Annotated in this window: 58 protein-coding genes and 1 pseudogene (1 of these 59 running past the window's edge); 22 read left to right on the top strand and 37 right to left on the bottom strand. The window is 70.0% G+C overall.

The window, feature by feature from the left end:
- The 12 genes from ACWDN5_RS16325 to ACWDN5_RS16270 form a co-directional block, all read right to left on the bottom strand.
- Positions 1–10, bottom strand: the 5' end (the start) of a protein-coding gene (locus ACWDN5_RS16325) for a hypothetical protein (protein ID WP_449676882.1). Its footprint begins 704 nt before the window's first position; only the first 10 of its 714 coding nucleotides appear in the window; its start codon is at positions 8–10; the stop codon falls past the left edge of the window.
- Positions 11–143: 133 nt separating this feature from the next.
- On the bottom strand, positions 144–1,175 hold the full coding sequence (locus ACWDN5_RS16320) for an AAA family ATPase (RefSeq protein WP_449676881.1): 1,032 nt from the start codon (positions 1,173–1,175) through the stop codon (positions 144–146).
- A gap of 34 nt (positions 1,176–1,209) precedes the next feature.
- Positions 1,210–2,148 carry a bifunctional DNA primase/polymerase gene (locus tag ACWDN5_RS16315; protein WP_449676879.1) on the bottom strand — a complete coding sequence of 313 codons (939 nt, stop codon included), beginning with the start codon at positions 2,146–2,148 and terminating at the stop codon, positions 1,210–1,212.
- Entirely contained in the window at positions 2,148–2,777 is a 630-nt protein-coding gene (locus ACWDN5_RS16310) for a hypothetical protein (RefSeq protein WP_449676878.1), read from the bottom strand. Before ACWDN5_RS16310 ends, ACWDN5_RS16315 begins: the two co-directional genes overlap by 1 nt.
- Before the next feature lie 58 nt (positions 2,778–2,835).
- Positions 2,836–3,006, bottom strand: a complete 171-nt coding sequence (locus tag ACWDN5_RS16305; protein ID WP_449676877.1) for a hypothetical protein — start codon at positions 3,004–3,006, stop codon at positions 2,836–2,838.
- A gap of 270 nt (positions 3,007–3,276) precedes the next feature.
- Positions 3,277–5,448, bottom strand: coding sequence for a cell division protein FtsK (locus tag ACWDN5_RS16300; RefSeq protein ID WP_449676876.1), 2,172 nt, complete (start codon positions 5,446–5,448; stop codon positions 3,277–3,279).
- A 17-nt stretch (positions 5,449–5,465) separates the two neighbouring features.
- A complete protein-coding gene (locus ACWDN5_RS16295) occupies positions 5,466–6,566 on the bottom strand; it encodes a hypothetical protein (protein ID WP_449676875.1) in 1,101 nt (366 codons plus the stop codon).
- Entirely contained in the window at positions 6,563–6,862 is a 300-nt protein-coding gene (locus tag ACWDN5_RS16290; RefSeq protein ID WP_449676874.1) for a hypothetical protein, read from the bottom strand. Before ACWDN5_RS16290 ends, ACWDN5_RS16295 begins: the two co-directional genes overlap by 4 nt.
- Positions 6,859–7,104 (bottom strand): hypothetical protein, encoded by a 246-nt coding sequence (locus ACWDN5_RS16285; RefSeq protein WP_449676873.1) that lies wholly within the window; start codon positions 7,102–7,104, stop codon positions 6,859–6,861. Before ACWDN5_RS16285 ends, ACWDN5_RS16290 begins: the two co-directional genes overlap by 4 nt.
- Before the next feature lie 97 nt (positions 7,105–7,201).
- Positions 7,202–7,630: an RRQRL motif-containing zinc-binding protein gene (locus tag ACWDN5_RS16280; protein ID WP_449676872.1), complete on the bottom strand. Its 429-nt coding sequence runs from the start codon at positions 7,628–7,630 to the stop codon at positions 7,202–7,204.
- Positions 7,627–7,899 (bottom strand): hypothetical protein, encoded by a 273-nt coding sequence (locus ACWDN5_RS16275; protein ID WP_449676871.1) that lies wholly within the window; start codon positions 7,897–7,899, stop codon positions 7,627–7,629. The genes ACWDN5_RS16280 and ACWDN5_RS16275 overlap by 4 nt, the downstream gene beginning before the upstream one ends.
- Before the next feature lie 110 nt (positions 7,900–8,009).
- Positions 8,010–8,276 carry a hypothetical protein gene (locus ACWDN5_RS16270; protein WP_449676870.1) on the bottom strand — a complete coding sequence of 89 codons (267 nt, stop codon included), beginning with the start codon at positions 8,274–8,276 and terminating at the stop codon, positions 8,010–8,012.
- A 112-nt stretch (positions 8,277–8,388) separates the two neighbouring features.
- Here ACWDN5_RS16270 and ACWDN5_RS16265 point away from each other — a divergent pair, with 112 nt between their 5' ends.
- On the top strand, positions 8,389–8,712 hold the full coding sequence (locus ACWDN5_RS16265) for a GntR family transcriptional regulator (protein WP_449676869.1): 324 nt from the start codon (positions 8,389–8,391) through the stop codon (positions 8,710–8,712).
- Here the strand turns inward: ACWDN5_RS16265 and ACWDN5_RS16260 are convergent.
- Complete coding sequence (locus ACWDN5_RS16260; protein WP_449676868.1) at positions 8,705–8,908, bottom strand: hypothetical protein; 204 nt, start codon at positions 8,906–8,908, stop codon at positions 8,705–8,707. The two genes, ACWDN5_RS16265 and ACWDN5_RS16260, sit on opposite strands and share 8 nt — an antisense overlap.
- 173 nt (positions 8,909–9,081) lie before the next feature.
- Between ACWDN5_RS16260 and ACWDN5_RS16255 the strand changes: the two genes are divergently transcribed.
- Together ACWDN5_RS16255 and ACWDN5_RS16250 are read left to right on the top strand one after the other, a co-directional pair.
- Positions 9,082–9,819 carry a helix-turn-helix domain-containing protein gene (locus ACWDN5_RS16255; RefSeq protein WP_449676867.1) on the top strand — a complete coding sequence of 246 codons (738 nt, stop codon included), beginning with the start codon at positions 9,082–9,084 and terminating at the stop codon, positions 9,817–9,819.
- 5 nt (positions 9,820–9,824) lie between these two features.
- A complete protein-coding gene (locus tag ACWDN5_RS16250) occupies positions 9,825–10,301 on the top strand; it encodes an NUDIX domain-containing protein (RefSeq protein WP_449676866.1) in 477 nt (158 codons plus the stop codon).
- On the opposite strand, the gene ACWDN5_RS16245 is transcribed toward ACWDN5_RS16250, so the two are convergent.
- Positions 10,289–10,837, bottom strand: a complete 549-nt coding sequence (locus tag ACWDN5_RS16245) for an HD domain-containing protein (RefSeq protein ID WP_449676865.1) — start codon at positions 10,835–10,837, stop codon at positions 10,289–10,291. The genes ACWDN5_RS16250 and ACWDN5_RS16245 overlap by 13 nt on opposite strands.
- A gap of 545 nt (positions 10,838–11,382) precedes the next feature.
- Here ACWDN5_RS16245 and ACWDN5_RS16240 point away from each other — a divergent pair.
- Both ACWDN5_RS16240 and ACWDN5_RS16235 read left to right on the top strand, forming a co-directional pair.
- Positions 11,383–12,708, top strand: coding sequence for an AlbA family DNA-binding domain-containing protein (locus ACWDN5_RS16240; protein WP_449676864.1), 1,326 nt, complete (start codon positions 11,383–11,385; stop codon positions 12,706–12,708).
- 48 nt (positions 12,709–12,756) lie between these two features.
- Positions 12,757–13,680 carry a YDG/SRA domain-containing protein gene (locus ACWDN5_RS16235; protein ID WP_449676863.1) on the top strand — a complete coding sequence of 308 codons (924 nt, stop codon included), beginning with the start codon at positions 12,757–12,759 and terminating at the stop codon, positions 13,678–13,680.
- Between the two features lie 431 nt (positions 13,681–14,111).
- On the opposite strand, the gene ACWDN5_RS16230 is transcribed toward ACWDN5_RS16235, so the two are convergent.
- From ACWDN5_RS16230 to ACWDN5_RS16200, 7 genes are read right to left on the bottom strand one after another with little or no spacing between them, the layout of a single operon-like run.
- Entirely contained in the window at positions 14,112–14,309 is a 198-nt protein-coding gene (locus ACWDN5_RS16230) for a ferredoxin (RefSeq protein ID WP_449676862.1), read from the bottom strand.
- Positions 14,310–14,324: 15 nt separating this feature from the next.
- Positions 14,325–15,509: a cytochrome P450 gene (locus ACWDN5_RS16225; RefSeq protein ID WP_449676861.1), complete on the bottom strand. Its 1,185-nt coding sequence runs from the start codon at positions 15,507–15,509 to the stop codon at positions 14,325–14,327.
- 9 nt (positions 15,510–15,518) lie between these two features.
- On the bottom strand, positions 15,519–16,979 hold the full coding sequence (mhpA, locus tag ACWDN5_RS16220; protein WP_449676860.1) for a bifunctional 3-(3-hydroxy-phenyl)propionate/3-hydroxycinnamic acid hydroxylase MhpA: 1,461 nt from the start codon (positions 16,977–16,979) through the stop codon (positions 15,519–15,521).
- Positions 16,976–17,317 (bottom strand): DoxX family protein, encoded by a 342-nt coding sequence (locus ACWDN5_RS16215; protein WP_310967015.1) that lies wholly within the window; start codon positions 17,315–17,317, stop codon positions 16,976–16,978. The genes mhpA and ACWDN5_RS16215 overlap by 4 nt, the downstream gene beginning before the upstream one ends.
- On the bottom strand, positions 17,314–19,191 hold the full coding sequence (locus tag ACWDN5_RS16210; RefSeq protein WP_449676859.1) for an acyl-CoA synthetase: 1,878 nt from the start codon (positions 19,189–19,191) through the stop codon (positions 17,314–17,316). The genes ACWDN5_RS16215 and ACWDN5_RS16210 overlap by 4 nt, the downstream gene beginning before the upstream one ends.
- Positions 19,188–20,117: a fumarylacetoacetate hydrolase family protein gene (locus tag ACWDN5_RS16205; RefSeq protein WP_449676858.1), complete on the bottom strand. Its 930-nt coding sequence runs from the start codon at positions 20,115–20,117 to the stop codon at positions 19,188–19,190. Before ACWDN5_RS16205 ends, ACWDN5_RS16210 begins: the two co-directional genes overlap by 4 nt.
- Entirely contained in the window at positions 20,114–21,238 is a 1,125-nt protein-coding gene (locus ACWDN5_RS16200; protein WP_449676857.1) for a VOC family protein, read from the bottom strand. Before ACWDN5_RS16200 ends, ACWDN5_RS16205 begins: the two co-directional genes overlap by 4 nt.
- A 135-nt stretch (positions 21,239–21,373) precedes the next feature.
- Between ACWDN5_RS16200 and ACWDN5_RS16195 the strand changes: the two genes are divergently transcribed.
- The 3 genes from ACWDN5_RS16195 (at position 21,374) to ACWDN5_RS16185 (ending at position 23,765) form a co-directional block, all read left to right on the top strand.
- Positions 21,374–22,030: a TetR/AcrR family transcriptional regulator gene (locus ACWDN5_RS16195; RefSeq protein WP_449676856.1), complete on the top strand. Its 657-nt coding sequence runs from the start codon at positions 21,374–21,376 to the stop codon at positions 22,028–22,030.
- Positions 22,031–22,214: 184 nt separating this feature from the next.
- On the top strand, positions 22,215–23,375 hold the full coding sequence (locus tag ACWDN5_RS16190; RefSeq protein WP_449676855.1) for a right-handed parallel beta-helix repeat-containing protein: 1,161 nt from the start codon (positions 22,215–22,217) through the stop codon (positions 23,373–23,375).
- 114 nt (positions 23,376–23,489) lie between these two features.
- Positions 23,490–23,765, top strand: coding sequence for a YggT family protein (locus tag ACWDN5_RS16185; protein ID WP_176175160.1), 276 nt, complete (start codon positions 23,490–23,492; stop codon positions 23,763–23,765).
- On the opposite strand, the gene ACWDN5_RS16180 is transcribed toward ACWDN5_RS16185, so the two are convergent.
- From ACWDN5_RS16180 to ACWDN5_RS16170, 3 genes are all read right to left on the bottom strand, one after another.
- The gene (locus ACWDN5_RS16180; RefSeq protein ID WP_310967009.1) at positions 23,762–24,421 is read right to left on the bottom strand and encodes a TetR/AcrR family transcriptional regulator; all 660 of its coding nucleotides are present in this window, start codon (positions 24,419–24,421) and stop codon (positions 23,762–23,764) included. The two genes, ACWDN5_RS16185 and ACWDN5_RS16180, sit on opposite strands and share 4 nt — an antisense overlap.
- Before the next feature lie 129 nt (positions 24,422–24,550).
- On the bottom strand, positions 24,551–24,766 hold the full coding sequence (locus ACWDN5_RS16175; protein WP_449676854.1) for a DUF397 domain-containing protein: 216 nt from the start codon (positions 24,764–24,766) through the stop codon (positions 24,551–24,553).
- Positions 24,767–24,949: 183 nt separating this feature from the next.
- Complete coding sequence (locus ACWDN5_RS16170) at positions 24,950–25,801, bottom strand: helix-turn-helix domain-containing protein (protein WP_449676853.1); 852 nt, start codon at positions 25,799–25,801, stop codon at positions 24,950–24,952.
- 258 nt (positions 25,802–26,059) lie between these two features.
- Between ACWDN5_RS16170 and ACWDN5_RS16165 the strand changes: the two genes are divergently transcribed.
- Positions 26,060–27,601 carry a hypothetical protein gene (locus tag ACWDN5_RS16165; protein ID WP_449676852.1) on the top strand — a complete coding sequence of 514 codons (1,542 nt, stop codon included), beginning with the start codon at positions 26,060–26,062 and terminating at the stop codon, positions 27,599–27,601.
- A gap of 3 nt (positions 27,602–27,604) precedes the next feature.
- Here ACWDN5_RS16165 and ACWDN5_RS16160 read toward each other — a convergent pair whose 3' ends face one another.
- Positions 27,605–29,716, bottom strand: coding sequence for a tetratricopeptide repeat protein (locus ACWDN5_RS16160; protein ID WP_449676851.1), 2,112 nt, complete (start codon positions 29,714–29,716; stop codon positions 27,605–27,607).
- Positions 29,717–30,225: 509 nt separating this feature from the next.
- Between ACWDN5_RS16160 and ACWDN5_RS16155 the strand changes: the two genes are divergently transcribed.
- Both ACWDN5_RS16155 and ACWDN5_RS16150 read left to right on the top strand, forming a co-directional pair.
- A complete protein-coding gene (locus tag ACWDN5_RS16155) occupies positions 30,226–31,455 on the top strand; it encodes an FAD-dependent monooxygenase (RefSeq protein ID WP_449676850.1) in 1,230 nt (409 codons plus the stop codon).
- A 4-nt stretch (positions 31,456–31,459) separates the two neighbouring features.
- A complete protein-coding gene (locus ACWDN5_RS16150; protein WP_310967007.1) occupies positions 31,460–32,422 on the top strand; it encodes an MCE family protein in 963 nt (320 codons plus the stop codon).
- Between the two features lie 53 nt (positions 32,423–32,475).
- Here the strand turns inward: ACWDN5_RS16150 and ACWDN5_RS16145 are convergent, their stop codons facing one another.
- Positions 32,476–32,886: a PaaI family thioesterase gene (locus tag ACWDN5_RS16145; protein ID WP_449676849.1), complete on the bottom strand. Its 411-nt coding sequence runs from the start codon at positions 32,884–32,886 to the stop codon at positions 32,476–32,478.
- Positions 32,887–32,953: 67 nt separating this feature from the next.
- Here ACWDN5_RS16145 and ACWDN5_RS16140 point away from each other — a divergent pair, with 67 nt between their 5' ends.
- Entirely contained in the window at positions 32,954–33,376 is a 423-nt protein-coding gene (locus tag ACWDN5_RS16140) for a MarR family winged helix-turn-helix transcriptional regulator (protein WP_449676848.1), read from the top strand.
- Positions 33,377–33,382: 6 nt separating this feature from the next.
- Here the strand turns inward: ACWDN5_RS16140 and ACWDN5_RS16135 are convergent, their stop codons facing one another.
- Both ACWDN5_RS16135 and ACWDN5_RS16130 read right to left on the bottom strand, forming a co-directional pair.
- A complete protein-coding gene (locus ACWDN5_RS16135) occupies positions 33,383–34,114 on the bottom strand; it encodes a class I SAM-dependent methyltransferase (protein ID WP_310967004.1) in 732 nt (243 codons plus the stop codon).
- Positions 34,111–35,031, bottom strand: coding sequence for a proteasome assembly chaperone family protein (locus ACWDN5_RS16130; protein WP_310967003.1), 921 nt, complete (start codon positions 35,029–35,031; stop codon positions 34,111–34,113). The genes ACWDN5_RS16135 and ACWDN5_RS16130 overlap by 4 nt, the downstream gene beginning before the upstream one ends.
- Before the next feature lie 173 nt (positions 35,032–35,204).
- Here ACWDN5_RS16130 and ACWDN5_RS16125 point away from each other — a divergent pair, with 173 nt between their 5' ends.
- From ACWDN5_RS16125 to ACWDN5_RS16095, 7 genes are all read left to right on the top strand, one after another.
- Complete coding sequence (locus ACWDN5_RS16125) at positions 35,205–35,714, top strand: PH domain-containing protein (RefSeq protein WP_310967002.1); 510 nt, start codon at positions 35,205–35,207, stop codon at positions 35,712–35,714.
- A gap of 110 nt (positions 35,715–35,824) precedes the next feature.
- Complete coding sequence (locus ACWDN5_RS16120; RefSeq protein WP_310968452.1) at positions 35,825–37,285, top strand: PH domain-containing protein; 1,461 nt, start codon at positions 35,825–35,827, stop codon at positions 37,283–37,285.
- A gap of 101 nt (positions 37,286–37,386) precedes the next feature.
- Positions 37,387–38,055, top strand: a complete 669-nt coding sequence (locus ACWDN5_RS16115) for a family 16 glycoside hydrolase (protein ID WP_449676847.1) — start codon at positions 37,387–37,389, stop codon at positions 38,053–38,055.
- A 121-nt stretch (positions 38,056–38,176) separates the two neighbouring features.
- Positions 38,177–38,962 carry an IclR family transcriptional regulator gene (locus ACWDN5_RS16110; RefSeq protein WP_310967000.1) on the top strand — a complete coding sequence of 262 codons (786 nt, stop codon included), beginning with the start codon at positions 38,177–38,179 and terminating at the stop codon, positions 38,960–38,962.
- 31 nt (positions 38,963–38,993) lie between these two features.
- Positions 38,994–39,497 (top strand): GNAT family N-acetyltransferase, encoded by a 504-nt coding sequence (locus ACWDN5_RS16105; protein ID WP_449676846.1) that lies wholly within the window; start codon positions 38,994–38,996, stop codon positions 39,495–39,497.
- 134 nt (positions 39,498–39,631) lie between these two features.
- Positions 39,632–39,829, top strand: coding sequence for a hypothetical protein (locus ACWDN5_RS16100; protein WP_004561810.1), 198 nt, complete (start codon positions 39,632–39,634; stop codon positions 39,827–39,829).
- Positions 39,829–40,245, top strand: a complete 417-nt coding sequence (locus ACWDN5_RS16095) for a VOC family protein (protein ID WP_449676892.1) — start codon at positions 39,829–39,831, stop codon at positions 40,243–40,245. Before ACWDN5_RS16100 ends, ACWDN5_RS16095 begins: the two co-directional genes overlap by 1 nt.
- A 236-nt stretch (positions 40,246–40,481) precedes the next feature.
- Here ACWDN5_RS16095 and ACWDN5_RS16090 read toward each other — a convergent pair whose 3' ends face one another.
- A complete protein-coding gene (locus ACWDN5_RS16090; protein ID WP_310973177.1) occupies positions 40,482–41,867 on the bottom strand; it encodes a sugar porter family MFS transporter in 1,386 nt (461 codons plus the stop codon).
- 261 nt (positions 41,868–42,128) lie between these two features.
- On the opposite strand from ACWDN5_RS16090, the gene ACWDN5_RS16085 reads away from it, so the two are divergent.
- Positions 42,129–44,876 (top strand): cellulose binding domain-containing protein, encoded by a 2,748-nt coding sequence (locus tag ACWDN5_RS16085; RefSeq protein WP_449676845.1) that lies wholly within the window; start codon positions 42,129–42,131, stop codon positions 44,874–44,876.
- A gap of 340 nt (positions 44,877–45,216) precedes the next feature.
- Here the strand turns inward: ACWDN5_RS16085 and ACWDN5_RS16080 are convergent, their stop codons facing one another.
- From ACWDN5_RS16080 to ACWDN5_RS16060, 5 genes are read right to left on the bottom strand one after another with little or no spacing between them, the layout of a single operon-like run.
- On the bottom strand, positions 45,217–46,218 hold the full coding sequence (locus ACWDN5_RS16080; protein ID WP_449676844.1) for a zinc-dependent alcohol dehydrogenase family protein: 1,002 nt from the start codon (positions 46,216–46,218) through the stop codon (positions 45,217–45,219).
- Between the two features lie 25 nt (positions 46,219–46,243).
- Positions 46,244–46,948, bottom strand: coding sequence for an HAD family hydrolase (locus tag ACWDN5_RS16075; RefSeq protein ID WP_449676843.1), 705 nt, complete (start codon positions 46,946–46,948; stop codon positions 46,244–46,246).
- Complete coding sequence (locus tag ACWDN5_RS16070; RefSeq protein WP_449676842.1) at positions 46,945–47,757, bottom strand: carboxymuconolactone decarboxylase family protein; 813 nt, start codon at positions 47,755–47,757, stop codon at positions 46,945–46,947. The genes ACWDN5_RS16075 and ACWDN5_RS16070 overlap by 4 nt, the downstream gene beginning before the upstream one ends.
- A gap of 31 nt (positions 47,758–47,788) precedes the next feature.
- Complete coding sequence (locus ACWDN5_RS16065) at positions 47,789–48,586, bottom strand: AfsA-related hotdog domain-containing protein (RefSeq protein WP_310973183.1); 798 nt, start codon at positions 48,584–48,586, stop codon at positions 47,789–47,791.
- A gap of 32 nt (positions 48,587–48,618) precedes the next feature.
- Positions 48,619–50,088 carry a hypothetical protein gene (locus ACWDN5_RS16060; RefSeq protein WP_449676841.1) on the bottom strand — a complete coding sequence of 490 codons (1,470 nt, stop codon included), beginning with the start codon at positions 50,086–50,088 and terminating at the stop codon, positions 48,619–48,621.
- A 532-nt stretch (positions 50,089–50,620) separates the two neighbouring features.
- On the opposite strand from ACWDN5_RS16060, the gene ACWDN5_RS16055 reads away from it, so the two are divergent.
- The gene (locus tag ACWDN5_RS16055) at positions 50,621–51,793 is read left to right on the top strand and encodes a cellulose-binding domain-containing protein (RefSeq protein WP_310973187.1); all 1,173 of its coding nucleotides are present in this window, start codon (positions 50,621–50,623) and stop codon (positions 51,791–51,793) included.
- 9 nt (positions 51,794–51,802) lie between these two features.
- On the opposite strand, the gene mgrA is transcribed toward ACWDN5_RS16055, so the two are convergent.
- Positions 51,803–52,798, bottom strand: coding sequence for an L-glyceraldehyde 3-phosphate reductase (gene mgrA / locus ACWDN5_RS16050; RefSeq protein WP_449676840.1), 996 nt, complete (start codon positions 52,796–52,798; stop codon positions 51,803–51,805).
- A 34-nt stretch (positions 52,799–52,832) separates the two neighbouring features.
- Entirely contained in the window at positions 52,833–54,026 is a 1,194-nt protein-coding gene (locus ACWDN5_RS16045; RefSeq protein WP_449676839.1) for an AGE family epimerase/isomerase, read from the bottom strand.
- 169 nt (positions 54,027–54,195) lie between these two features.
- Between ACWDN5_RS16045 and ACWDN5_RS16040 the strand changes: the two genes are divergently transcribed.
- Entirely contained in the window at positions 54,196–55,323 is a 1,128-nt protein-coding gene (locus ACWDN5_RS16040; protein ID WP_449676838.1) for a lytic polysaccharide monooxygenase, read from the top strand.
- A gap of 94 nt (positions 55,324–55,417) precedes the next feature.
- Here the strand turns inward: ACWDN5_RS16040 and ACWDN5_RS16035 are convergent.
- Positions 55,418–55,511: pseudogene (locus ACWDN5_RS16035) on the bottom strand (hypothetical protein); the annotation flags it as partial.

The following is a 55,511-nucleotide window of genomic DNA, read 5'->3' as shown; positions in this document are numbered from 1 at the left end:
ATCGACACATCCGGATCTCCTCTCGGTGCAGTGAGCTGGGCTTTGTCACGTCCCTATGGCTCGCAGTCGCCGGCCGCGGCGGTGACGGCCGGGTGACAGGTGTGGTGGGGTGTCCCACCCGCTGTCACACCCGTTTGCGCTGGTCAGGTGCCATTGAGGGACAGCGGGGACAGGTGGGACACCTCGGGGGTGTCCCCGTTGTCGCTGGTACCGGGGGCGCTGTACGTGCCGTCCGGGGTCTTGTGCAGCTGTCCCGCGTCGGCCATGCGCGCACAGGTCTTGCGGACGGTGTTCGGGACGGTGTCGAGCGCTTCGGCGATCCGGGCGGGCTTGAGCGGCCCGTGCTCGCGCAGCAGGCGCAGGATGTCGGCGCGGGTGTCGGCGACCAGGTGATCGGCGGCGGGGCCGTCAAGCTTGGTCCAGGCGCCGGCGGTCGCGTCGAAGGTCATCGCGTAGTCGGTCTCTTCGACGTCGCGGCCGGTCACGTGCAGCACGCCATCGGCCTGCCCACGGGCGCGCTCGAGCACCAGGGTGGCGTCCATCGCGCCGGTCAGCCCGGCAGTGCCGGACACCATGTTCTGCCAGTCGTCAGCGTCCTGCTTGCGGACGTGGTGGATCAGCAGGAACGGCACGCCGTAGTGGTCGGCGATCTCCTTGAACCGGGCGCCCGCGGCGTAGTCGGAGGCGTAGGCAGACGCCCCGGGCAGGACTGGGCCCCGGATCTTCTGCAGCGTGTCGATGATGACCAACCGGGCCGTCGGGTTCTCCTCCAGCCACTCCCGGAGCACCTCGTCCCCACCGGCGTTCATGGTGGGGCACGAGGTTTCCAGGGTCAGCAGCGGCGACGGGCGCCCACCGGCGGCGATCTGCTGCCGCCGCCGGCGCTGCAACCGGCGGCCGGTGTCCTCCAGCGCGCAGTAGAGGACCGGGCCGCGTTCGACCTCGATCGAGCCGAGCGCGGGTTCCCCGTTCGCGATGGACGCGGCGAGCCCGAGGGACATCCATGACTTCCCCAGCTTCGGCGCACCGGCCAGCAGGTTGACCCCTTCGGCGAGCAGGCCGGGAACGGCCCACTTGACCGGCGGAAACTCCTCTCGCATCAGCTCGGCATCCGTCCACCGGGTGCGGCGGACGGGCGGTGTCGGCACGGCGGCCAGCGGCCGGGGCGTGGTCATGGTTCGGACCTCCAGGGACGTGACAACGTGCAGGTCAGGCGATCCGGCGGGGACGCTTGGCGCCGGCCCGCAGACCGGACGCGATCGTGGTTTCGGCTTCGCGGGCGGTGAACTGCCGCGTGCCGATGTGGCGGCCGGCCGCGGTCATCAGCGCGGCGCGCACCTCGTCTTCGGTGAGCGCACCGCCGGCCACGAGCTGCCCGAGGGCGACCGCGGCGGCGAAGAGCGTGCCGTTGCGGTTCTGCCGCGCGTCGGCGACCTTCCCCGCTTCCGCCCGCACCGCGGCGTCGAGGTAGCGGGAGCGCCGGCCGCCGGCGGGCCGGATCGGCAGCACCGGCGCGGCCGGCAGCGGCGCGGGGGTGAGCCGGTCGACCAGCCAGCCGGGGAGCTCCGCGACCTCGCCGTCCCACAGGAACGCGTACCGGCCGGTGGTGGTGACCGTGCCGGGGCCGACGACGTAGCCGCCGCCGGCGCGGGTGTCGACCTTCCAGCCCAGGCCGTTGCCGTCCTCGCCGCGGGTGTTCCGCAGTGTCACGTCCCCCGGCAGCCGGTAGTACAGGTGCAGCCCGCCCGAGGGAGTCCGGACCGTGAGCGTGTCCCCGGGCAGCTCCTCACCGGCCTCGTCGGCGACGACGGCGAGGACGTCTTCGCCGGACCGCGCGCCGGCCGCGGCCCACCGCTCCGGCACGGTCTCGCCGGACTTGAGCGTGTCGAGGTCGAGCACGCACAGCCCGGACGGCCCGGTGGCCACCCCGATGCCGTACGGCGCCTGGGTCCACGCGGCGCGGATCTTGTCCGGGTCGGTGGTGGCGCGCTGCTCCCAGGTGCGGTGTCCGCCGGCGCACCGGCCGGTACCGGGGCAGCCGTCTTCGGCGTGCCCGGCCGGGCGCTTGCTGCCCGGCCGGAGCGGGAAGACGTGCCACCCGCGGGCCGCGGCGGCCAATGCCGCGGTGAGCGTGTCCATTGTGGTCATCAGGCGCCCTTTCCGGTGGTGCGGCTGTAGGCGGTGGTGCGGTGGGCGAGCCAGTCGTGAGTGACGAACCGGTCCTGCCCGAAGTCGTCGGCGATCGCGGCGAGGGCGGGCAGCTGTTCCCAGTCGGCGAAGGTCAGCGCGCCCGGCTCTCGGTAGACCTGCACGTCGCCGTCGGGCAGTCGGCGAGCCGAGATGAGTTCCGCCGACATCCCGGACCACACCCGCTGCTCACGCATCACCCGCTGCTCGAACTCGGCGAAGGTGTGCACCCGGGCGCCCGGGGCGTAGCCCTCGCGCAGTCCGATGACAACCAGCACGGCGGAGCGGATCATCTGGCCCCGGCTGTGCCAGTTGTCGCCGGTGGCCAGCTGGGCGGCGGCGCGTTCGCAGTCGTCCAGGGCCGGGGTGCCGTGGGTGACGCTGGGGTCGCGCACCAGCAGCAGCGATGAGCAGAAGTCGCTGCCACCGGTGCGGGCGTAGGCGGTCAGCGGCACACCTGTGCGACCGACGAGCGCCGCGATCTCGTCCACCACCTCAGCGACCGGAACATCCGGTGCAGCGGACAGGAACTGGTGGGCCCACACGCCGGTGGCGTCGGCGGCCCAGCGGTAGGGAGCGAAAGCAGCCATGTCAGGAGTCCTTTCCGGACGGTTGTCTGGGATGCGGTGCTTGGGCTGACCGGCGCGGCTACTTGGCCTGCTGGGCGGCCTGCACGGCGGCGCAGCCGGGGCAGGTCTTGACGAACATCGGGAACCACAACGTCTTGGCCTCGCCGGGCGGGATGGTCAGGCCGCAGAGCGTCTTGACGTTGCCGGACCACCAGGACTTCTTGCCGATGTGCGCGTACTGGGTCGCCATCTCAGGTCCCTTCCGTTGGTGACGGTGTGTGCCTGTTTTCGGGTAGGAGGTGCCGGCGCGAGCACCCCTGCGGTGGTGTCGCGTGGCGGTGAGATCGGTGAGTTAGGTCGCGGAATCCGGGTTAGGTTTCTAACCTCGCCGGTTAGCCGGGCCGTATGGCTTCTGGCCTGCGGAAAGTGAGATGGGTTAGGTGGGTTAGCCCGCCGCCGACGGCCGGGTTCCCGGCCGGATTCGGTGGTGTGTGCGGGACGGCGGGCGAGCTAACCCGGGCTAGCTTTCGTCGTCGAGGTCGGCGGTCGCCTGCCCGGCCATGGCCTCACGGATCGTGACCGGGTCGACCGGGTAGCGGTTCTGCGAGCTGGGCACCTTCACCCCGACCGCGGCCAGGTCGGCGCACAGCTGCTTGCCGGTCAGGCCGCTGTACTCGGTCGCCAGCGCGATCAACAGCGGCGCTGCCTTCGCGGCCGGGACCGGCTCATCCCCGAGGACCTCGCAGAGGTCTTCGAGCAGGTTCCGCGGCGCCGGTAGCGCCTCCGATCCGTCGTTGTCCCTGGTGGACCACGGAACCCGGCCGCGCTTGGCGATTGCGGCGAGCCCGCGTTCGATGATCGGGGTGACCTGGTCGTGGTCCTTCGACACGTCGAGGAAGTAGACCTGCACGATCTCCGAGCGTTCTCCGGAGAACCCCTTGACCACGGCGGTTCCCTTGTCGGTGCCAGGAATCAGCTCCGTAGCGCGGTGACCGGCGGAGTAGGCGCCCTGACCGAGCAACGCGTCATTGGCGACGTGGTCGCCCACGGCGAACGCGATGCCATTGGAGCAGTTGCGTGTCACGTCCCTGGGCATGCTGTCCTTCGTCGGCGCCTGCGTGGAGACGATCAGGTGGATGGCGCGCTTGCGGCCCAGGCGGACGATGTCGACCAGCAGCTGGGAGATGTCCTTGCCGTACTTGGGGTGCTGGATCGCGACATGGGCCTCTTCCAGCAGGCCGAAGATCGGGTGCAACCCGACGTTCTTCGACGCGTATTCCCTGGTCACGGCCGGAATCTCGTACTTGACCAGCAGGTCACCGCGGCGCTGCACCTCCGCGTGCAGCTCCCGCAGGTCCGCAAGGATCTGGGCGATCTTCTCGTCTTCGGCGCCCATCACGTAGCGGGAGCACCGCGGCGCGAACACCTCGAAGTCGAAGTTCGCGTCCGGCACCCAAATCCGCAGCTCAGCGGTGGGATCCAGGGCGGCGCCGGCCATGACGACCCGCGCCGCGGAGGACTTGCCCTGGCCGGGCATGCCGCCGCAGATGGTGTTGCGCTCCAGCAGCGGCGCCATCATCGGTTCCCCGCGCAGCGTCCGTCCGAACGGGACACCCTTGAACACGTCCACCGCACCGTCTTCCAGCAGCGGATACTCCCCCGCGCCTTCCGAGAGTGCGCCCTTGTCGGCCACCCACAGGTCCAGGATCCCGGCTTCGCTGCCGGTGGTCGGCCACACCTCTTTGGACAGCCGGTGCAGGCCGGTGGCCAAGTCCGCGCGCCGGCGGGCGACCTTCTCGGCAGTGACCCCGGCCGGGAGCCGGACGACGGCGTGCGTGCCGCGTCCGTCCCGGCGTGCCGGGGTCAGGTACTGCATCGGCAGCCCTTCCTTCAGGTAGTTGGTGATCTGCGGAATCCGAAGCGCCGCAAGGGCTTGCGCGATCGTCGTCTCATCGATCGCCACGTCGGAGTCCTGCGTGGACGTGGCCAGCCAGCCGGGAACCTTGCCGCGCTGGCGGCCCTCGCGCCACGCCGCGAGCACCACACCGACGCTGATCACGTAGGGCGCGACCAGCGCCAACGGCGTCCAGGCCCACGCAATGGCGGTGAAGATGAACCTCAGGGCGTCCATCACTCCGCCGACCACGCGGGTGAACTCGCCGGCGCCGGACAGCTGCACCAACAGCCCGATCAGCAGCACGATCACCACCAGCGCCGCCAACCCCACGACCCCGGCCTTGACCAGGCCGACCAGCAGTTTCGGCAGGTCCATCACCCGGCGGTGCCGGGCGTCCTGCACCCGGGCCTTGCGCTCCAGCCATTCCGCGACCAGGGCCTGATCCCCCATCGCTTCGGCGGCCTTGATCTGGCGCCGGTAGACACCCAAAGTGGAGGCGTCCCACATCCGGCCGCGCCACGAGTCCAGGCCCTGAATCACCGTCAGGCCGTGGTTCAGCACCGTCTTCGTCGTCTCGTGCGTCGCCGCCTTGCGCGCCACGGTGGCGGCCAGCACGACGTCCCGGCGGTAGCCCTCGTAGCGGGCCAGGGCGCGGGCCTTCTGCGACGTGCGCGCCGCGTATTCCTCCGCCGTCAAGATCTCGTCCGGCTCGATCGCCTCCCCCGCCCCGCCGGGGACCGGCAGGTGGTGGACGGTGGCCAGCTCCCCGGCGCCTGGGGTCGTGTCGGTGCTCATGGTGGTGTCCTCCCGGCTCACTGGTTCGGGTTCTTGTGCTCGTTGCGCAGCTGCCGCGCGGACTTGATCGCGCAGCGCAGCGTCTTGCGGATCGACTCCGCCGACGTCGGGTCCATCGGGACGTCGGGGTCGGCGATCGCCGCCGCGAACTCGGCGCGCAGCTGGTCGAGCGTGCGCGTCTTCGGCGCGGGGATCGTGCGGCGGGTCGGGGTCGACTTCCGCTGGTCGGCGGGGTGGTCGAGGGTCAGCACCGGAGCGTCGACGATCGGCCCGTCCTCGGCGACCGGGGCGGTGTCGGCGTGGGTGGTCAGGTAGGCGGCCACCTCATCGGCCAGGATGTCGCCGGCGTGCCGGTCCGGCTCCACCACCGCGGCCAGCCGACGCCCGTCGAGGGTGTAGCGGCCCGGGGTGAACACCAGCCGCGCGGTGCCGTCGGCAGCCAGTTCCGCGACCGCGGTCCGGACGGCGGCCCGCTGCACCCTTGCGACCTTGCGCAGCGTCGTGCGCTCGATCCGGGCCGCGGCCCGCTCCGCCGCCGACCGCGGCGGCGACGCGACCGCGAGCTGGTGAGCGATGACGCCTGCGACGGACACGATGCCCATCACCACCGCCGCGTCCCACCCGCGGCCCACGCCGTGCAGCACGTTCAGCGCGAACCCCACGCCGGCGAACACCCACGTCCCGACCTGCAGCGCCCACACGGGCCGCTGGGGGTGGCGGTGCCGGGTGACCTCCACCGCGAACGCGAACGCCCACATTCCCAGCTCCGACAGTGCCGGCAGCGCCGCGCCGGTCGCGTCCCCGTAGACGCCCACGCCGTAGCCGGCCATGGCGGGCACGGCCATGCCCGCCGACACCAGCGCGAGCAGGTAGATCGGCAGCCGGACCCGGTTCGCCGACAACCACCCGGTGACCCGGGCGAGCGTCGCGGCGCGGCGGGCCTGGCGGGCCTTGCGCTGCTGGTCGGCCAGCTTCGCCGCGGCCGCGGTGTCCGTGCGGCGCTGCTCGGCCGCCGCGTCCCGTGCCCGCAGCTTGCGCTCCAGCGCGGCGTTCGCGTTCTGCCGCTGGATCTCCGCTTCGGCCGCGCGGGTGGCGCGGCGCTCGTCTGCCCAGCTCATCGGGTCCCCTCCCGGCTCGCACGGTCGCTCACGGCCTCGTCATCGGTGGCGGCCGGCGTCGCCGGCAGCTGCTTGCGGTCAGGGGTGCCGGCGCGCAGCCGGACCTGGTCGCGGTGGTCGCGCACTTCGTGCACCGCCCACCCGGCCGCCACGACCGCGGACACCAGGGCGAACCACGGGGTGAACACCCACGCCAGGACCAGCGGCCCGAAGACGCCGGCCAGCTCACCGAAGTGCCACACCGCCCACTCAATGACCAGCTGCAGGCGGGTCCGCTGCTCACGCTGCACGTTCATCGGGGCACCTCCTGCCCAGTCGGGAAATCTGCGGGGAAGAACTGGTTGACCGGCCGCTGCGGCGGTTTCGACGCCTGCGCCGCCGCGGCCCGGTCGAGCCGGACCAGCACCCCTGCCAGGATCTGCTCGGCGATCACCAGCGGGATCCGCAGCAGGTGCAGGACCAGGAACAGGCACACCGTCCCGGCGAACCGGACCAGCGCGAGGGTTCCGTACCGCTGCAACACCTCGAACGTGTTCACCGCGACACCTCCTGTGCTTCGGCCTCGCGCCGCGCGTTGTCGATGGCTTCCTGTTCGGCCTGCACCCGGGCGTGCCATGCGCCGGAGTCGTTCTGGCTCACGCGGCCACCTCCACCCGGTCGGCCTGCTCGCCCTCGAAGCAGGCCCAGCACTGGCGGGTGCTGGTCGGCACGCAGTAGTCCTGGATTTCGCCGCAGTCCACGCAGGTGCGGCGGGCTTCCATCGCGTGGTCCAGCTGCCCCGGCACCGCCGGGCGCTTGACCGCGGCCCGCTCCACCGAGAACAGCTCCGCCACGGTCTCCCGGGCGTAGGGGCGGTGGTGGCGGAACACCAGCAACGCCACCGGGTCCTGCCCGCCCGGCCGCAACCCGACCTCCCGCAGCTGCGTGCGGGTCAACAGCGTGGACGGGGCCTCGCCCCACCCGAACACCGGCAGCCCATCCCGCTCCCCGCGGCAGAGCGCCACGTGGTGGGTCCGGCCGTCGAACACCGTGGTCACCCGCTGACGCCGGTTGCGCGGGTTCACTGGGCCACCGGCCCGTCGGCGAGGCCGTCCAGCTCAGCCAGAGCCAGCAGCCGCAGCTGCGTGGCGACGTCGAGGTAGACGCCGGCGCGGTCCCGCTTCACCGCGGCCGGCACCGTGTCATTGGCCAGCAGGAACGCGGCGTTGGACATCAGCGTCATGCCGACTTCGTGCAGGCGGCCGGAGACCTCGCGGGAGATCAGGGCGTTCAGCTCAGCCGGGGTGTAGGCGAAGGTCGCGGCCTCGCGCTCCGGGGCGGCGGTGTCTACCATCTGGGTTTCCTCCGTACGGTTTCGCGACTGCTCGGTGGAACCCGGCGCGGTCGGCACGTTCTTGCCGGAAGGGGCCGCCGCGTCGGGGCTGAACAACAGGCGGGCCGCCATCACGCGGCCTCACCAGCGGACGACCAGGTCGCCGGCACACGGACCGGTAGCGCCCGCAGCGCCTCACGGCCGGCACGGCGACGCGCCCGGCTCACCCGGCGCTGGTCGTTGAAGTCGAAGCGGTAGGCCGCCTCCGCTGCGAACTCGTCCGCGGCCAGCTCCCGGTCCACGTCTTCCAGAAGCGCGTCGATCAGCGCTTCGGTCAGACCATCCGGGTAGAACGCAGCGGCTTCGCCGGCGGAGAAGGCGGTGAACTCGGAACTCATCGGAACCCCTTTCGGTAACTGACATAGATCACTGTAGATCAGTACATATCAATCGCAAGTCGGCCATTCAGGTGAACTATGTCGGTGTGCGTCAGAGCTGTAGACTGATCGAATGGAGCCTGTAGGTGGAGCGGTCTACGAGCGGGTGGCAGAGACGATCCGCCGGGACATTCGGAGCGGGACCCTGCAGCCGGGCGACAAGTTGCCAGGCAATCGGGATCTTGCCGAGCAACACGGCGTAGCCCTTGGCACCGCTCAGAAGGCTTTGAAGTCCCTGCAGGACGAAGGATGGGTGACGACTACTCCTGCGGTTGGCGTCTTCGTGAGCGGGATCCCGGAGCAGTCTGTGAGCGTTGAGGAACAGCTGCGCGAGCTACGCGCCGCAGTAGCCGACCTGTCAGCTCGTCTGGAGCGCATCGAGGGTGGCGCTAGCTAGCGATGTCCCGCCCGAACGACGCCAGCCCGTCTCCAATGGCTCCCAGCCACCCGAAAGCCGCCCGAACGAAGATCACCGCGTCTGCGGGGTGCTTGACCACCACCGCCAACGCAGCCAGGACGATCGCAGCGCCGATGACCTTGCCGCGAACGCTGCCGCCTTTCTCCTGCACCACCGGAGACGTTTTGCGAGCCATGATCCCCACCGTTCTCTTCGATTCCGGCCGCTCCGTCCGGCGGCGTGATCTAAGAAAACCGCAGGTCAAAGGACGTAGGCACCGCACTTCCAGAGACCTTTCAGGACGTCCGGCGCGCACGTGGCGTCCCTCGGAAACGTCCCAAACGTCCCAGCGTGCGAAGGGGCGCCACCATGGCGAATGACCGGCTTCGCACGGCGATGCTCGCCGCCAACCTCGACGTCGAGCGCTTAGCGGCCAAAGTCGGTGTCGACCCGAAGACGGCGGACCGCTGGATTAGCAAGGAACGTGTCCCCCACCGCGGAACTCGGCACAAGATCCTGGCCGTGCTCGGCGGCCGCGAAGAAGACCTCTGGCCGTCGTTGGTGGCAGACACCCGGCCGGCCCACACGGAGTCCGAACTCGTGCACCTCTACGAGTCGCGCTCCTCGATCACCGGCGCCGGTTGGGAAGCGCTGCTGAACGGGGTGCAGCAAAGCATGGACGTCTTGGTCTTCTCGGGGGCTTTCCTGGTCGAGCAGTACAACTTCGTCCCGCTCGTTCGCAAGAAGGCCGCGGCCGGCGTGCGGTTCCGTCTCCTGGTCGGCAATGAGACGGCGCCGGCTGTGATTCAGCGGGCCGTCGAGGAAGGCACCCCCGGCGGCCTCGAAGGCCGCGTGCAGCTCATGCGCCGCTACCTGTCCGACGTCGTCGGCTTGGACGGCGTAGAGGTCCGCACACACGGCGAAATCTTGTACAACTCGCTGTACCGGTTCGACGATGATCTACTCGTCAACGGCCACGCCTTCGGCGCCCTGGCCGGCCAGAGCCCGGTCATGCACCTGAAGCGGCAGCCCAACGGCCAGATGTGGGACCACTTCATGCGGTCCTTCGAACGGACCTGGGACCTGGGCGTCTCGGAGAAGGGTTAGGCGTCATGGCGCGCGTCGACTACTTCGACGACCCGGCCGCGCCCGCGGCCAACAGCGTGGTCCCGTCCGTCACGGTGGTCATCCGCGACGACGCCGGCCGCGTCCTGCTCATCCACAAGATCGACAACGACCTGTGGGCGCTTCCGGGCGGCGGCCATGACGTCGGCGAGCGGATCACGGATACCGCGGTCCGTGAGGTTCGCGAGGAAACCGGCCTAGACATCGAGGTGACCCGGCTCGTGGGCACATACACAGACCCTCGGCACGTGATGGCGTACGACGACGGCGAGGTCCGGCAGCAGTTTTCCCTGTGCTTTGAGGGACGCTGGATCGGCGGCCAGCCGCGGGAAGATGGCACCGAAACGAAGGCTGTGCGCTGGGTCGAGCCCGCCGAACTCGACAGCTTGAACATTCACCCGTCAATGCGGCTTAGGATCGATCACGCGCTGGATGCGAGCCGCACCGTGCCTTACCTGGGCTGATTGGCCAATCGAGCCTCGGTTCGCTTCACTGACTCCTTGAGGATCGGCGCAGCCTTTACCCACGTCCTGTGTACAGGGTCGTCAGGCGGGTAGCGCTTGAGAATCTCGTCGATCCGCTCGTCGTAAGTCAACCTCTGACCGTCCGGGCCCGTCGTCAGGTCGGCCGTCACGAGTGCGTCCAAAGTTGGTGAGTCCTCGAACGGGAACTCTGCGAGTTCAGAACTCAACCCACGTTCCTCCGCCTCGAAGCGTGCACCTGAATGGTGAGCCACGAGATTCACTACCGAGGTAGGCCAGCCCTGGTCACGCAGGTGGCGAGCCCCGTCCAAGGGGTGGAATCGGGTGTGACCGATCGATGGTGCATAGCCGATGTCGTGCAGCCATGCAGCGGACACGAGGACATCAGACTCGTCAGCTGACACAGCCGACGACAGTGTCCGAGCGCGCGCCGCAACGCTTTGGACATGCTGCCAGCGCCGGCCCAGCGGAGCCACGAACCCTTCGGCGACTCTTGCCGCGTCCTCGACGGTGAACATGAGATCCCACGCTACAGCTTCGGCCAGACTGCCACGACGCGCCGCAGGAGGAACAGCGAGCTTGCTGGTTCAGCACCGCCAGACAGGCTCACAGACAAGTGGCCCTTCCGGAAGCCGGAAGGGCCACTCGCGACCGTTAGCTCAGGTTAGGAGGGGCGAGCCAACCAAGATCCGCACTCCGAGCGCCCACGTCGTCTCGCACACAGCAACCTTCACTGAATCACGTCGTTTCATGAGCCTCACCTGCCCTTCTCTTTGTCGTCATCGTTCGTGGTACCTCTAGCAGCAGTCACACCGATGTACTTAATGACACAGAGAACAACGAAGGCCACCAGGAAGAACGGAACCCATCCGAGAATCGAACCGGAACCCCCCACCACTAGCCTCAACCAACGGGCAAGTGCACCTTAACTTCAAATGCGCCCAGACACAAGGCTGCCGAGATTTCACCGAAAGTCAGACATTCGCGAAAATCTTTGCCTTCGTAACATGAGCATGTCGCCAGCGATCTAGTAACACTGCACCCCAGGAGAGGAAGCAAGCCAGTGGCCACTCTGCGATCCCGTCGCCTCGAAGCTCTTTTCGGCTCAAGCCTCGACAATGTCGACGAAAATGGAATCCAAGGACTAGTCACCTCCGGCGCTCAGGAATCATTCGATCTCGACTTCAAGCGGGATCTATACGGCAACGGAGACAGCGAGGCAAGAAAACTTGCTGGCGACGTTGCAGCACTCGCCAATACCGCGGGCGGCGTAATCGTACTTGGCGTCGACGAAGACGACCAAGCGAGAGCAACCGATCCATGCGGGATCGAATTATCAGAAGCAGAAGTGGCAAGAATGCGTCAGATGATTGCATCTCGTACAGCACCGATGCCGATCTTCGAGATAAATGCCGTGCCTATAGCACGGCCAGCAGACCCCGAAAGGACCGGATTTTATATCATTTCCGTCCCGCGGAGCACCTCGGCGCCCCACGCCGTGTTGGTCAATGATGCGTTGCGCTACCCGAAACGCAATGGTTCAACAACGCGCTACTTGTCCGAACCGGAAGTAGCAGCGGCCTACCACGAACGCTCAACCGGACGCGCCGAACGTGGACAGAAAGCCTCTAAGGCTGAGAAATACGCGGTTGCGCGTTTGAACTTGTCCAGATCTCCCTGGCTCTTAGTTAGCATCATTCCAGAACTCTCCGGCGAGATGAATATATCCATGAGCACGTACCGAAATTTTCAGGAAGAAATGACAGCTGCAGGTGTAGATCCGACCCATAATGCCAACTTTCACAGATTTACAACGGACACCGATCGACTAATAGCCGACGGAGGCTACGGGGACTCGTCTTCGGAATATGGCTTGCTAGAGTGCTATCGCGACGGCTCCGGAGTCTTCGCGGTTGAGCTCCACACGCTACGCGTACCCGAGTACGCAACCGATGATGAAAATAGCGTGCGAATCGTCGCTGACGAATGGGTTACATACGGGCTAATTTCAGGACTCCTACACCTAGGGAAGCACGCACGAGACAGAGCCGCCACGAACGGCCTCGCCACAGTACGAGCACAGCTTGTATTTATTCAAGGCTCGCCTAAATTATTTGGAATCGGAAATAATCGCACCGGATTTAACACGCACGGAACCAAGCTAGTAAGGCCGCCCGAAGTAAGCTCAACAGTTGTTGATATTGACACAATATCAACACCGAGTCGCGATCTAATGATCGTTGTCAAACAGCTGTCAAATCAAATATTTCAAGGATTCGGCATTCCCGAGTCAATGCAGATCACAGATGCCGGCGAGATGCGCAAGGGCGCCTGGAAATACCGCGAACTCCTCGCATGGGCAGACCATTCACAGATTCCCGTAGTCTAAGTCACAGGCCGTCGCAAGCATGGGTGAGCTTCATCGTATTCTAGCCCCATGGCTAGCGTGCTTCGATATGGCGAGATCCCCGACGTGTCCGTCGGTGACACATTCGCAGACTACGACGCAATGAACGCGGTCGGTGTACACAGGGCATCACAGGGGGGAATCTCAGGCGGCAAGGACGGATCCGACTCCATCGTCGTAAACGGCGGGTACGACGACGACGTTGACGACGGTGACGAGATCATCTACACAGGCGGGGGCGGACGCCACCCGAACTCGCGAAAGCGACATGTGGCCGACCAGGAACTGACTCGGGCCAATGCAGGTCTCTTGCGAGCATACGAAGAGCGGCAGCCCATCCGCGTGATCCGCGGCTCGAACGGCGATAGTCGCTTCTCGCCCGTGACGGGCTATCGGTACGACGGCCTCTTCGGCATAACGGAGGTCTGGCCGGAGACCCGGGCGCAGGACGGCTTCCGCATCTGGCGCTTTCGCCTCGTCAAGCTCGGCACCGCGACCGCGGCGGCTCCGAAGTCGGACCCGGACGAAACCGAGGACGACAACACCTCGTGGACGGGCGGCCGGCAGACATCCTTGGTCAAGGTTCGGCGTGGACAGCGGCAGTTCCGTGCTGGGCTACTGGAGAAGTACGGCTTGACCTGCGCAGTTACAGGTCCAACGCCAAAGGAGGCACTCCAGGCCGCTCACCTCCGGGCGTTCGCCGAGCACGAAACGCACAAGCTCAGCGAAGGACTCCTGCTCAGGTCGGACATCCACGCGCTGTTCGACGCCGGCCTGCTCGCCATCGAGACCTCCAGCAGCACAATCGTCGTCGCACCGAGCCTGCGGGACCACCTCAGCTACGGATTACTTGCTGGCGCAAGTCTCGCCATACCCGCAGCCCTGATGCCAAGCTTGTCTGCCCTGGACGACCACCACAAAGCAGCGCAGGCCCGCTGGGCGCTCGAGGCGTAACACCGGGGGCGTGTCCAGGGTGTCACACCTGTCACACTGTCCCTCACCCCTGCTTGACCTGCAGATTTAGATGTGACAGGTGAGTGACACCTCCGATGACGGCTTCTCTCCCACACTAACTGTATGTCTCAGTAGTCACTACGAGTCGAGAAAGAGGCTGAAACAGCACTAAGTGGAGACCCCCTCCTCCAAATGCTGTTTCAGCCTCTTTTGGCCACGGTGTGCAATGCGTGTGCAAGCCGACGTCTCGACCGCCGCAGGGACGTGACAACCCGCAGGTCAGAGCCACGCACCGCCTTGCTTCACCCCATCCCTCCGGAGGCAGGTGTCGCAGGTTCGAATCCTGCCGAGGGCACCCCTACTCTTTCGCGCCGATCACGGTGATCGGACTCGCGTGACCCAATTCCCGGAACTCTCCCGCCACGGCGGTTTCACGGGAGTTCCCGCAGCGCGGCGACCGGGCACGACGTAACGGCCGCCCGGGCGGCGGCGAGCTGCTCCGGCGGGATGTCGGCGCCTTCGAAGTGGTGGACGAGTTCGGCCTCGTCGTCGAAATCGAAGATCGCGGGCGCCTGTTCGGTGCACAGGCCGTGACCTTCGCAGCGAGCGTGGTCGACGGAGATCTTCACCGGGTTTCCTTCCTTTCAGGCCGGGATGAGTTCGAGCGGGAGCCGCCCGAGGCGGTGGATGATGTTGTTGCGCGCCCACTCGGGTGGGCCGGCCGGCTTGATCTTGTCGACGCGGGCCACCAGCGCGCGCAGCATTGCCTGGGTTTCCAGGCGGGCGAGGCCCTGTCCGGCGCAGCCGTGCGTGCCGCGGCCGAAGCCGAGCTGGCGGGCCGCGTCACGGCGGATGTCGAACGTGCCGGGGTCGTCCCACTCCAGCTCGTCGCGGTTGGCCGACGCGTAGAGGACGAGGACCCGGGAGCCCGCGGGCAGGGCCGTGCCGGCCACCTCGGTGTCGCGCGCGACCTTGCGGCTGAAGGCGCGCAACGGCGATTCGAACCGGACGACCTCGTTGACCGCGTTGGGGATCCGGCCCGGGTCGTCCTTGAGGAGCCGCCACTGGCCGGGGTGGGTGGCGAACAGGTGCAGGGCGCTCGCGATCGCGCTGAGGGTGGTGTCCAGGGACGGCGCGAGGTAGTCGATCATCAGCGCCGGGCACTCGGCGTGGGCGAGTTCGCCCGCGTCGGCCGCGCGCAGCAGGTCGTCGCCCATGCTGCCGGGCAGCACCTTCCGCCGCTTCGCGACGGTGTGCGCGAACCGCGTCATGCCCAGGCCGGCCGGTACCGCCTGCACCGCCTGGCCGTTCAAGGGACCGAGGATGTCGAAAGTGGCCGCGCCCCACCGCAGCAGGTTCTCCCGCCCCTCCACCGGCCAGCCGACGAGGTCGGGGACCACCGCCGCGGGCAGTGCCGCCGCGACTTCGACGCCGTCGACGGTGCGCTGGGCGACTGCGGCGTCGACGATCTCGGCCGCTTGGCGTTCCACGACGTCCGTCATCGCGCGCAGGGCCCGGGGCGTGAGCCGGTGGGCGACCAGGGCTCGGCGGCGGGCGTGGTCTTCGCCGTCGCTGTTGAGCGTCGTGCCGCGGGAAAGCCGGTTGGCGACGGCATTCAGGGCCACGCCGTCGCCGGAGACGAAGGTCTTGTCGTCCAGCAGCACGGCCTTGCATTCGGCGTAGCGGGGCAGTGCGTACACCTTGTGCTTGGGCAGCCACACCACCGGACCGAGTTCGCGCAGGTCCGCGTAGTGCGGGTACGGGTCGAGGATCGCTTGCGGGGAATAGATGTCCGGCCGGTACACCGGCACTTCGTGGCGTCGGGGCATCGTCGCTCCTTATCGGGGGTACCGGCACCGGGAGAGGCTGTCGCCGGCGCTCAGCACCGTGCCGTCCGGACGGACGACGGCCGCGCCGGTCCGCAGCCAGCGGTGCAGCTCGCCGGAACGCCGGGTGGGGACGAGGACCGCGCCGGAGTCCCGGATGGCGGCTCGCTCGGTCTCCGACGGCGTGTTCGTGGTGATGACGGCGAAGCGGCCGTCGACGACGTCGTCGAAACGGGTTCCGTCGTCGAGGAGGGCGTTGGGGCACAGCCGTCCCGCGGCCGTCCGCCCCAGCCGCGGCCGCACGACGAGGTCCGACCGGTGCAGGGCGGGGGTCGCGCTGTCGAGGACCCGGCCGTTCAGGCGCGGCGCGACCACCCGGCGGATGAGGTTGCCGATGCGGCCGCCTTCGGTCATGGCCTTGCCGACCAGCACCGCGCGCCGGATCATCGCGCGGGCGTGCGGCTTGCGTTCCACCTCGTAGGTGCCGAGCGCGGACGCGGGCAGGGTGCCGTCGAGGACGCCGGCGAGTTTCCAGGCCAGGTTGACGGCGTCGCGCAGCCCGGCGCCCATGCCCTGGCCGATGAACGGCGGGGTGAGGTGGGCGGCGTCGCCGAGCAGGAACACCCGGCGGTCGCGCCACCGGTTCGCGAGCTGCGCGCGGAAGGTGTACTCGGCGACGCGGACGATCTCCAGCTCGTCGGCCGGGATTTCCCTGGTCCACGGCGCGATCAGCGGGTGCAGCCGGCCGAGGTCGTCGAAGTCGTCGGCGGTCTCCCCCGGCAGCAGCCGGAATTCCCAGCGGTAGCGGGTTTTCCCGATGCGCATGTAGGTCGCGGCGCGGCCGGGGTCGCAGACCTGGTGCACGCCTTCCCATGCGCCGAGATCGGCGGTGGTGGCGATGTCGGCCACCAGCCAGCGCTGGTCGAACTTCAGGTCGGCCATCGTCGCGCCGATCGCCGTCCGGGCGAGGCTGTTGGCGCCGTCGCAGCCCAGGACGTAGTCGGCGTGGATCGTCTCGCGCGTACCGGTGCCACGCTCGGCGGTCTCGACCCGCACGCCGGTTCCGTCCTGCCGGATACCGGTGACCTCGGTATTGCCGCGCACGGTGACGGCGCCGAGCGTCTCCAGGTGGGTGCGGAGCAGGTGCTCCAGGTCGGGTTGGTCGAACATGTTCGCCTCGGGGTAGCCGTGCCGGCCACCGCCGGGCGAACGGCGGAACTCGGCCAGCACCCGCAGGTCCGGATCGAGCAGCCGCAGCCCGTGGCACGGCCGGGAGATGGCGGCGAACGCCCCGGCCAGCCCGAGCCGCCCGAGGATGCGGTGCACCTCGTCGTCCAGGTGCACCGCGCGGGGCTGCGGGTAGACCGACTCCCAGCGCTCCAGCACCAGGCACTCGACGCCGTACCGGCCGAGCAGCGCCGCGGCGGTCAGCCCGGTCGGGCCCGCGCCTACGATGACGACGGGGACCTTCACGGCGACACCCCGAGGGCCACGAGGTAGCCGGCGACGAGCACCGCGCAGACCAGCGCCGGGACGAGGTCGCGGCCTCGGTCGTGGTTGCGCACGTGCGTGACGACGGCGCCGGCGAGCAGGAGCAGCAGGCCGGCTCCGGCCAGGGCGCCGAGCACCGGCACCGTCAAGCCGAGCAGGAGCCCGGCAGCTCCGGCGATCTCCAGCACGCCGATGCCGCGGTAGGCCGTGACGGAGAACCCGGCGTGTGCGGCGCGTTCCCGCATGGGTGCGAGCGCGAACAGCTTGGCCGCCCCGAACAGGACGAAGACGGCTGCCACGAGGACGGACAGGACGATCACGAGTCTCCTCGGAAGGTCAGACGGGTGGGGACGGTGTAGCGGCCGAGGGCGGCCCTCACCTTCAGTTCGTCCACATCGGACGGCAGGCTGATCGTGGCGGTCACCGTGCCGTCCTCGATCACCGCGTCGACGGTCACTCCGTCGAACGCCGCCAGTGCCTCGGTGATCGCGCGGCGGGCCGCATCGGCGCGCAACGCGAGCTTGTAGGGCTTGCCGACGTCGGTGACCGGCAGGGCATCGAGGACGGTGACGTCTTTCGGCGCGGCGGCCCGCTCGGGTACCCGGCCGGCGGCCCAGGCGAGCAGTTCGGCCTCGCTCGCCGTGGCCCCGGGCGCGAGGGTCACGTACGCGACGGGCACCTCCCCGGAATGCTCGTCCGGACGGCCGACCGCGCCGGCCGCGGTCACCTCGGGGTGGGCGAGCAAGGCGTCCTCGATCAGCGCCGGGTCGATGTTGTGGCCACCACGGATGATGAGGTCCTTGGCGCGGCCGGCCAGGTGCACGAACCCGTCGGCGTCCAGCCGAGCCAGGTCGCCGGTGTTCAGCCAGCCGTCGCGGAGTTTGCCGAGGCCGTCCAGGACGTACCCGGTTTCGGCACGCCCGACGACGTAGCCGGGGAACACGGTGGGGCCGCTGATGGCCAGCACCCCGGTCTCGCCGCGGGGCAGCTCCTCCCCCGTTTCCGGGTGGACGACCTTCATCCGCTGGTAGGGCAGGCGCTGCCCCACGCTGCCGGGGCGCGGGGCGTCGGGGAAGCTGCGCGCGCTGGCGCAGGTGGCTTCGGTCAGCCCGTAGCCCTCGACCAGCGTGACGCCGGTGTGGCTCTGGAAGCCCTCCCGGACGGCCGCGGGCAGCGGCGAGGCGCCGACCATGGCGTGGCGCAGGCTCGAGATGTCGGCGTCGACCGGGCACTGCGCGAGCACCGCGTACACGGTCGGGACGGCGCTCATCGCGGCGATCCGGTGGTGCTCGACGATTTTCCAGAACTCCCCGTACAACGCCGGTTCGCGGTAGCCGAGCGGGCCGGCCCACACCGCGTGCTGGCCCTTGAACAGCGGCGCCAGCAGCGTGACGACGAGCGCGTTGACGTGGAACAGCGGCAGCGCCGCGAAGACGACCGAGCCGGGGTCGAGCACCGAGTTCGCCGCGATCATCCACGCGTCGGCGACCTCGTTGGCGTGCGTGTGCGCGGCGAGTTTCGGCGCTCCGGTGGTGCCGCCGGTGTGGAACAACTCGGCCAAGTCCGACGCCACCGGGGCTTCACCGGCGAAATCGGAAGAGTCCATTGTGGTGGAAAGCCCGGCGAGGTAGCCGACGCGCACTCCGTCGATGGCCGGCAACGCGGCCGGTTCGCCGGTCGCGCCGGTCGGGCGCAGCACGAGGACGACGTCCAGCTCGGCGGCCAGCGCCTGCGCGGTGTCCCAGGTTTCCGGCGCGAGTTCCGGTCCGGCGGTGATCAGCACGCGGGCGCCGGACCGGCGGAGCAGTTCGGCGAGGTGGTCGCGGGACAGGCCGCCGTTGAGCGGCGCCGCGATCCCGGCCAGCTGGGCGGCCAGGGTCGCCGGGACCAGGTCGGCACAGTTGGGCGCCATCAGCGCGACCGCATCGCCGCGCCGGATCCCGAGGTCGTGCAGCAGGTTGGCGTAGCGGTGGACGTCGGAAAGCAGCTCGCCGAACGTGCCGCGGACGGGCTCGCGCCACCGCGCGGCCTCGGGCAGCACGGTGGTCGCCGGGTGCTCCGGCCACCACGCGGCGGCCCGCTGCAGCAGGGCGTACGTCGACTCCGGCAGACCCCGTTCGGCGAGCGGGACGGCCTCGATCGCGGCCAGGTCGGCGGGCCCGGCACAGCGCGGCCACAGGGAAGCGCCGGTCATCGCTTGTGCCTCACGACCGTGCGCTGGGTGCCCAGGTCGAGAGCACCATCGTCGGTGGCGACCGACGCCTCGACGACGTCGCCGTCGGCCAGGTACTTCGGATTCTTCGCCTGGCCCTTGAAGAACAGCTTCCACTTCAGCGCCGGGGGCAGGAGCGCGGCGAGCTTTTCCACGACCTTCGGCGGCGCGGACAACGCGGTGCCGGCCGGCGTCCCGGTCAGCACCAGGTCGCCGGGATCCAGGCGCTGGAACCGGGTCAACGCCCGCAACGCTTCGAGCGGGCGGTAGATCATGTCCTCGCCGACGACCGAGTCCTGCCGGACCGAGCCGTTGACCGACAACCGCAGCCGCAGGTCGCCGAACCGCTCGAGCTCATCGGCGTCCAACAGCACGAGAGCGGGCCCGGCCGGGGTGAACGTCGGATAGGACTTGGCTTCGTAGAACTGGGTTTTGGGGAGCTGGATGTCGCGAGCGGAGACGTCGTTGGTCACGACCAGGCCCGCGACGTACTCGCTCAGCGAGGGGATGCCGGTGCCGACCGGGATCTCGCGGCCGATGACCAGCCCGATCTCCACCTCGTAGTCGAGCAGCCGCACGTGCGACGGCTTGACGACGTCGTCGAACGGGCCGCTGATCGAGCCGGAGGTCTTGCGGAAGAACGTCAACGGCACGGTCTTCGGGTCCATCCCGGAATCCGTGACGTGCGAGGCGAAGTTGGTCATCTGGGCGACGACACGGCAGGGCGCGGTGACCGGCGAGACCAGGACGAGGTCCTCGACGGAGTCGGTCGCGGGCCCCGCGGCGGCGATCGCCGTGCGGTCGGCGAGCAGCTCGCCGGTGGTCTTCGCGGCCGTGGGGATCTTCGCCGCGCCGTCCGGGGTGGCGAGGTACCAGGCGTCGGCGGTGCGCAGGACGGTCGGACTCATGAGCGGGCCACCTTCAGCAGGCCCAGCAGGCGCCGGGCGTCGAATTCGTTGTCTTCGCGCAGGGCGGTGAACATCGCGCGCAGTTCGCGCAGGGATTCCTTGCCGGGCTTGACGCCGAGGAAGTCGGCGGTCGCGGGCGGCCCCCACTGGGCCAGCCCGGAGGCGGTCAACGGTGCCCAGCCGGGTTCCAGGGTGCTGTCGAACAGGTCGCCGTCGCTGAAGTGCTCGACCATGAACCCGTCCGGATCACGCCAGTAGTCGAACAGCTGGCTGCCCTCGATGTGCCGCCCGATGCCCCACGAGTGGTGGTAACCGTGTTCGCGCAGGTACTCGCCGCCCGCGGCCAGCGCGTCGAGGTCGGCGACCTGGTACGCCGAGTGCACGTACCGGTCGGCCGGGCCGAGCAGCAGGGCGAGGGTGTGGTGGTCGGCCGGGGTGGCGCCGCGGTCGCACCGGATGAAGCTCATCACCGGCCCGCGCTCGCGCCGGCCCGGGTGGTACAGGAAGTCGCTGACGATCAGGCCCAGGTGTTCGAGGTACCAGTCCAGCACCGCGCGGTAGCGGGTCGTCTGCAGCACCACGTGCCCGAGCCGCTGCGTGAGCGCCGGTGCTCTGGGCGGGCGTTGCGTGGCGTTGACCCGCCGGGTTTCGTGGCCGAAGTTGAGCAGGTGCGGGTCCTGCGGCGGCAGCGCGGGCAGCTCGTGGGTGTCCGAGACGACCCGGACCCGCAGGCCGCTCGGGTCGGGCAGGTCCACGACGACGCCGCCCAGCGTGTCCGGCAGCCGGTCGACCGGCCGTCCGGTGGCTTCGGCCAGCCGCAGGACGTCGCCCGAGGTGGCGGCCAGGAACGCCGGCCCGAGGAACTTCGACCGGGCGCCCCTGCGGATGAGCACGCACGGCGCGCCGGCGTCGGTGCCGCGCAGGTGCAGCTCGCGGCCGGTGTTGAGCACGGTGGTGAACCCGAACGCCCGGGCGAACACCTCCGCCCGCTCCAGGTCCGGCTTTTCGAACTCCAGCCACGCCAGGTCGTGCACCTTGATCACCGGGTTCGCCGCCCGGCCGGGGTGCTCACCCGCGAGCGCGCCGCGCTCGCTGTGCAGCCCGCTGTGCGGATCTCCCACGGCTGCTCCCTCCATCGAGGTTGATGACGACATCGTCAGTTACGAGCATCTCCTCAGTCAAGAGTTCTGACGAATTCCTCAGCAATGACGCAATGCGCTAGGATGCGGCCACGACCAGCGAAGACGGGAGCACGGATGCCGGAGCACGTTCCGAGCCGGCTGGAACGGCGCAAGGCACGCACCCGCGCGGCGCTGATCCGGGCGGCCCAGGCCCTCATCGCCGAGGGGAAGACCGCGGTGCCGATCCTGGAGATCACCCAGGCCGCGGACGTCGGGATGGGGTCGTTCTACAACCACTTCGAGACGAAGGAGCAGCTCTACCAGGCGGCGGTCGAAGACGCCCTCGACGTCCACGGCGCCCTGCTGGACGAGCTGACCACCGGCCTGGACGACCCGGCGCAGGTCTTCGCGCAGAGCTTCCGGCTGACCGGGCGCCTGCACCGGCGGCACCCCGAACTCAGCAAGGTGCTCCTGCACCACGGGCTCGAGCTCGCCACCTCGGAGAGCGGACTCGCTCCCCGAGCCCGCCGCGACATCGAGGCCGCCGTGCGGGCCGGCCGCTTCACGGTCACCGACACCGAACTGGCCATGGTCACGGTCGCCGGCACCGCACTCGGCCTCGGCCACCTGCTGCACTGCCGCCCCGAACGCGACGACGCCGCCACGACCGACCAGGTGACCGAGGACCTGCTGCGCATGCTCGGCCTCAGCGCCGCCGAAGCCCACGAGGTCTGCAGCCGTCCGCTGCCCGATCTCGACACCACCGCGGCCGGGCCGGACACCGCCGCCTGAACCTGGACTCGGGGAAAGCCACGTGGTTATCGCGCCCTGAAAGCGTTTTCAGTACAGACGACCCGCTTGGCCCACTCGGGCCGCCGCTACCCGGTGCTACCGTCGCCTCACCGGAAATCCCGCTCCTCCTGGGAGCGCTCTCGGATCCGGGTGTCCGACAGTTCTTGCCCGCAAGGAGGCGTGCATGAGTTCGTACGGGAGCATCAAGAAAGCGCTTACAGCAGCCGCCGCGCTGGTCACGGTGGCCGCGCTGGCTCCGCCGTCCGATGCCGCGGCCACCACGCTTTACGTGGCGCCCAACGGCAAGGATTCCGCCGCCGGGACGCAGGCGGATCCGACCACCCTGCCGTCGGCCCTGAGCCGGATCGGGTCCGGTGGCACCATTTCGCTGCGCGGTGGCACCTACTCCTACAGCCAGACCGTCACCATCGCGCCCGCCAACAGCGGCACTTCCAGCGCGCGCAAGACGCTCTCCGCCTACCCCGGCGAGACGCCCGTGCTGAACTTCTCGGCCATGCAGGAAGACCCGGCCAACCGCGGTCTCGCCGTCAACGGCTCCTACTGGCGCGTCGCCGGGATCGTCGTCGAACGCGCCGGGGACAACGGGATCTTCGTCGGCGGGAGCAACAACGTCATCGAGCGCGTCGTCACCCGCTTCAACCGCGACTCCGGGCTGCAGATCTCGCGGATCGCGTCGAGCACGCCGAAGGACCAGTGGCCGTCGAACAACCTCGTCGTGAGCTCCGAATCGCACGACAACGCCGATTCCGACGGCGAGGACGCCGACGGGTTCGCCGCGAAGCTCACCGCCGGGCCCGGGAACGTCTTCCGCTACGACGTTTCGCACAACAACATCGACGACGGCTGGGACCTCTACACCAAGACCGACACCGGCCCGATCGGCCCGGTGACCATCGAAGACTCCCTCGCCTACGCCAACGGCACCCTCAGCAACGGCACCGTCAACAAGAACGGCGACCGCAACGGCTACAAGCTCGGCGGCGACAAGATCGCGGTGAACCACGTCGTCCGGCGCGACATCGCCTACCGCAACGGCCACCACGGCTTCACCTACAACAGCAACCCCGGCTCGATGTCCGTCACGGACAACGTCGGCATCGACAACGCCGAACGCAACTTCTCCTTCGACACCGGGACTTCGGTGTTCCGCAACGACACTTCATGCCGCTTCGCCAGCGGTGGCTCGAACGACAAGACCGTCGGCAACGTCGACAGCTCGGACCAGTTCTGGACCGGCAAGAACGGGTCCCGGTGCTCGTCCTACGCCGGCACCATGAGGTGGTCCTTCGCCTCCGACGGCCGGCTCGTGGTGACCTTCGGCTGATCGCTACCCGCGGTGACCGCCGTCACCCGATCCTGTCGAAATCCTGTGAACCGGACAGAACTGGCACTCCCGGCTCCCCTCGCGCGTTCTCGGGATAGGAAGAACGGAGGGGCCATGGGTGCGCTAGGGACGCTGCTCGGGTTCGCGCTGAGCCTGTACCTGCTGGTGCTGGTCGCGCGGATGGTGCTGGACTGGGTCGCGGTGGTGGGCAACACCCCGCCGTGGGCGCGGCGCGCCCGTGGCCTGGCCTACGCCGCGACCGAACCGGTGATCGGGCCGGTGCGGCGGGTCGTGCGGCCGGTGCGGATCGGCGGGATCTCGCTCGACCTGGCCTTCACGCTCGTCTTCATCGGCGTGATCGTGCTGCGAAGCATCGTGTACGCGCTTTAGAGCGTGCCGCGGAAGCTCGAGGACAGCCGGTCGACGCTGCGCTCGAGCTCGGCGCGCAGCCCGCGCAGGTCGACGCCGTCGGGATCGATCAGGGCCTGCATCGAGATCCCGCGCAGCTGGGCCAGCAGCGCCGAAGCGTAGGAATCGGGGTCGCGGACACCGGTGATGGACCCGTCCGCGACCCCGCTGGCCACGGTCTGCGCGATGGCGAACCGGAACCGGCGGTCGGCCTCGGTCAGCGCGCCGCGCAGGGCCGAGTACTCCGCCGCCGCGTCGCCCCACAGGGCCAGGAACGCCTGGTTGAGCGTCGGCATCGTGCGGATCAGCTCGAAGATGATGTCCAGCAGCGCGCGCAGCATGTCCATCGGCGTCGCGTTCGCCGATCCGGTCCGGGCCGCGACAGCCTCGCTGTAGGCGTCGGTGAACGCCTCGACGGCGTGCTCGACGAGCCGCCGCCCGAGCCCGTCCTTGTCGCCGAAGTACTGGAAGACGACCGAACGCGCGTAGCCGGAGCGGGCGCAGACGCCGCCGATCTTCAACCTGCCGAAGCCCTCTTCGGCGATCAGGTGTGCAGCGGCATCCAGGATGCGTGCCTCGACGACGCCGTCGCCGTCCTCCTGGATCCGGCCTTCGGCGGCGCGGTCCACCCGGGCCATGTTAGCGACTGCAACCGCGCGGCACTGGCCGAGCCGCGCGATAGCGGCGCCGGCAGCCGCTTCCGAGCACTGCCGACGCCGATCGGACTCGCCCGCAAGCACCTGTCGCGCCATTCGGCTCCGCCGAAATCACGGTTCTTTCTGCTGGGCAAGGAAGGCACTCCACGAGCCACCCGAAAAGATCAACGTGCCACCGGATCGATTCCAAGAGTCTCGGATCCGGACCGATTTACTACTGACGAACAGTTCCACACACCCGCCATCCGGGTCATTACACCGCGAGCTTTTTCGCCACTCACGCCCATGATCGTCGATCTCCGCCGGTCGAGCCGCGCCTCGTTGCACCGCAACCCCCTCTGGGTCCGCTCAACTTGCCGCAACCGCGCGAAACGCGGCCGCCGCACTCAAACAGATCGAGGATAGCGGACCGGCGGCACGCACTACCGCGAGTGGAACTGGACAATTCCCAGCCAAGAACACCCCGAGTAAACCGGCATTGCTCCCATAAGCCGAACGGAAGATCCGGCGTTACCCGATCGTCGGATCACCGAGGCCGCGCCCGGTGAATTCGGACAGTGCAGATGCACGTTCATCCAGCTCAGTGAACAAATCGACGTAGTGGCAGACCTCGTCGGCATCGTTCTTCAACGCCACGGCTTCGCCCGGCTGATTCACGTACACGAGGTGCTCCGGGCCGTCGTCGAACTCGAAGATCGTGAACGACACTTGCATCCCGTCGCGGACGCCCGCACCGAAGGGCCGCACCCGGATCGAGATCCTTTCCAGTCGGTCGAGTTCACGGAGGTGCGCGATCTGGGCCCGCATGACCTCGGGACTGCCGACCTGGCGCAGAAGAACGGGTTCGTCGAGGACGAACGTCGCCGAAGGGCCGTTTCCGGCGACGATGCCCTCCTGGCGCGTGAGCCGCATCTTGACGGCGCGCTCGACGAGGTCGGGGTCGGACCCGAAATCCTTCAGGACCGCTCGGGCGTAGTCTGCGGTCTGCAGCGCGCCGGGCACGATCAAAGACTGGAAGTGCCGGATCCCGGACGCCTCCGCTTCGCTCGCGACAAAGTTGATGAGTTTGGCGTTGAAGCTGTCGCGATAGTCGTCCCACCAGGCCTTTCGGCGCGCCGCCCTGGCCATCTCGACCAGCTCCGCCACTCGCGCCGGATCGGTCACGCCGTAGAGCTGGAGCAGCGCACGCAGGTCGGTGGTCGAGATGCCGACCGCACCCGTTTCGATCCTGATCACCTTGGATGTAGACCAGTCCAGTTCCTCCGCCACGCTCCGCTGGGTGAGCCCCGCTTGGGTCCTCGCCTGGCGGAGCTCCCCACGCAACCGTCTTTGCTGGCCGAGGGGGTTCTGGCCGGGAGCCATGGCGCCGTCCTCACTCCTCGCCATGTCTCGGTCAGCGAGGTACGATCTGCGACGTGGCGTTCTGCCACTGACTAATTGATACCGCACATACTGACCGGTATCAACGGCAGTAAGGCAGGATCGGCGGCCACGAGAGTGACAGAACGTAGGCGTGGGTCGCCCTCGCCAGGTGAAACGCCACCCGAACGCACGAGAAAGCCGGACTTCCGGCTCGGCGCGCCTGTCCGCAGCTCGGCAGCGGCCAACCGGCTGCTGCGGGTGTTCGAGGAGCTGAGTACGGCGACCGTGGACATCAAGTTCGTGTTCGAGCCCGGCTCTCACTTCGGCGACAAGGTCGTAGCCGACTTGGCCGACAAGGGCGCCCGCGTGATCAGCTGGGAGCGGGCCCTCGAGACCGAATTCGACGTGATTCTCGCCGCCCACGCCAGCGCTCAGCTGGCCGAGCTGCGCGCACCAGTGGTCGTACTGCCCCACGGCGCCGGGAACTACCGGCTGGTGGAGTACACCACCGGGGACCGCACTTCACCCACCGGGCTGGCCAGGAGTCAGCTGCTCGGGCCGGACGGCAAACCCACCGTCGCCCGGATCCTTCTTCCCCATCCCTCACTGCTCGACTATCTTCGCGAGACGTGTCCGGAAGTCGCCGGCCTGGCCGTGGTGCTGGGCGACCCGGTGCTCGACCGGATGCGTGCCAACCGCCACCGGCGGGAGGAGTTCCGGCGGGCGCTCGGTCTGTCCTGTGGCCGGCGCCTGGTCGTCATTTCTTCCACCTGGGGCGAGTACTCGCTCTGGGCGCGACACCCCGACCTGGCCCGCAGCCTGCTCGGATCGCTCCCGATGGACGAGTACCGCGTCGCGCAGGTGCTGCATCCGAACATCTGGCAAGCAGAGAGCGCGTACGGGATCCAGAACTGCCTCCGCGACGAGCTCGGTAGCGGGCTGCTGCTGGTTCCGCACTTGAGCAGCTGGGAAGCCGTCCTCCTCTCCGCCGACATTGTCATAGGCGACCACGGCTCGGTCTCCGTCTACGGCCCAGCGCTCGACATCCCCTTCCTCCTCGGCGCCGACGGCCGGGCCGAACTCACCCCGGGCTCACCGGTCGCGGAGCTGTGCACGTCGGCTGTCCGGCTGGATCCGGCCGCGCCGCTGGAACCGCAGCTCGACCGGGCCATCACGCACCACGACCCGGCTGTGCTGCGGCCGGCGCTGAACCGGATGTTCGTCAACGACGGTGACGCACGTAACACGGTGTGCGACACCCTCTACGAGGTCATGGGTCGCCGTCGGCCCGGCACCAAGACACGCCAGCGGCCACTCGACCGGCCCCAGCCCATTCGCGAGGATTCCGTCACGGCTTTCGCGGCCGTAGCCGACCTGATCGAGGCCCTGCCGGCCTGCGGAACCGTCGTCGTCCGGCGATATCCGGGCCCCGTGACCGACCTGTCCAGTCAGAACGGCTTGGTTCCGGTGACCACAGCCGCCGAAGTGGATCCGGACCGGCGCAGCGATGCCGAGATCGTGGTCAACGAAGACGTCACGACCGATCCCAGTGCCTGGTTCGACGATGTCCGGCTGGCCTCCCCGTTCGCCAAGCTGGTCGCTGCCCGCGTCCCCGGAGGATGCGTCCTGCGTTTCGACGACGACTCCGTCCTGTGCACTTCGGACGGAGATGTCCTGACCACGGCGATCGCGGCCTACGCCTGGAAGCGCGCCATGCGGCCGTGGCCGGAGAAGCTCCTCCTGCGAACCGACGTCGGCGGACAGCTCAGCGAGCGGACGTTGACGCCGCACCGAGGGTGACCGTCACCCCGCGCGCGTAGGCGCCGGACCGCCGTCCAGCCACTCCCTGACGGCCGCACCTCGCGGACTGCCTGCCGCCTCGTAGAGCAAGGCGAGCCGGGCCGCCGAGTCCCTGAAACGTGCTACGTCCTTATCGCGGTGGGCTATCCGGGCCAACACCTCCAGGGCCTGCGCCTCCTTGACCGGCTGTCCGCGACGCCGGGTGATTTCGACCGCCTCGTCGAGCACATGGATCGCATCGCGGTCGCGGCGCAGTTCGTCGTAAGCACGGCCGAGGGCGATCCGCACGCGCGCGGCGGTGAGCTCGTCATCGATCTCGCCTGCGGCGGCCAGCGCACCGGTCAACTCGTCGAGCCCGTCATCGGTACGCCCGGCTCGCACCAGGACGTCGCCAAGCTGGTAGCTCTGCAAAGCCACCCCACGCACACTGCCGATCGCCCGGTTGAGGTCCCGCGCCCGTCGCAGCATTCGCTCGGCCTCGGCATACCGGCCTTGCTGCCGGTGCAGCAGGCCGAACGACTCGGCGAGCACCGCCTCGGACCGAGTATCACCCACCGCGATCCTCGACGCCGATTCCAGCAGTTCTGCCGCGGCAGCGAAGTCGCCTTGTTCGATGTGCGCTCTCGCACCTTGATTGCACATGCGCACTTCGGCCTGACGGTTACCGCACCTTTGTGCCGCGGCCCTGCCCAGTTTGTGCGCGGCCAGCCAGTCCGCATAATTCTTGTGGCTGTGGTAGAGAGCCCACAGCGCCTCGCAGAGCTGCCACACGGTTTCGTACCATTCAGCCTGCCAGGCCGTGCGCACGACGGTCAGGAGATTCGTCCGCTCGCGTTCGAGCCAGCACATGGCCGATGCCGAATCGAAGGGGATGGGCCAGCGCTCCACGGGCAGCTGCGCCAGCCGCCAACGCCCTTCTCCCAGTACCTTGTGATCCGCTGCCGCCGTTCCCAGTAGGTACCAATCGACAAAACCGCGCGTGGCTCGTTCCCGGTCAGCTGCGGTATCGTCTCGATCCGCCATTTTCCTGGCGTGCAGCCGAACGAGCTCGTGGAGCCGGAACCGGTCGTCTCCGAGTTCTTCGAGCAGAGAGGAACCGGCGAGCGTACCGATCAATTCGTCGGCTCCGACCGGCGACAGGGCGGCAACAGCGGCTGCGGCGCCGAGCTCGAATTCAATACCCGGCAGTAGACCGAGCCTGCGATAAAGGAGACGGACCGGCTCCGGCAGATCCTCGTATGCGGCGTCGAAAACACGGCCCACGGCCCCATCTCCCTCCACCGACAGCCTCCCGAGTCGGTCGTCCGACAGGTAACGCACCAAGCGGGTCACCGTCCAACTCCGCCGTTCGGCGAGCCGCGCCCCAGCTATGCATAGCGCGATCGGCAGGCCTCCACAGAGTTCCGCAAGGGCAGCAATGGCCTTTTCGTCCGCGGGCTCCGGCTTATCCGGCAGGATGGTCCGGACCAATGAACTGCCGTCCGCGACCGTCAACGGCGATAGGTCGACGAAGTCTGCACCGTCCATGACCAGACCACCGAGCCGACGCCTGCTGGTGACGAGGACTACGCTGTCCGGCGAGCCGGGAACCGCCGATCGGACCTGTGCCGCCGCATCCGAATTGTCCAGCATTATCAACAATTTTCGGGCGCGCGTGTGACTGCGGAACAGCGCGGCGCGTTCGGAGTACGCACGCGGGATGAATTCTTCACGCACCCCCAACGCGCGTAGGAACGAAGCCAGGACCTCCGTCATCTCCACACCGCCAGGCTGGCGGTAGGTCGCCAGGTCGGCATACAGCTGGCCGTCCGGGAACAGCTCGCGGTACCGGTGCGCCCACGCCAAGGCCACCGCACTCTTGCCCACCCCGGCCAGACCGCTGAACACCACGATCGGCGCCCGGTTCCTGCTTCTCGTGGACAACAGCCTCTCGGTCAGGAGATCGAGTTCACGCGAGCGGTTGACGAAGACGGGTGGCGGCGGGGGCAATTGACGGGGTACTTCAGGACAACGCACCGCCAAATCGACGTGGTCGGCTGTGAAGCGCGTAGCGCCGGAGCTACCGCCGAAACTGCCGGTGGCCAGCACGGCGTCCCGTCTCCCGTCAGCGCTCATCAGCTCGCTCCCCGGCCGGAAGACCCGACACCGCCGAATACGGTGTTGACATCCGCCGACCGTCGCACCCCTCGCAAGTATTCCATCTCAGAGCGGCTCCCGAAGCCACTAACGAGGTAGTAGTCCCCCCTTGGGTGCATGGCCACTATGCCAGTCAACTCGGCATAGTGGCCATGTTTCGGACGACTACCCGAGTTTCGCATTGACACGTCCTCACGTTGGTCGGCTCAACACACAGCGCTGTTACATGCACGTGCCAACGCATCTGCATTGGCACGAGCGGCCGCGTGCGTGCTAGCACCTTATGCGCACCCTGATGGCATCTCATCCTGGGCGTCGCGAAAGGAGGACAGCCAATCCCCAACGGGTGACAGCACGGCGGAAATTCTCACCGCGGAAATCGCCGCGCACCATGTTTCCGCGCGGCTTGTCAGCGGATCGTGCGAAGACGGTAAGCGGTCGCCCGCAGTCTCGGTGCCGGCAGCCACCGACCCGAGAGGAACCCCCCGATGACCACCAGGACCGTGCTCGTTTCCGGGGCCGGCATCGCCGGCCCGTCCGCCGCCCACTGGCTGCACCGCGCCGGCTACCGCGTCACCGTCGTCGAGTCCGCGCCCGCCCCGCGGCCCGGCGGCCAGGCCGTCGACTTCCGCGGCGAGCAGGTGAAACTGCTGGCCGCGATGGGGGTGCTCGACGAGGTCCGCCGGTACGAGACGGCGATGGGCGACCAGACCGTGCTCGGCCTCGACGGCCGTCCCGCGCTGACCGTGCCCGGCGCCGCCTGGAGCGGCGAGGTCGAGATCCTGCGCGGCGACCTCGCGCGGATCCTGTACGAGCACACCGCGGACCACACCGAGTACGTCTTCGGCGACCGCGTCACGAGCCTCACCGAGACGACGGACGGCGTCGAAGTCACCTTCCGCCACTGCGCACCGCGGACGTTCCACCTGGTCGTCGGGGCCGACGGCGTGCACTCCGGCGTCCGGGCCGCCGCCTTCGGGCCGGAACCGGACTTCCGGCGCGACCTCGGCTTCGGCATCGCCGGGTTCACCGCGCCCAACCACCTGGGGCTCGACCACACCAGCGTCCTGTACAACGAGCCCGGCCGCGGCCTGATGGTGAGCAGCCACCGGTTGCCGGACCGGCTGCACGTCGGCCTGGTGTTCGCGGCGGACGGCGTCGAGTTCCACCGCCGCACAACCGCCGAGCAGGGTGCGCTGCTCGCGCAGCTGTTCGCGGACACCGGCTGGGAGACGCCGAAGCTGCTCGAAGCGCTGCCCGCGGCCGACGACCTGTACGTCGACTCGATCAGCCAGATCCACCTCGACCGCTGGTCGAAGGGGCGCGTGGTGCTCCTCGGCGACGCCGCCTGGTGCGCCGGGCCGGGCGGGTCCGGCACGGGGCTGGCGATGATGGGCGCCCAGGTGCTGGCGGGCGAGCTCGCGGCGGCGGGCGGCGACCACGTGACGGCGTTCGCGAAGTACGAGCGGCGGCTGCGCAAGCCGGCCGCGGTCGGGCAGAAGAACGGCAAGGGGTCCGGCAACTTCCTCGCGCCGCGCACGGCCGCGAAGATCCGCAGCCGCAACCGCGCCTACCGGATGCTGAGCACCCGGCTGTTCGGCGGCATCTTCGCCTGGATGACCGACCGCGCGGCCAACGCGCTGGAGTACCGCGAATACCCCGATTCCTCTCATCGGGGGACTCGGCTGGCGACCCGGCGTGAGGTGGGTCACTCTTGACGCCATGTCAAATCCGGTCAGGACGGCCGTCGCGGGCCTGGCCGTGCTGGCCTTGGGCGTGGTGACGGCGCTGAACGCGCGGTCGCTGCCGGTGCTCGGCGACGGGACGACCTACGCGGCCGAGTTCACCGAAGCGGCCGGGCTGAGCGCCGGCAACGACGTCCGCATCGCCGGCGTCGAGGTGGGGCGCGTGTCGGACGTGCGCCTGCGCGGCGACCACGTGCTGGTTTCGTTCCGGGCCAAGGGAGCTTGGCTCGGCGACGCGACGGGCGCGGCGATCCGGCTGAAGACGGTGCTGGGCCAGAAGTACCTCGCGCTCGATCCGCAGGGCGAGGGCACGCTCGACCCGGGGTCGCCGATCCCGCGGTCGCGCACGACGGTGCCGTACGACATCCTGGCGGCGTTCGGGGAACTGTCGTCCACAGTGGACCGGATCGACACCGCGCGGCTGGCTCGCAGCTTCGACACGCTTTCGTCGACACTGGCGAACACGCCGCAGAGCGTCCGCGCCGCCCTCACCGGGCTATCCCGGCTTTCGGACTCGCTCGCCTCGCGCGATAGGCAGCTGACTGCGTTGCTGGGCAACACGCGCGTGATTTCGCAGACGCTCGTCGACCGCGACGCGGCGGTGCGCCGGCTCCTGGAGGACGGCAACGAACTGCTCGCCTCGGTGAGCAACCGCGAGGCGGCGATCAGCCGGTTGCTCGACGGCTCGCGGCGGTTGTCGTCGGAGTTGTCGGGGCTCATCGGGGAGTCGCCGGTCGAGCCGTTGCTGACCCAGCTGGACCAGCTCACGTCGATGCTGCAGCGCAACCAGGACGCGCTGGCCGCGGGGATCCGGGGGTTCGCGCCGTTCGTGCGGCTGGGGACGAACCTCGCGGGGAACGGGCGGTGGATCGACGGGTACCTGTGCGGGCTGGTGCTGCCTTCGTTCGGGCCGCTGAACGAAGAAGGCTGCCACGGCTAAGGCCGGAAGCTGGCAGGGCCGGTGCTCAGCGAAACACCGTGACCAGCCACTGATCAGTCGTGCACCACCCGGGCGCTTCCTTGCGCAGCGGCGCACAGCACGGGCTCCCGACCTTCGTCCACTGTGTACAGATCACACCGGCAGGTGGCTGCCGATCGCCCCGCTCGCAGCACGACAGCGCGGGCCCGCAACATCGCCCCCACCGCCGGTCGCAGGTAATCGATCGTGAACCCGGCCGTCAGCAACGCGGGCCCCAGGACGGTTCCGGCAGCGAACGTCAACGCGTTGTCGGCGGCATACGCCAGCACGCCACCGTGGAGGAACCCGTTCTGCTGCTTCAGCTCCTCGCGCACCTCCAGCTCCAGCGTGGCCGCGCCGTCGCCGAACTCGGTGAGCCGCGCGCCGAGCAGGCGGCTGAACGGCTGCCCGGCCAATCCCGCCCGAGCCGCTTCGAGATCCAGCATGTCACCCCTCACTTCACTAGTGAAGTGAGAATGGCGCGGCCGAGCGGACACTGTCAAGATCGAGGGCGTGCCCGAACCCGACCAGCGCCTGTTCTTCCTCCTCCAGCAAGCCGCCCACCGGCTCCGCGTGGCCGCCGACCGGCGCTGCCTGGCCGCCGCCGGGATCACCACCGCCCAGCTCGGCGCCCTGTTCGCCGTGCGCGAAGGCGGCCTGACCCAGCGAGAGCTCGCCGCGCGGCTCGGTCAGCGCGAATCGGCCGTGACCGCCATGGTGACCCGGCTGGTGGACGCCGGCCTCGTCGGCAAGAACACCCATCCGCACGAGCACCGCGCGGTCGTCCTGGAGCTGACCGCCGCCGGCGAGGACGCGCTGGTCCGCGTCGCGCCGGAGATCGAGGAATTCAACGCGCAGCTGCGCGCGGTACTCGGCGAGGCCGGCTTCCGGCAAACCGCCGAAGCCGTCGGCAAGCTGGCCCGCCGGGAGTGGTGAGCCGAGCTAGGCCACGATCAGCCGGAAACCCGCGTCCCACTCCGGCAGATCGAGCAGGTCCGCGTGGTCCGCGTGCCACCGCCCCGACTCCAGGTCCTCCCGCAACCGCGCGATCCCCCGCGAAACCGCCGCCGGCGAGGTCTGGGCCAGGGCCGAGCACGACTGGCGCACCCCCGGGTCCAGGTACGCCTCCGGCCGGCGCCAGTACGCCGGGAACACTCCGTCCGTGAAGTCCCACGGCACCGGCAACGGCACCACCGCCGACGCCCCGAGGAAGTCCGCGATCTCCGGCGCCGAAGGCCGGGACGCCTCCAGCGCGGCGACCTCCGGCACGTACTCCCGCACGAACCAGAACTCGCTGTGCAACGCCGTGTCGTACGCCAGGACGACCTGCCGTGCCGCGACCCGGCGCAGCTCGCGCAACCCCGCGCGCCAATCCGGCCAGTGGTGCACCGTCAGCACCGCCAGCGCCGCGTCGAACGTGCCCGGCGCGAAGGGCAGCGCCTCCGCGACCGCGCGGACCACCGGCGCCGCCCCCGCCGCGCGCTGCCGGATCATCTCCGCCGACGGCTCGACCGCCACGACGTGCCGTGAAGGCGGTTCGTACGAGCCCGTCCCCGAGCCGACGTCCAGCACCGAAGCCGCGGGACCCAGCGCCGACAGCACCGGCGAGAGCCAGCGCGGGTCCGTCCGCCGGCCGCGTGCGTAACCGACGCCGATCTCGTCGTATCGCGTCATCCGCGCTCGGGGCCGTCGCCGCCGTTCTGCTCCGCGAGGAACCTTTCGAACTGCGAACCGAGCTCTTCCGCCGTCGGCATGTGCTCGACCGACTCCGCCAGCAGGCTGCCGCGGTCGGACGCCTCGATGAACGTGTCGTACTGCCGCTCGAGGGCGCGGACGACGTCGGCGATCTCGTCGGACTCCGCGACCTGCCGGTTGATCTCGGCGTCCGCCAGGTCCGCGGCCGCGCGCAGCTCGCCCTCGGGCAGGCTCAGCCCGGTCGCCCGGCTCAGCGCGTCGAGCACGATCAGCGACGCCGCCGGGTACGTCGACTGCGCCAGGTAGTGCGGCACGTGCGCGGCGAAGCCCATGGCGTCGTGGCCCCACTCGCCGAGCCGGTACTCCAGCAGCGCGGCGAGGCTGCCCGGCACCTGCAGCCGGTTCGGCAGCTGCTGGTTGTCGACGACCAGGTCCTTGCGGGTCGCGTGCGCGGTGACGCCGAGCGGGCGGGTGTGCGGCGCGCCCATCGGGATGCCGTGGAAGCCGGCGGTCAGCCGGACGCCCCAGCGCTCGACCAGGTTCCGGACCGCCGCGCTGAACCGCTCCCAGTCGTGGTCCGGCTCCGGGCCGGACAGCAGCAGGAACGGCGTGCCGTCGGCGTCGTGCAGCAGGTGCACCACCAGCTCGGGCGCGTCGTAGTCCTCCCAGTGGTCGACCGCGTAGGTCATCGTCGGCCGCCGCGAGCGGTAGTCGATGAGCCGGTCGACGTCGAAACGGGCGACCACCCGGTGCTCGCCGCCCAGGAGGTGCTCCGCCAGCAGACGGCCCGCCGAGCCGGCGTCCATGAACCCTTCGAAGTGGTGCAGCAGCACCGCCCCGGTCAGGTCGGGGACGTCCGAGTCCACCTCGTACAGGTCGTCGGGATCGAGTCCCACCTGATCCTCCTGCTCGCCGCTATACCAATCCGTCAAGCACAACACACCCCGGGTGGGATTCCATTCCGCCGACGGTGTCGCCGATCGTAACGCCACGCGATCGAGGCCGGTTCGGATCGCCATCGTGACAACTGTCGTGGGCGCGCAAGGCACCGATCGGGCACGCTTGACCCGTGAGCGAACACACCACGAACACGGCGCTGCGGCTGCGGCCGCCGGCGCACCGGGTCAGCCGCCGGGCCATCGGCTACTGGACGGTGACCGCGTCGATCCTGTGGATCATCCTGGTCGGGGTGCAGACGCTCATCGTCGTGACCAGCGACGACGCGCCGTCGTTCCTGACCGTGACCCTGGTGCTCTCCTGCGTGCTCGGCCCGCTGCACCTGATCGTGATGCCGCAGTGGCGCTACCGGGTGCACCGCTGGGAGGTCACCGACGAGGCCGTCTACACCCAGGCGGGCTGGCTGAAGCAGGAGTGGCGGATCGCGCCGGTTTCGCGGATCCAGACCGTCGACATCGAGCGCGACCCCTTCGAGCAGCTGTTCGGACTGGCGAAGATCACCGTGACGACGGCGTCCGCGGCGGGCCCGCTGCGGATCTCGGGCCTGGCGCACGACCGCGCGCTCGCCCTGGCCGACGAGCTCACGAAGACGACCCAGGCCGTCCGGGGCGATGCGACGTGAGCCCCGCCGACGCACTCTTCCCCGCGGAGGCGGCAGAAAGCACCGCCGAAGTGCTCACCCCGCCCGCCGAGGGCACGCAGGACGCGCCGTGGCACCACCTCGACCGGCGCATGCTGCTCATCCGCCCGGTGCTGGACCTGGTGAAGTCGCTGCCGGTGCTGCTGGGCGCGCTGCTGTTCGGCCACGGCGAACCGTGGCAGTGGATCGGTCTCGTGTTCACCGCGATCGCCGTGTTCACCGGCGTCTCGCACGTGCTGACCTCCCGCTACCGGATCACCGAGGCGCAGGTCGAGTGGCGCACCGGGCTGCTGCAGCGCAAGCACCGGGCCATCCCGCGCGACCGGATCCGCACGGTCGACGTCACCTCGGAACCGAAGCACCGGCTGTTCTCGCTGGCCGCCGCGCGGATCGGCACCGGGCGGCACTCGCACGGCAAGGGACCGGGCAAGGACGAGCTCGTCCTCGACGCCGTCACCATCGCCGAGGCCCAGCGGCTGCGGACGCTCCTGCTGCACCGCAAGGCCGAAGCCGTCTCCGAAGAGGCCGCCGCGCCGCCGGAGCAGCTGATCGCCGCGGTCGACAAGCGGTGGCTGCGGTACGCGCCCTTCACGCTGTCCGGGCTGGCCGTGGTCGGTGCGGCGGTCGGCACGGTCTACCACTTCGCGCACGAACTGCACTTCGACCCGATCCAGTTTTCGCTGGTGCAGGCCGTCGTCGGGCACTTCGCCGACACCCCGGTGTGGCTGAGCCTGGTGCTCGCCGCCGCCGGGCTGCTGGTGCTCGTCTCGCTGCTGTCCGTCGGCGGGTACGTCCTCTCGTTCTGGAACTTCCGGCTCACCCGCGAGCCCGCCGGCACGCTGCACATCCGGCGCGGGCTGATCACCACGCGGTCGGTGTCGATCGAGGAGGACCGCCTGCGCGGCGCCGAAATCCGCGAGCCGCTGCCGCTGCGGCTGGCCGGCGGTGCCCGCTGCGTCGCCATCGCCGCCGGCCTGCGGGAGGGCAAGAGCGCGGACAAGGGCGGCAGCCTGCTGCTGCCGCCGGCGCCGCTGGCCCGCGCGCACGAGGTCGTCGCCCGGGTGCTGGGCGAGGACCCGGCCGCGACGCCGCTGGTGCGCCACCCCCGCCGGGCGCTGTACCGGCGGCTGTCCCGGGCCGTGCTGAGCGTGCTGCTGCTCGCCGCGGCGCTCTACGGCCTGGCGTGGCTCGGCGCGCTGCCGGATTGGCCGTGGCAGGTCGCGCTGGTGCTGGTGCCGGTCGCCGCGCTCGTCGGCTGGGACCGCTACCGCGGCCTCGGCCACGCCCTCACCGGCCGGTACCTCGTGACGCGGTCGGGTTCGCTGGACCGCGGCACGGCCGCCGTCCGCTGCGACGGGATGACCGGGATCGTCGTCGAACGCTCGTACTTCCAGCGCCGGGCCGGGCTGGTCACGCTGATCGCGCCGGTCGCCGCGGGCAAGGGCAGGTACCAGGTGCTCGACGTCGGCGAGGCCGACGGGCTGGCGCTCGCCGACCGGGCCGTCCCCGGCCTGCTGACGCCGTTCCTCACCGGTGACCGGGACCGCGGTTGACGCCCGGCCCGGGCCGCTCCTAACGTGAAAATCCGCCGTCCGAACCCTCGATTCGCGTTCGACGAGAGGACGGCAGGATGTTCCGGAAGCTTCTCGGTGTGGTGGCCGCGGGGATCGTCGCGGCTTCGGTCCCGGCGCCGGCCGCGGCGGCCGAAAACCCTTATGGTGACCCGAATCTGGTCTCGATGTTCGACGGAACCGACCTGAGCGCGTGGACGTCGTCGAAAGCCGGGCTCTGGTCGGCGAAAAACGGCGTCATCCACGGCAATGGCACCGCGCGCGGCTGGTTGTACTACAACAAACAGCAGGTCGGCACGTTTCGGTGGATATTCAATGTGCGGCAGGTCAAGGGCAACCACAAACCGACCGTGCTGATCTGGGGCACCACCGATCCGATCCGCGACGCACTGAGCGCCATCCAGTTCCAACCGCCGAACGGGGGACATTGGGACTACCGGCCGGGGCACAACAACGGCGGCGGGAAACTGTTCCGGCAACTGCCGCACACCAGCATCGACATCAAGAAGTGGGCACAGTGCGAGCTGATCGGCGACGCCGCCACCGGGGTCGCGCGGATGGCCTGCTGCCCGCTCACCGGCACGGCGATCACCTGCAAGGGCGTGGAAGTGCTGCAGTTCACCGACAAGACGGCCGGGCGCGTCGGCCCGCTCGCGCTGCAGGTGCACAACTCGGGGATCCAGGACGAGTACCGCGGCCTGTACGTGGAGTCACCCGTGGTGACGAAACCGGGCGAGTTTCTCACCATGTGACGTCCGGTGCGCCGGCGATGGCCCTATTCCGGGCCATTGCTGGCCTTCCTTTCACACTACGTGCTAATTTATTCACCCCGTGTGATAGCGAAGGTCGTTTTTGTCTCACCGAGAGGTCACGATGACGCCTGCCGTCAGTACCGTCGACGGTTCCGCCACCACTTCCCCCCGGCGCACCCCCGGTGCCAGCAGTTCCCGCAAGGTCCTCCAGTTGCTGCTGGCCTTTTCGGAGCGCCGGTGGGAGGCGAGCGTCGCCGAGCTGGCCGCGACGATCGGCACCCCGGTGGCGACGACCTACCGGTACGTGGCCCTGCTCAAGGAGCTGCAGCTGCTCGAGGAGGGCCGGGCCGGCCACTACCACCTGACGAGCCAGGTGATGCCGCTGGCGCGGGCCGCCCAGCTCGCCAACGACATGGTGCAGCTGGCGCGGCCGGCCATGGAGGAGGCCGCGCGGGAGCTCGGCGAGACGGTGATGCTGTTCCAGCGGTTCGGCGACGCCGCCGTGTGCGCGGACCGCGTCGAGTGCGACCGCGCCATGCGGTTCACGTTCGAGCCGGGCCATTCGCTGCCGCTCGGCGTCGGCGCGTCCGGCAAGATGCTGCTCGCGCTGCTGCCGGAGATCGAGCGTGACCAGCGGTGGGCGTCGATCGTCGCGCAGCGCGGCGCGGCCGTGCGCGACGAGCTGAAGCAGGCGCTGGAGAACCGGTACGCGGTCAGCTCCGGCGAGCTCGACGAGGGTGTCTGGGCCTGTTCGGTGCCGGTGCAGACGATCGGCAGGCGGCCCACCGTGCTGAGCCTGGCCGGCCCGGCCGCCCGGATCACCGAAGAGGCCCGGCAGGCGGCGATCACCGCCCTGCAGGAGTACGCGATCCGCATCCAGCGGGCGATCGCGTCTTATTCGCTGTGAGAAATCCGCGCGGGCGCGTAGAACTGCCCGGGTGATCCGGCTCGCGCGTCCCGACGACCTGCCCGCGCTCATCGACGTCGAGCGCGAGGCGGGTGCACTGTTCCGCGACGTCGACATGGCGGCGATCGCCGACGACGACCCGGGTTCGGTGGAGTCGCTGGCGGTTTTCCAAGCGGCGGGCCGCGCTTGGGTGAGCGCCGACTCCGCCGACCGGCCGGTGGCCTACCTGATCGCCGAGGTCGTCGACGGGTGCGCGCACATCGAGCAGGTGTCGGTCCGGCCGTCGCACGCGCGGCGGGGAATCGGCCGCGCGCTGATCGAGACGCTGGCGGAGTGGGCCCGTGCGCGCGGATTGCCGGCGTTGACGCTCACGACGTTCGAAACCGTGCCGTGGAACGCGCCGTACTACGAACGGCTGGGGTTCCGGGCCGTCCCGGAGGCGGAAATCGGCGACGGACTGCGCTCGATCCGCCGGGCCGAGATCGCCCGCGGCCTCGACGCCTGGCCGCGGATGGCCATGGTTCGCCCGCTCTGACCTGGCCTTTTGCCCGTTGGTCCCCTAGTTGAGGGAGAGAGTGGCGCGGGCGGTCGAACATGTGTTCTACTGTGCCTTGCCGGTCCCGGAGGGGGAAGCTCCGAGGGCCGGCCCACCAACTTCGGGAGGTAGTCGTGGCGGTCAAGATCACCCACCTGACGAACGGCCAGCAGGTCCGGTTCGCCAACGCGGACGGGGCCCGCCGGTACGCCGAGATCATGGGCGGCGGCGTGGACAAGTGGCGCTTCACGGTCGTCCCCGAGGACCCGATGCTCCGGAAAATGTCGGACTCGGTCGTTAACGTGCCGGTATGGCGCATGACTTCCAGGTAGTGGTGGATTCGGCCGACCCGCACGCGCTCGCCGACTGGTGGGCCGAGACGCTCGGCTGGTCCGTGGAACCGACGGACGCGGACTTCGTCCGCGAGATGATCGCGAAGGGGTACGCGACGGAGGAGGAAACCCGGACGTACCGGGGCTCGCTGGTGTGGAAAGCGGGAGCGGGCATCCGGCACCCGGACTCACCACCGGAGGGCCCGCCACGGCGGATCCTGTTCCAGGAGGTCCCGGAGGCCAAGACGGTGAAGAACCGCCTCCACCTGGACGTGTGGGTGGGCGCGGACAACGTCGAGGGATCGGTCGAGAAGCTGAAGGCACGCGGCGCGGAGTTCCTGTGGCGGGGGCGGCAGGGGCCACACAGCTGGGTGACGATGGCCGACCCGGAGGGGAACGAGTTCTGCGTTTCGTGAGGCCGGGGCCGGGGCCGGGGCCGGGGCCGGGGCCGGGGCCGGGATGAGGCTAGGTCGGCGGCGGGCTGGGGGCCGCCGCCGACCTCGGCGACGTCCGGTCCCGATCACGCCACTCCCGCGCTGGAGCGCGCGAGTTCCGCTCAGCCGCCACCAGCACCAGCGTCGCGAATGACTCATTCGGGACCTCCGACGTCCCGAATGAGTCATTCGCGGCACCGGGTTGGGCCACCCGGGGGTCAGCTCTTGGCCGCGACGCCCTGGCGCGCCCGCAGGTCGAGCTCGATCTGCTCCAGCGTGCGGCCCTTCGTCTCCGGCACCAGCCACTTGGTCAGCACGAACAGCACCACGTTCACCCCGGCGAAGAGGAACATCGAACCGCCGATGCCGAGGGACTTCGGGTCGGAGATGATCGGGAACACCGCGCTCACGATGCCCGTCGCCGCCCAGAGGACCACGCTGCTGACACCCATGCCCGTGGCCCGGTACTTCAGCGGGAACACCTCGGACATCATCACCCAGACGACCGCGCCCCAGCCGAGCTCGTAGCCGACCAGGTAGAGCACCATCATCACCAGCATCAGCAGGCCGCGCGTGCCGGTGTCGTGGACGTTCAGCACCACCAGGCCGGCCCCCACCAGGGTCAGCACCATGATGACGTTGCCGATGAGCAGCAGCGGCTTGCGGCCCCAGCGGTCCACCACGAACACGACCCACGCGGTGAACAGGAACTTCGTGACGCCGAGCAGCACGCCGGACAGCAGCGCGGCCTGCGTCGCGAACCCGAGGCCGATGAGCATCGTCGGGAAGTACGCGTTGATGGCGTTGACCCCGCTGAACTGCTGGCCGATCGCGAGCAGCAGGGCCACCACGAGCATCGGCCGGACGAACCCGGAGAACAGGTCGCGGATCCGCGGCTTCTCCTCGGTGTCGAGCCGGATCACCTCGTGGATGGTCGCGATCTCCTCGTCGAGGTTCACCGCGTTGCCGTGCGCACTGGCCAGCACCCGCCGGGCCTCGTCCTCCTGGCCGTTCTTGACCAGCCAGCGCGGCGTCTCCGGCAGGAACACCAGCCCGACGAGCAGGACCACCGCGGGCACGATCGCACCGGCGAACATCCAGCGCCACGCCGAGATCGGGCCGAGCCAGTAGCTGACCAGGAACGCGATCAGGATGCCCAGCACGATGAAGATCTGGTTGAGCGCGCCCATCGCGCCCCGCCACTTCGCCGGCGCCAGTTCGGACAGGTACGTCGGGACGGTCGACGACGAAAGGCCGATGCCCAGCCCGATGACCAGCCGCGAGAGCACCAGCAGCACGAACGTCGGCGAGAAGCTGGCCGCCAGCGTGCCGACGATGACGATGCCCGCGGCGACCATGATCGTGCGGCGCCGGCCGAGGGCTTCGTTGGTGCGGCTGGACAACAGCGCGCCGACGATCGCGCCGACCGACAGGCTGGCGGTGATCACGCCCTTGTCCCAGCTGGTCAGTGCCCACAGTTTCCCGATGAACGGGAGCACCCCGGAAATGACGCCGAGGTCGTAACCGAACAGGATGCCGCCGAGCGCGCCGAAGAAGTACAACGTGGTCCGCCCGATGTGCCGCGCCGGGGCTGCTTGCGTCATTGCCGGGTCGCCTCTTTCGTAGGTCCAGTCCAGCCAGCGGCCACCACACTCACACGCCGGAAAATGGCGGGCAAGAAGATCCGTGATAACAATTCAGAAACCTGATCGACGTTCACGTATGTGATTCCGGCATATCCGGCGCCGCCTGCCGGGAAATCCACTGTGGACGGTGTCGATCGCCGAAATCGTCGAACGCTTTACAACGCTCCGAACGCTGGTTTACCGTCCCTCTGGAAGCGCTCCCAGAGTGTGGAGGCCACAGTGCACAACGTCGTGCCAGCAACGCATTCCCCGTCCAGGTTCCGCTCGGCGAGACGGCTGCTCGCCGGCGCGCTCGCCGTGCTCGTGCCGGTCGCCGTCGCGGTCACCGTCGGCGCGCCGGCCTCCCCGGCCGCACCGGCGGCCACCACGTGGCGCAACGCCGAAATCGCCGGCGGCGGGTTCGTCCCCGGCATCGTCTTCAACCAGACCGAACCCGGGCTGGTCTACGCCCGCACCGACATCGGCGGGGCGTACCGGTGGAACACCGCCACCGGCCGCTGGCTCCCGCTGCTGGACTCGGTCGGCTGGACCGACTGGGGCCACAACGGCGTCGTCAGCCTGGCCACCGACTCCGTCGACCCGAACCGGGTCTACGTCGCCGCCGGGATGTACACCAACAGCTGGGACCCGAACACCGGCGCGATCCTCCGTTCGGCCGACCGCGGCGCCACCTGGCAGGCATCCGCGCTGCCGTTCAAGCTCGGCGGCAACATGCCCGGCCGCGGCATGGGCGAGCGGCTCGCGATCGACCCCAACCGCAACAGCGTCCTCTACCTCGGCGCGCCGAGCGGCAACGGGCTCTGGCGCAGCACCGACTCCGGTGTCACCTGGGCGAAGGTGACCAGCTTCCCCAACCCCGGCAACTACGCGCCCGACCCGAGCGACACCACCGGGTACTCCAGCGACATCGAAGGCGTCACCTGGGTGACGTTCGACCCGGCGACCGGCACCCGCGGCAGCACCACGCAGACGATCTACGCCGGGGTGGCCGACAAGCAGAACACCGTCTACCGCAGCACCGACGGCGGCACGACGTGGGCGCGGCTGGCCGGCCAGCCCACCGGGTTCCTGGCGCACAAGGGCGTCCTCGACCCGGTCGGCGGCTACCTCTACCTGGCGACCAGCGACACCGGCGGCCCCTACGACGGCGCGAAGGGCGACGTCTGGAAGTACGCCACGAAGACCGGCACCTGGACGCGGATCAGCCCGATCCCCTCCGACAGCAGCGACGACTACTTCGGCTACAGCGGGCTGACGATCGACCGGCAGCACCCGAACACGCTGATGGTCGCCACGCAGGTGTCGTGGTGGCCGGACGTCATCTTCTTCCGCAGCACCGACGGCGGGGCCACCTGGACCCGGATCTGGGACTTCTCCAGCTACCCGGACCGGTCGCTGCGCTACACGCAGGACATCTCCTCGGTGCCGTGGCTGACCTTCGGCACCCAGCCCGCTCCCCCGGTGCCCTCGCCGAAGCTCGGCTGGATGACCGAGTCGGTGGAGATCGACCCCTTCGACTCGAACCACCTGCTGTACGGCACCGGCGCGACCATCTACGGCACGTCCGACCTGACGAAGTGGGACAGCGGCGGGAAGATCACCCTGAAGCCGGTCGTCGGCGGGCTCGAGGAGACCGCGGTGCTCGACCTGATCAGCCCGCCCTCGGGCGCTCCGCTGCTCTCGGGCCTCGGCGACATCGGCGGGTTCCGGCACGACAGCCTCGACGCCGTCCCGGCCACCATGTACACGCAGCCGGTGTTCACCACGACCACCAGCCTCGACTACGCCGAGCTGTCGCCGGCGACGATCGTGCGGGCCGGCACGCTCGACCGGTCCGCGCGGCCGAACGACAACCGGATCGCCTTCTCCACCGACGGCGGCAAGAACTGGTTCCAGGGCGCCGAGCCGGGCGGCAACGCCGGCGGCGGCACGGTGGCCGCGGCCGCCGACGGCAGCCGGTTCGTCTGGAGCCCGGACGGCGCGAACGTCAGCTACTCGGTGGGCTTCGGCTCGTCGTGGACGGCGTCGGCGGGCATCCCGGCGGGCGCGGTGGTCGAGTCGGACCGGGTCGACCCGAAGCGGTTCTACGGGTTCGCGGCGGGCAAGTTCTACGTCAGCACCGACGGCGGCGCGAAGTTCACCGCGACCGCGGCCACCGGGCTGCCGTCCGGCTCCGCCCACTTCAAGGCGATGCCGGGCGTGGCCGGGGACGTCTGGCTGGCCGGCGGCTCCGGTACGGCGTACGGCCTGTGGCACTCGACCGACTCCGGAGCGTCCTTCACGAAACTGGCGAACGTCACCGAAGCCGACAACATCGGGTTCGGCAAGGCCGCTCCCGGCCGGACGTATGCGACGTTGTACACGATCGCCGAAATCGGCGGGGTGCGCGGGATCTTCCGCTCGGACGACGCCGGAGGGTCGTGGACGCGGATCAACGACGACCAGCACCAGTACGGCAACATCGGGGCGGCGCTGACCGGCGACCCGCGGGTGTACGGCCGGGTGTACGTGGGCACGAACGGCCGCGGCGTGATCATCGGCGAGTCCGGCGGCAGCGAGCCGCCGCCTCCGACGAGCACCACGCCGACGACGACCACCCCCACCACGACCACGACTCCGACGACGACCACGACTCCGGTGCCGTCGGGTTCCTGCACGGCGGCCTACACGGTCACCAGCCAGTGGCAGGGCGGCTTCCAGGCTTCGGTGAAGCTGGGCAACACCGGCACCGCGGCGGTGACGGGCTGGACGGCGACGTGGACGTTCGCCGACGGCCAGCGGGTGACCCAGGCGTGGAACGCGCAGGTCACCCAGGCCGGCGCGGCGGTGACGGCCCTGGACGCGGGCTGGAACAAGACCATCCCGCCGGGTGGGAGCGCGGAGTTCGGCTTCACCGGGAGTTCGGGGATGGTGAACTCCCGGCCGGGCGCGATTTCGCTCAACGGCCGGTCCTGCACGACGTCCTGAGCCGGTGCCGCGAATGACTCATTCGGGACCTCGGAGGTCCCGAATGAGTCATTCGCGACCTTCCGTCGCGCGGGCGAAGGGGGTTTCAACCCACCCCCAGGCGGTTGAAACCCCCTCCCCGCGCCCCCAGTCCCGGGGTCTACCGCCCGAGCAGCCGCAGCCTGCTCGGGTGGCGTCCCCGGTGATGTCCACTCTTCCTGGTGCCGATGGCCACCGCCATTCCTGCCCAAAGGGGACTTTTTCACTCCCCCACAACCTCGCTGACCTGCGAAAACAGGGCTCACGGGTACCGAAAATACCCACCCGGGCCGGCAAAACTTACCCGGCGGGCAGCGGCGGCTCAGGCGCTCTCCAGCACGACCTTCCCGAGGTGGGTCCCGGACTCCAGGTGCTTGAGCGCCTCGGCCACCTCGTCGAAGGCGAACCGGCGGTCGACGACCGGCCGCAGACCGGTCCGCTCGATCGCGGTGTTCATCGCCCGGAACGTCTCGCGGGAGGCGTTGGTGAGGCCGCGCAGGGTCAGCTGCTTGACCAGCACCAGGATCGGGTCCGCGCCACCCTCGTGGGTCAGGACGCCGGCGACGCTGATGTGGCCGCCGTACCGCGCGGCGAGCATCGACTGGCCGATCGTGCCGCCGCCGCCCACGTCGACGACGTGGTCGACGCCGCCGCCGGTCAGCTCCGCCACCGCGGCACCCCACTCCGGGGTGGTCGCGTGGTTGAGCGTCTCCGCCGCACCGAGCGCGCGCAGCCGCTCCAGCTTCTCGTCCGAGCTCGACGTCGAGACGACGTGGGCGCCGCCGAGCGCGGCGAACTGCAGCGCGAACGTCGACAGCCCGCCGCTGCCCAGGGTGAGCACGGTCTGCCCCGGCGTCAGCCGGCCTTCCTCGACGACCGCCCGCCACGCCGTCACGCCGGCGCTGGGCAGCGTGGCGGCTTCCGCGTAGTCCAGGTGCGCGGGCACGGCCACCAGGGCGTCCTCGGCGAAGACGGCGTACTCCGCGAGCACGCCGTCGAGCGTGCCGCCCAGGTCGTCCGCGGTCTTCTCCGGCGTGCCGGGCCCGGCCAGCCAGTCCGGGAAGTACGTCGCCGCCACCCGGTCACCCGCGGTCCAGGCCCGCACCCCGGCCCCGACCGCGACGACCTCGCCCGCGCCGTCGGACAGCGGGATCACGTCCGGCTTCACCGGCTTCGGGTAGAACCCCTTGAGGATCATCAGGTCACGGGCGTTCAGCGCCCACCCGCGCAGGCGGACCAGGACCTGCCCGGGACCGGGTTCGGGCACGTCACGCTCGCCGAGGACGAGCCCGGCACCGGGACGGGGCAGGGAAAAGAACTTCACAGCGGCTCCAAGGGGTCGGCAACACTCATCGACGAGGCCAGTGTGTCGAAGCCGCGAGCTCGCCGTCGACGATGGCCAGCAGTTCCGGGGTCAGTTCGGTGAGCGACGTGGCGAAGTGGCGGACGCCGTACGAGGCCATGAACTCCCGCTGCCGCGCGTGGGCGGGGCTCGACGGGAACCCCACGAACCCGGCGCCGTGCGCGCGGGCGTCCTCGGCCACCCGGCTGACGTCGTCGACGAAGACGATCTCGTCGAACCCGACGCCGAGCACGGTCCGCGTGATGTGGTCGACGCCCGGCCGGTGCTCGTTGATGCTCACGTAGGGCACCTCGGGATCCAGCAGGTCCACGAAGTCGCCGAGGTGGTGGTCGAAGGTGTGCTCGCGGGTGCGGCCGCCGTAGCAGACCAGCCGCACCGGCAGCTTCGACAGGGCCGCCAGGCACTCCCGCGCGCCTTCGGCCACCCGGATCGGGTGCTCGGCCAGGTAGTCCTGCCGCGCGGCCCACAGCTGCTTCAACGTCGCCTCGGCCGGCTGGTTCAGACCACAGAGCGCGGTCACCTTTTCGGCGACGACGATGTCGCGCAGCCCGATGACGTCCCGCTCGGCCGCGGCGTCGTACACCCCGCCGTGCTCGGTGACGAACCGGGCGAGCATGGCCAGGTAGGTGTCGTCGATGAGCACGCCGTCGCAGTCCAGCGCGACCACGCGCAGCTTGTCGAAGCCGCTCACCGCTGCGCGAACACTTCGCGCGCGGCCGCGATGGCGTTGAGCGCGGCCGGGAAACCGCAGTAGAACGCCAGGTGCAGCACGGTCTCCACGACCTCCTGCTCGGTGCCGCCGACGTTGAGCAGCCCGTGGATGTGCACCTTCAGCTGCGGCAGCGCGGTGCCCAGCGCGACGCACGCGGCGATCGTGACGATCTCGCGGTGGCGCAGGCTCAGGTGCGGCCGGGAGTAGATCTCGCCGAAGGTGAATTCGACGATGTAGGTGGCCAGGTCGGGGGCGATGTCCCGCAGCGCCTCGGCGACCCGCTCCCCCGCCTCGCCGTCGACTGCCTTCATCGCCGCCAGGCCGCGCTCGTAGCGGTCCTCGATGCCCGCCCAGGGCAGGTCGGCGGCCTCCTCGGGCTGCCGCTCCTCCTCCGGCAGCCCTTCGAAAGCCGCCTTGAGCGCCGTCAGGGCGTTGAGCGTGGCCGGGAACCCGGCGAACGAGCTGACGTGGATCACGGCCTCGATCAGCTGGCGGCGGGTGCAGCCGACGTTGAGCGCGGCCTTGGCGTGGAACTGCAGCTGCGACCCCGCGTAGCCGAGCGCGGTGAGCGCGGCGACCGTGGCCAGCTGCCGTTCCGGCAGCGGCAGGCCAGGCCGGTGGTAGACGTCGCCGTAGATGAACCCCACGCACTGCTCGCCGAACTCGGCCTCCCCGATGCTCTCGAACAGGTCCAGCACGGCCGGCCGGTCGGCCCCGCCGAGCTGCTGGATGAGTTTCAGGCCCTGGGCGAAGGACGCGGAGCGGTCCTGCTGCTGCAGGTCGGACATCGTGAAGTGGTTTCCCTTCCGGAGTGACGGCTCACCCGAGGTAGGCCCGGGTGGCCTGGTCGGCCTTGCGGCGTTCGAGGGTGCCGACGCGGCCCTGCGCGATCATCGAGTACTCGATGCCGGCGGTGGCCACGGTCCGGCCGTGCTGGCGCACCGACGTCGTGGCGCGGAACTTGAGGTTGGTCTCCCGGTCGAGGTCGGCTTCGACGATCAGCGATTCGACCGTGGCCGGCAGCGGGAACAGGAAGTCCTGGAAGGACAGGTCGATCCGCTTCCACACCCCGGCGTACGCGGCCGGGGCGAGACCGGGGCGGACCGCGGTCTCGAACTGCGCGATGCAGATCTGGCGCATCGCCTCGATGATCACGATGCCCTGCACGTGCTCGCCGGTGTGGTGGTCGAGGACGAGTTCGTTGTCCCGGTGGATCCGCAGCTCGGCGCGGCAGTGCGTGGGCGCGGGGCTGTGCACGCCGGCGAGCAGCACGTTCTCCGGCCGGTCCTTGTGGACGACGATCGGCGGCTCGTGCGGCAGCCGGAACGCCTCCGGATCCGCGAGGCACAAGGCTCCCTCGCTCTTGTCGCACGCGGCCTGGAGCAGGTCACCGTCGGTCGCGTCGATGCCCTGGCCGAAGTGGACGACCCAGCGGCAGTCCGGCGGCGTGAGACCGCCGGTGCCGAGCAAGGCCAGCAGGCCGGACAGGGTGAACACCCGGTCGTCGCGGGCGAACTGCGCGAAGCGGTCGGCCACCACGACGACGTCCCGCTGCTGGTCGAACGTCCGGTCCTCCTCACACGGCAGTTGCGGGCACGAGAAATCGTGCGGTGCCACTTCGGGCGCCTCCGTCCGGGTTTGCTCAGGGGTCACGGCCGCGCCGAGGCGTGGGCGTCCAGGAGTGCTTCGGCGAGGTTGCGGGCCGTCGTGGCCGAACGCCAGCGCGGCCCGGACAGCTCAGTGGCCATCAGCTTCAGCATGGCGCGCACCATGTCCGGCTGTTTGCCCACCCCCGCGTCGAGCAGCGGCTCCACCTGTGCGGCGGCGCCGTCGAGGTCGTCGAGCTGCAGGTGGGCGCGGCCGGTGTCGATCCGGATCATCGGATCCATGGCTTCCCAGCGGTTCTCCAGCGACAGCTTCTCGAAGGCCTCGCGGGCGGTGGTGAACTCGCGCAGCGCGGCGGCGGCCTGCCCGACCGAAAGCAGCGAGTTCCCGGCCATGTAGTGGCGCCGGTCCTTCGTGATGTTGAAGAAGCTGTCCTCGCCGCCGGCCCCGAGGTCCGGGTCCTCGATGGCCGTCCAGCGCGCGATCGCGTCCAGCACCTGCCGCTCGGCCTGCACCGACGACCAGCCGCGCGCCTCGGCGAGGATCAGCGGGGCGTCGGTGAGGCGCCCGGCCGCGTGGTAGTTGAGCCCGTCGGCGGCCAGTTTCGCGGACTCGATGCCGTTCCCGGCCCAGAACGCCACGCGCGCCTGCGACGTGCGCACCCAGCGCCGGGCGAGGAAGTCGTCGGCGTACTGGGTGTAGAGCCAGGCGGCGGAGTTCAGCTCGCGCGAGAGCCGGTAGCGGCCGAGGTCACCGGCGATCCACGCCATCATCGCGCTCGTCTTCGCGCCGATGAGCAGGAGGTCTTGCGTCTGCTTCGGGCGTTGCCTGCCCTTCAGCAGGGACGCCGTCCGCTCCTCGATCACGGCGAGCTGGCCGAGGATCGAGTCGGGCGCGGTGCGGGTGTAGGCGCCGCCCAGGAAGTCCAGGTCCGACCACAGGTCGTCGAGCTGGACGTCGTCCACGTTGGTCTTGGTGAGCAGGATGGCGTCGTCCAGGGCGCCGGCACCGAGCTCCTCGTCGGACCGGGCTTCGGCGCGGGTGCCGGCCCGGGTCTCGGTGAGGATGCGGGCCGACGGCGCCGCGGGCTCGGGCGACGCGACCGTGGGCTGCAGGTCGGCGTGGTACTCGGCGAGGTCCTTGGCCGGCAGCTGCTCGAGGTCCTGCAGCCCCAGCAGGCACTTCCAGCCGGTGCCGTAGACCTGGGCCAGCACCCGCAGCGCGGCGACGGTGGGCCGGACGCCGCGGTCGGGCCACTGCTCGTACTCCCAGATCCGCGTGCCGCGCATGCCCGCGCGGGGGTCTCCGGTGACGGCGTTGTACTGGTGCGCCGCGACGTCGAGCGAGAGCTCGGACGCCAGCCGCCACGCGGTGCGCGGCGGGATCCGGCATTCGACGATCAGGTTCTTCGCGACCTGGGCCGGGATCGCCTCCTCGGGGAAGCCCAAGGCGGTCAGCCGCTCGCGCAGTTGCGCGCGATAGGGCTTACTCCCAGGTTTGGCCTGTCGACTCATCGTTCATCCAACGATTTCCGGAGTACGGGGGCACGGCGCCGACCTTACCGCAGGGTCAGCTCGGGGGCTCAGGTCGGCAACGGGCGGGAACCGTGTGATTCGCGAGAAGTTGAAGATGCAACAAGGGTTTCCGATGGTTCGGCCTCGACAGACGCCCTGAGAGCGCTCCCAATTTCCGGGGCGGGAGGGCCATTTCGTGATCTTGGCGCGGATTTCCGGATTCCACCCCAACGGAGGTGTCCCGCGCCGGGTACCGGTGGCGCAGTGCGACCGGGACAAGTACTGCACGCCAACGAGTTCGGCCGTTCAGGAGCGTTCAGTGGGGACGCCGGGCGTCCCGGCTGCGGAAAACGGACCACCGGATCGGCTCGCAGCCGGGTCGCTCTTTACAAGCACGACACACCGGGGTTACCTTTCCGGCGGCTGGAAGCGCTCCCATGCCAGGTCGCCTCGCCAGAACGCGGCCACCACCCAGGGGCGTCGTGGTGCAAGCCACGACGCCCCTGTCCGCGTCCCCACGAGGAGCCACCCCATGAACAGGTTCGCCGGCGCACTGGCCGCGCTCTGCCTCGCCGCGGCGGGCACCACCGCGGTCCTCGTGGCCGGGCCGGCCACCGCCGCCCCCGCGTGCTCGGTCGCCTACCGCGTCAACCAGTGGCAGAGCGGCTACACGGCCGAGATCACGGTGACCAACGGCGCCACCGCGGTCTCGTCCTGGACGCTCACCTGGCACTACGCCGGGAACCAGGCGGTCACGTCGGCCTGGAACGCCACCGTCCGCCAGACCGGGACGGCGGTCACCGCGCAGAACCTCGCCTACAACGGGTCGGTGCCCGCGGGCGGCACGGTCTCCTTCGGCCTCCAGGGCACCTACAGCGGGACCAACGACACACCGGCGGACTTCGCGCTCAACGGCGTCTCGTGCGGCGACCCCGCACCCCCGACGTCGACCACGCCGACGACACCGACCACACCCACGACGCCGACCACCACTCCCACCACCACGACTTCCGGGCCGCCGCCCGCCGGCTGCTCGGGCGCCACGCTCTGCGACGACTTCGAGCAGCAGACGGGCAGCACCCCGGGTGGCCGCTGGACCGTCGGCGCGGCGAACTGCACGGGCACGGGCACGGTCGCCGTCGACACGGCGGTCGCGCACTCGGGCAGCCGGTCGGTCAAGGTCACCGGCCAGGGCGGCTACTGCAACCACGCCTTCCTCGGCACCGGTCTCACCGGCACCGGCCCGCTGTTCGGGCGCTTCTGGGTCCGGCACACGACCCCGCTGCCCACCGGGCACGTGGCCTTCATGGCCCTGCGCGACACCGCCGACGGCGGCCGTGACCTGCGGGCGGGCGGCCAGAACAAGGCCCTGCAGTGGAACCGCGAGTCCGACGACGCCACGCTGCCCGCCCAGAGCCCGGCCGGGGTGGCCCAGAGCGTGCCCTTGGCGACGGGCACGTGGTCGTGCTTCGAGTTCGAAGTCGACGGCTCGGCGGGCCGGCTCCGGACGTGGCTGAACTCCGCCGAGGTGCCGGGCCTGGTGGTCGACGGCGTCCCGACCCAGGACATCGACCAGCAGTGGCTCGCGAAGTCCTGGCACCCGGCGCTGACCGACCTGCGCCTGGGCTGGGAGAGCTACGCGGGCGACGCGGACACGCTGTGGTTCGACGACGTGGCCGTGGGCACCTCCCGGATCGGTTGCTGAGGGCGCCGGCTACCGGTCCAGGGCGCGCTCGATCCCGGCCAGCTCCTCGTCCGTGAACTCCAGGTTCGCGGTCGCCGCGACCGTGTTCTCCAGTTGCGCGACGCTGCTCGCCCCGATCAGCGCCGACGTGACCCGCCCGCGCCGCAGCACCCACGCGATCGCCAGCTGCGCGAGCGTCTGACCACGCCCCTTCGCGATCTCGTTCAGCGCGCGGATGGTGGCCAGCGTGTCGTCGGTCAGCCGGTCGCTGGTGAGGAACGGGCTGGCGCCCGCCGCCCGGGAGTCGGCCGGGATGCCGTCCAGGTAGCGGTCGGTCAGGAGGCCCTGGCTCAGCGGCGAGTACGCGATCGAGCCGACGCCGTGCGCGTCCAGGGTGTCCAGGAGGCCGTCTTCGACCCAGCGGTCGAGCATCGAATAGCGCGGCTGGTGGATCAGCAGCGGCGTCCCGAGCTCCCGCAGTGCCGCGAGCGCCGCCTCGGTCTGTTCCGGCGAGTAGTTCGAGATCCCCGCGTACAGCGCCTTGCCCGAACGCACCGCCGTGTCGAGCGCGCCCATCGTCTCCTCGATCGGCGTGTCCGGGTCGGGGCGGTGCGAGTAGAAGATGTCGAAGTGGTCCAGGCCGGTGCGGGCCAGGCTCTGGTCGAGGCTCGCCAGGAGGTTCTTGCGCGAGCCCCACTCGCCGTACGGGCCGTCCCACATCAGGTAGCCCGCCTTGGACGACACCAGGATCTCGTCGCGGTACGGGCGGAAGTCGGCCGCGAAGTGGCGCCCGAAGTTGGTCTCGGCCGCGCCGGGCGGCGGGCCGTAGTTGTTGGCCAGGTCGAAGTGCGTCACCCCGAGGTCGAACGCCCGGCGCAGCACCGCCCGCTGGACGTCGAGGGGCTTGTCGTCCCCGAAGTTGTGCCACAGGCCGAGCGACACGGCGGGCAGCTTCAGCCCGCTGCGCCCGGCCCGCCGGTACGGCATGTCCGCGTACCGGTCTTCGGCCGCGACGAAAGGCGACATGGTGCTCCTTCGGAGAGGGGACGGCGAACGCAGTCTAGCCGCGCGGGAGGAGCGCGCCGGCGAACGACGCCGCCGGCGGCAGTCCGGGCAGCAGCGTCGCCTGGTAGGCGTGGTAGACGTCCGGTTTGCCGGCCCACACCGTCGCGGCGGGCCGGTTGTCCGGGTCGAGTTCGTGGTGCCACGAACCGAGTTCCCGGTCGACGAAGCAGGTTTCGGCGTGCGCGCACCACTGCTCGAACCGGGCGAGGTACGCCGGGTCGCCGGTCTCCTGGTGCAGCGTCCACGCCGCGGCCATCGCCTCGGTCACCACCCAGTGCAGCCGGGTGCGCACCACCGGCGTCCCGGCGAAGTCGGTCGTGTAGACGAACCCCGGCCGCCCGTCCACGGCCCAGCCGTACCGGACGCCCGCCTCGAACAGCGCGATCGCGTCGGGCACCAGCCACGCCGGGGCGGCGTCGCCGAGCGCGCGTCCGAGGTGGACGGCCAGCCGCGCCCACTCGAAGAGGTGCCCGATGGTCGCGCCGAACGGGCGGAACGGGTGGGCGGGCTCGGCGCGGTTGAACTCGAGCCGGACGCGCCAGTCCGGGTCGAAGTGCTCCGGGAGCAGCCAGCCGTGCGCGCGGGCTTCGCCGTGGATCAGACGCTCCACAATGGACAGCGCACGGGTGGCCCACACCGCGTCGCCGGTGACGTCGGCGGCGGCGAGGAAGGCCTCCACGGTGTGCATGTTGGCGTTGGCGCCGCGGTAGTCCTCCAGGCGCGTCCAGCCGCGGTCCCAGACGTCGGCGACGAGCCCGGCCCCCGGTTCCCAGAACCGGCATTCGACGGTTTCCAGGGCCTCGGCCAGCAGCGGCCGCGCGCCTTCGGCACCGGCGGCGGCCGCGCTCGCGGCCGCCAGCACGACGAACGCGTGCTCGTAGGCCCGCTTCTCCGCCAACGCCGTGGAGGCGTACCAGCCGCCGTGCTCGGCGTCCCGCAGCGGGCCGGTGAGGGCCGCGACGCCGTGCGCGACCTGCTCGCCGGTGTCCGCGCCCTGCAGCGAGGCGAGCGCGAAGACGTGCGTCATCCGGCAGGTGATCCAGGTCTCGACGGGCCGGTCGAGCACCGGCCGGCCGGTGTCGTCGAGCCAGGCGAACCCGCCGTCCGGGTGCGCCGCGCCGCGGGCGAATCCGAGCAGCCGGGCGGGTTCGGCCCGCACCCAGGCGGGAACCGAAGACGGACTGTCCACTCTCTGCCTTTCTCACACGGGCCCGCCCTGGTCGAGGAGCCTCCGTCAAGGTAGGCCAAGGCCCCCGCCCCGGCCATCGCGGGCTGTTCCGGAAGTGACCGCCGCCGCGTATCCTGACCTTGGAAGCGCTCCCAGTCTTCGACGCACGCAACCCAATGAAGGGACTGACGTGACCAGGAGACGAAGTACCATCCTCGCCGCCGTCACCGTGCTGCTGGCGAGCCTGACCGCCATCCTGCTCAGCACCGGCACGGCCGAGGCGCACGGCGCCATGATGAAACCGGGCAGCCGGACCTTCCTGTGCTGGCAGGACGGGCTCAGCTCGACCGGCGAGATCAAGCCCCAGAACCCGGCCTGCGCGGCCGCCGTGGGGGTCAGCGGGGCCAACTCGCTGTACAACTGGTTCGGCGTGCTGCGCTCGGACGGCGCCGGGCGCACGCGCGGGTTCATCCCGGACGGGAAGCTGTGCTCGGGCGGGAACCCGAACTACGCGGGCTTCGACGGGGTCGGCAACTGGCCGCTGACCCACCTGACCGCCGGCGCCCAGTTCGACTTCTCGTACAACGCGTGGGCCGCCCACCCGGGCTGGTTCTACACCTACGTGACGAAGGACGGCTGGAACCCGAACCAGCCGCTCACCTGGGACTCGCTGGAGGACACGCCGTTCCTGACGGTGGACCACCCGCCGGTGACCGGCCAGGTCGGCACGGTGGAGGGCCAGTACAAGTGGAGCGGTGCCCTGCCGACGAACAAGTCCGGCCGGCACATCATCTACTCGGTGTGGAAGCGCTCGGACAGCGCGGAAACGTTCTACGGCTGCTCGGACGTCACCTTCGACGGCGGGCACGGCGAGGTCACCGGCGTGAAGGACCCGGGCACGGGCCCGACGACCACCACGCCCACGACCCCGACCGGGCCGACGACCACCACGCCCACCACGCCCACCACGCCGACGACCCCCACGACGCCGACGACCACGACGTCGATGCCGCAGGGCTCGTGCATGGCGATGTACGAGATCACCAACACCTGGAGCGGCGGCTACCAGGCCACGGTGACGGTGATGAACCACAGCACGAGGGCGTACACGAGCTGGCAGGTGGGCTGGACACTGCCCGCGGGCCAGACGGTCGCCAGCGTGTGGAACGGCACGCTGAACCAGTCCGGTTCGGCGGTCACCGTCCGCAACGCCAACTGGAACGGCAGCGTGGCGGCCGACGGCACGACCACGTTCGGCCTGGTCGTCAACACGACGGGAGGGAACGCGGCCCCGTCGCCGACGTGCCAGGGCACCTGAACCGTCCGGAGTGGACGGACAGCCGGGAAGGCCGCTTCGGGAACGCCCCCGAAGCGGCCTTCACGCGTTCGCGAGGCCGGCGCCGGAAGGTCGTCGACTTCACCGATCCCAGCCACAGCGGCGTCGCGCGGTCCTGGCCGTACGTCGCCAGCAGGGCCTGGGCCTCGATCGGGTCGCCCAGGGCCGTG

The organism is Amycolatopsis sp. NPDC003731, from assembly GCF_053586895.1.
Note: the sequence above shows the minus strand (reverse complement) of the source record. Positions and strands in the feature narration are given on the sequence as shown.

Excerpts from the sequence above, each read along its gene's own strand:
- ACWDN5_RS16235 (WP_449676863.1), top strand. The coding sequence starts at position 12,757 with ATGGCTAGCGTGCTTCGATATGGCGAGATCCCCGACGTGTCCGTCGGT.
- ACWDN5_RS16260 (WP_449676868.1), bottom strand. The coding sequence starts at position 8,908 with ATGGCTCGCAAAACGTCTCCGGTGGTGCAGGAGAAAGGCGGCAGCGTT.
- ACWDN5_RS16290 (WP_449676874.1), bottom strand. The coding sequence starts at position 6,862 with ATGAACGTGCAGCGTGAGCAGCGGACCCGCCTGCAGCTGGTCATTGAG.
- ACWDN5_RS16310 (WP_449676878.1), bottom strand. The coding sequence starts at position 2,777 with ATGGCTGCTTTCGCTCCCTACCGCTGGGCCGCCGACGCCACCGGCGTG.
- ACWDN5_RS16160 (WP_449676851.1), bottom strand. The coding sequence starts at position 29,716 with ATGAGCGCTGACGGGAGACGGGACGCCGTGCTGGCCACCGGCAGTTTC.
- ACWDN5_RS16090 (WP_310973177.1), bottom strand. The coding sequence starts at position 41,867 with ATGACGCAAGCAGCCCCGGCGCGGCACATCGGGCGGACCACGTTGTAC.
- ACWDN5_RS16190 (WP_449676855.1), top strand. The coding sequence starts at position 22,215 with ATGAGTTCGTACGGGAGCATCAAGAAAGCGCTTACAGCAGCCGCCGCG.
- ACWDN5_RS16305 (WP_449676877.1), bottom strand. The coding sequence starts at position 3,006 with ATGGCGACCCAGTACGCGCACATCGGCAAGAAGTCCTGGTGGTCCGGC.
- ACWDN5_RS16210 (WP_449676859.1), bottom strand. The coding sequence starts at position 19,191 with ATGACCGGCGCTTCCCTGTGGCCGCGCTGTGCCGGGCCCGCCGACCTG.
- ACWDN5_RS16265 (WP_449676869.1), top strand. The coding sequence starts at position 8,389 with ATGGAGCCTGTAGGTGGAGCGGTCTACGAGCGGGTGGCAGAGACGATC.
- ACWDN5_RS16205 (WP_449676858.1), bottom strand. The coding sequence starts at position 20,117 with ATGAGTCCGACCGTCCTGCGCACCGCCGACGCCTGGTACCTCGCCACC.
- ACWDN5_RS16255 (WP_449676867.1), top strand. The coding sequence starts at position 9,082 with ATGGCGAATGACCGGCTTCGCACGGCGATGCTCGCCGCCAACCTCGAC.
- ACWDN5_RS16270 (WP_449676870.1), bottom strand. The coding sequence starts at position 8,276 with ATGAGTTCCGAGTTCACCGCCTTCTCCGCCGGCGAAGCCGCTGCGTTC.
- ACWDN5_RS16295 (WP_449676875.1), bottom strand. The coding sequence starts at position 6,566 with ATGAGCTGGGCAGACGAGCGCCGCGCCACCCGCGCGGCCGAAGCGGAG.
- ACWDN5_RS16225 (WP_449676861.1), bottom strand. The coding sequence starts at position 15,509 with ATGCCCCGACGCCACGAAGTGCCGGTGTACCGGCCGGACATCTATTCC.
- ACWDN5_RS16135 (WP_310967004.1), bottom strand. The coding sequence starts at position 34,114 with ATGACGCGATACGACGAGATCGGCGTCGGTTACGCACGCGGCCGGCGG.
- mgrA (WP_449676840.1), bottom strand. The coding sequence starts at position 52,798 with ATGTCGCCTTTCGTCGCGGCCGAAGACCGGTACGCGGACATGCCGTAC.
- ACWDN5_RS16150 (WP_310967007.1), top strand. The coding sequence starts at position 31,460 with ATGTCAAATCCGGTCAGGACGGCCGTCGCGGGCCTGGCCGTGCTGGCC.
- ACWDN5_RS16070 (WP_449676842.1), bottom strand. The coding sequence starts at position 47,757 with ATGTCCGACCTGCAGCAGCAGGACCGCTCCGCGTCCTTCGCCCAGGGC.
- ACWDN5_RS16250 (WP_449676866.1), top strand. The coding sequence starts at position 9,825 with ATGGCGCGCGTCGACTACTTCGACGACCCGGCCGCGCCCGCGGCCAAC.
- ACWDN5_RS16170 (WP_449676853.1), bottom strand. The coding sequence starts at position 25,801 with ATGGCTCCCGGCCAGAACCCCCTCGGCCAGCAAAGACGGTTGCGTGGG.
- ACWDN5_RS16145 (WP_449676849.1), bottom strand. The coding sequence starts at position 32,886 with ATGCTGGATCTCGAAGCGGCTCGGGCGGGATTGGCCGGGCAGCCGTTC.
- ACWDN5_RS16195 (WP_449676856.1), top strand. The coding sequence starts at position 21,374 with ATGCCGGAGCACGTTCCGAGCCGGCTGGAACGGCGCAAGGCACGCACC.
- ACWDN5_RS16300 (WP_449676876.1), bottom strand. The coding sequence starts at position 5,448 with ATGAGCACCGACACGACCCCAGGCGCCGGGGAGCTGGCCACCGTCCAC.
- ACWDN5_RS16315 (WP_449676879.1), bottom strand. The coding sequence starts at position 2,148 with ATGACCACAATGGACACGCTCACCGCGGCATTGGCCGCCGCGGCCCGC.
- ACWDN5_RS16110 (WP_310967000.1), top strand. The coding sequence starts at position 38,177 with ATGACGCCTGCCGTCAGTACCGTCGACGGTTCCGCCACCACTTCCCCC.
- ACWDN5_RS16275 (WP_449676871.1), bottom strand. The coding sequence starts at position 7,899 with ATGGTAGACACCGCCGCCCCGGAGCGCGAGGCCGCGACCTTCGCCTAC.
- ACWDN5_RS16245 (WP_449676865.1), bottom strand. The coding sequence starts at position 10,837 with ATGTTCACCGTCGAGGACGCGGCAAGAGTCGCCGAAGGGTTCGTGGCT.
- ACWDN5_RS16180 (WP_310967009.1), bottom strand. The coding sequence starts at position 24,421 with ATGGCCCGGGTGGACCGCGCCGCCGAAGGCCGGATCCAGGAGGACGGC.
- ACWDN5_RS16320 (WP_449676881.1), bottom strand. The coding sequence starts at position 1,175 with ATGACCACGCCCCGGCCGCTGGCCGCCGTGCCGACACCGCCCGTCCGC.
- ACWDN5_RS16155 (WP_449676850.1), top strand. The coding sequence starts at position 30,226 with ATGACCACCAGGACCGTGCTCGTTTCCGGGGCCGGCATCGCCGGCCCG.
- ACWDN5_RS16060 (WP_449676841.1), bottom strand. The coding sequence starts at position 50,088 with ATGAGTCGACAGGCCAAACCTGGGAGTAAGCCCTATCGCGCGCAACTG.
- ACWDN5_RS16055 (WP_310973187.1), top strand. The coding sequence starts at position 50,621 with ATGAACAGGTTCGCCGGCGCACTGGCCGCGCTCTGCCTCGCCGCGGCG.
- ACWDN5_RS16185 (WP_176175160.1), top strand. The coding sequence starts at position 23,490 with ATGGGTGCGCTAGGGACGCTGCTCGGGTTCGCGCTGAGCCTGTACCTG.
- ACWDN5_RS16120 (WP_310968452.1), top strand. The coding sequence starts at position 35,825 with ATGCTGCTCATCCGCCCGGTGCTGGACCTGGTGAAGTCGCTGCCGGTG.